At 51.1% G+C, this 57,671-nt stretch carries 49 protein-coding genes and 1 pseudogene (2 of these 50 running past the window's edge); 37 read left to right on the top strand and 13 right to left on the bottom strand.

Features of this window, described 5'->3' with window-relative positions:
* The 5 genes from J2Z18_RS17485 to J2Z18_RS17465 form a co-directional block, all read left to right on the top strand.
* On the top strand, nucleotides 1-405 hold the 3' end of the coding sequence (locus J2Z18_RS17485; protein WP_210095106.1) for a protein kinase family protein. Its footprint begins 1,689 nt before the window's first position; 405 of the gene's 2,094 nt are visible here — the last part of the coding sequence; its start codon lies off the left edge, out of view; it ends in the stop codon at nucleotides 403-405.
* Nucleotides 406-446: 41 nt separating this feature from the next.
* Complete coding sequence (locus J2Z18_RS17480; RefSeq protein ID WP_007128625.1) at nucleotides 447-1,199, top strand: vWA domain-containing protein; 753 nt, start codon at nucleotides 447-449, stop codon at nucleotides 1,197-1,199.
* Between the two features lie 116 nt (nucleotides 1,200-1,315).
* On the top strand, nucleotides 1,316-2,044 hold the full coding sequence (locus J2Z18_RS17475; protein ID WP_244152662.1) for a hypothetical protein: 729 nt from the start codon (nucleotides 1,316-1,318) through the stop codon (nucleotides 2,042-2,044).
* Between the two features lie 377 nt (nucleotides 2,045-2,421).
* Nucleotides 2,422-3,225, top strand: a complete 804-nt coding sequence (locus tag J2Z18_RS17470; RefSeq protein WP_210095105.1) for an SDR family oxidoreductase — start codon at nucleotides 2,422-2,424, stop codon at nucleotides 3,223-3,225.
* A 145-nt stretch (nucleotides 3,226-3,370) separates the two neighbouring features.
* Nucleotides 3,371-3,748, top strand: coding sequence for a DnaJ family domain-containing protein (locus J2Z18_RS17465; RefSeq protein ID WP_007128622.1), 378 nt, complete (start codon nucleotides 3,371-3,373; stop codon nucleotides 3,746-3,748).
* Between the two features lie 136 nt (nucleotides 3,749-3,884).
* On the opposite strand, the gene gluQRS is transcribed toward J2Z18_RS17465, so the two are convergent.
* Entirely contained in the window at nucleotides 3,885-4,877 is a 993-nt protein-coding gene (gluQRS, locus tag J2Z18_RS17460) for a tRNA glutamyl-Q(34) synthetase GluQRS (RefSeq protein ID WP_210095134.1), read from the bottom strand.
* A gap of 200 nt (nucleotides 4,878-5,077) precedes the next feature.
* Here gluQRS and hrpB point away from each other — a divergent pair, with 200 nt between their 5' ends.
* The 7 genes from hrpB to J2Z18_RS17425 all read left to right on the top strand — a co-directional run bounded on the left by hrpB (nucleotide 5,078) and on the right by J2Z18_RS17425 (nucleotide 14,501).
* The gene (hrpB, locus tag J2Z18_RS17455; RefSeq protein ID WP_210095104.1) at nucleotides 5,078-7,591 is read left to right on the top strand and encodes an ATP-dependent helicase HrpB; all 2,514 of its coding nucleotides are present in this window, start codon (nucleotides 5,078-5,080) and stop codon (nucleotides 7,589-7,591) included.
* Nucleotides 7,592-7,685: 94 nt separating this feature from the next.
* The gene (locus tag J2Z18_RS17450; RefSeq protein WP_210095103.1) at nucleotides 7,686-8,234 is read left to right on the top strand and encodes a general stress protein; all 549 of its coding nucleotides are present in this window, start codon (nucleotides 7,686-7,688) and stop codon (nucleotides 8,232-8,234) included.
* A gap of 273 nt (nucleotides 8,235-8,507) precedes the next feature.
* On the top strand, nucleotides 8,508-9,716 hold the full coding sequence (locus J2Z18_RS17445; protein ID WP_210095102.1) for an acyltransferase: 1,209 nt from the start codon (nucleotides 8,508-8,510) through the stop codon (nucleotides 9,714-9,716).
* A 1,112-nt stretch (nucleotides 9,717-10,828) separates the two neighbouring features.
* On the top strand, nucleotides 10,829-11,191 hold the full coding sequence (locus tag J2Z18_RS17440) for a replication termination protein (RefSeq protein ID WP_007128617.1): 363 nt from the start codon (nucleotides 10,829-10,831) through the stop codon (nucleotides 11,189-11,191).
* 46 nt (nucleotides 11,192-11,237) lie between these two features.
* Nucleotides 11,238-12,269: a Gfo/Idh/MocA family protein gene (locus J2Z18_RS17435; RefSeq protein WP_210095101.1), complete on the top strand. Its 1,032-nt coding sequence runs from the start codon at nucleotides 11,238-11,240 to the stop codon at nucleotides 12,267-12,269.
* Nucleotides 12,270-12,577: 308 nt separating this feature from the next.
* Complete coding sequence (locus tag J2Z18_RS17430) at nucleotides 12,578-13,855, top strand: MFS transporter (RefSeq protein WP_007128615.1); 1,278 nt, start codon at nucleotides 12,578-12,580, stop codon at nucleotides 13,853-13,855.
* Nucleotides 13,856-13,961: 106 nt separating this feature from the next.
* On the top strand, nucleotides 13,962-14,501 hold the full coding sequence (locus J2Z18_RS17425; protein WP_244152653.1) for a winged helix-turn-helix domain-containing protein: 540 nt from the start codon (nucleotides 13,962-13,964) through the stop codon (nucleotides 14,499-14,501).
* 81 nt (nucleotides 14,502-14,582) lie between these two features.
* Here the strand turns inward: J2Z18_RS17425 and J2Z18_RS17420 are convergent, their stop codons facing one another.
* On the bottom strand, nucleotides 14,583-15,137 hold the full coding sequence (locus J2Z18_RS17420; protein WP_007128613.1) for a TraR/DksA C4-type zinc finger protein: 555 nt from the start codon (nucleotides 15,135-15,137) through the stop codon (nucleotides 14,583-14,585).
* A gap of 224 nt (nucleotides 15,138-15,361) precedes the next feature.
* Here J2Z18_RS17420 and J2Z18_RS17415 point away from each other — a divergent pair, with 224 nt between their 5' ends.
* Complete coding sequence (locus tag J2Z18_RS17415; RefSeq protein WP_007128612.1) at nucleotides 15,362-15,739, top strand: DivIVA domain-containing protein; 378 nt, start codon at nucleotides 15,362-15,364, stop codon at nucleotides 15,737-15,739.
* 115 nt (nucleotides 15,740-15,854) lie between these two features.
* Here J2Z18_RS17415 and J2Z18_RS17410 read toward each other — a convergent pair whose 3' ends face one another.
* Nucleotides 15,855-16,442: a cupin domain-containing protein gene (locus J2Z18_RS17410; RefSeq protein WP_007128611.1), complete on the bottom strand. Its 588-nt coding sequence runs from the start codon at nucleotides 16,440-16,442 to the stop codon at nucleotides 15,855-15,857.
* 214 nt (nucleotides 16,443-16,656) lie between these two features.
* Here J2Z18_RS17410 and J2Z18_RS17405 point away from each other — a divergent pair, with 214 nt between their 5' ends.
* The 4 genes from J2Z18_RS17405 (at nucleotide 16,657) to J2Z18_RS17390 (ending at nucleotide 22,769) form a co-directional block, all read left to right on the top strand.
* Nucleotides 16,657-19,350 (top strand): CHASE3 domain-containing protein, encoded by a 2,694-nt coding sequence (locus J2Z18_RS17405; RefSeq protein ID WP_040738169.1) that lies wholly within the window; start codon nucleotides 16,657-16,659, stop codon nucleotides 19,348-19,350.
* Nucleotides 19,351-19,596: 246 nt separating this feature from the next.
* Nucleotides 19,597-20,484, top strand: a complete 888-nt coding sequence (locus J2Z18_RS17400; protein WP_007128609.1) for a BglG family transcription antiterminator — start codon at nucleotides 19,597-19,599, stop codon at nucleotides 20,482-20,484.
* Nucleotides 20,484-20,981 (top strand): PTS sugar transporter subunit IIA, encoded by a 498-nt coding sequence (locus tag J2Z18_RS17395; protein ID WP_007128608.1) that lies wholly within the window; start codon nucleotides 20,484-20,486, stop codon nucleotides 20,979-20,981. Before J2Z18_RS17400 ends, J2Z18_RS17395 begins: the two co-directional genes overlap by 1 nt.
* Before the next feature lie 330 nt (nucleotides 20,982-21,311).
* On the top strand, nucleotides 21,312-22,769 hold the full coding sequence (locus tag J2Z18_RS17390; protein WP_007128607.1) for a PTS transporter subunit EIIC: 1,458 nt from the start codon (nucleotides 21,312-21,314) through the stop codon (nucleotides 22,767-22,769).
* Nucleotides 22,770-22,991: 222 nt separating this feature from the next.
* On the opposite strand, the gene J2Z18_RS17385 is transcribed toward J2Z18_RS17390, so the two are convergent.
* The 6 genes and pseudogenes from J2Z18_RS17385 to J2Z18_RS17360 form a co-directional block, all read right to left on the bottom strand.
* Nucleotides 22,992-24,104: a Ger(x)C family spore germination protein gene (locus J2Z18_RS17385; protein ID WP_007128606.1), complete on the bottom strand. Its 1,113-nt coding sequence runs from the start codon at nucleotides 24,102-24,104 to the stop codon at nucleotides 22,992-22,994.
* A gap of 1 nt (nucleotide 24,105) precedes the next feature.
* On the bottom strand, nucleotides 24,106-25,200 hold the full coding sequence (locus tag J2Z18_RS17380) for a GerAB/ArcD/ProY family transporter (RefSeq protein WP_007128605.1): 1,095 nt from the start codon (nucleotides 25,198-25,200) through the stop codon (nucleotides 24,106-24,108).
* A pseudogene (locus tag J2Z18_RS17375) lies at nucleotides 25,193-26,526 on the bottom strand (spore germination protein). The gene J2Z18_RS17380 and the pseudogene J2Z18_RS17375 overlap by 8 nt, the downstream one beginning before the upstream one ends.
* 266 nt (nucleotides 26,527-26,792) lie before the next feature.
* Complete coding sequence (locus tag J2Z18_RS17370) at nucleotides 26,793-27,932, bottom strand: Ger(x)C family spore germination protein (RefSeq protein WP_007128603.1); 1,140 nt, start codon at nucleotides 27,930-27,932, stop codon at nucleotides 26,793-26,795.
* Nucleotides 27,929-29,335 carry a spore germination protein gene (locus tag J2Z18_RS17365; RefSeq protein ID WP_210095100.1) on the bottom strand — a complete coding sequence of 469 codons (1,407 nt, stop codon included), beginning with the start codon at nucleotides 29,333-29,335 and terminating at the stop codon, nucleotides 27,929-27,931. The genes J2Z18_RS17370 and J2Z18_RS17365 overlap by 4 nt, the downstream gene beginning before the upstream one ends.
* The gene (locus J2Z18_RS17360; protein ID WP_210095099.1) at nucleotides 29,332-30,429 is read right to left on the bottom strand and encodes a GerAB/ArcD/ProY family transporter; all 1,098 of its coding nucleotides are present in this window, start codon (nucleotides 30,427-30,429) and stop codon (nucleotides 29,332-29,334) included. Before J2Z18_RS17360 ends, J2Z18_RS17365 begins: the two co-directional genes overlap by 4 nt.
* Nucleotides 30,430-30,640: 211 nt before the next feature.
* Here J2Z18_RS17360 and J2Z18_RS17355 point away from each other — a divergent pair, with 211 nt between their 5' ends.
* A complete protein-coding gene (locus J2Z18_RS17355) occupies nucleotides 30,641-32,020 on the top strand; it encodes an amino acid permease (protein ID WP_210095098.1) in 1,380 nt (459 codons plus the stop codon).
* On the opposite strand, the gene J2Z18_RS17350 is transcribed toward J2Z18_RS17355, so the two are convergent.
* Entirely contained in the window at nucleotides 32,017-32,652 is a 636-nt protein-coding gene (locus J2Z18_RS17350) for a LysE family transporter (protein WP_210095097.1), read from the bottom strand. The genes J2Z18_RS17355 and J2Z18_RS17350 overlap by 4 nt on opposite strands.
* A gap of 263 nt (nucleotides 32,653-32,915) precedes the next feature.
* Between J2Z18_RS17350 and J2Z18_RS17345 the strand changes: the two genes are divergently transcribed.
* The 4 genes from J2Z18_RS17345 (at nucleotide 32,916) to odhB (ending at nucleotide 38,820) form a co-directional block, all read left to right on the top strand.
* Nucleotides 32,916-33,425: a metallophosphoesterase family protein gene (locus J2Z18_RS17345; protein ID WP_210095096.1), complete on the top strand. Its 510-nt coding sequence runs from the start codon at nucleotides 32,916-32,918 to the stop codon at nucleotides 33,423-33,425.
* A gap of 120 nt (nucleotides 33,426-33,545) precedes the next feature.
* Nucleotides 33,546-34,448 (top strand): DUF72 domain-containing protein, encoded by a 903-nt coding sequence (locus J2Z18_RS17340; protein WP_210095095.1) that lies wholly within the window; start codon nucleotides 33,546-33,548, stop codon nucleotides 34,446-34,448.
* Between the two features lie 221 nt (nucleotides 34,449-34,669).
* On the top strand, nucleotides 34,670-37,546 hold the full coding sequence (locus J2Z18_RS17335) for a 2-oxoglutarate dehydrogenase E1 component (protein WP_210095094.1): 2,877 nt from the start codon (nucleotides 34,670-34,672) through the stop codon (nucleotides 37,544-37,546).
* A 5-nt stretch (nucleotides 37,547-37,551) separates the two neighbouring features.
* The gene (gene odhB, locus J2Z18_RS17330) at nucleotides 37,552-38,820 is read left to right on the top strand and encodes a 2-oxoglutarate dehydrogenase complex dihydrolipoyllysine-residue succinyltransferase (RefSeq protein WP_210095093.1); all 1,269 of its coding nucleotides are present in this window, start codon (nucleotides 37,552-37,554) and stop codon (nucleotides 38,818-38,820) included.
* 202 nt (nucleotides 38,821-39,022) lie between these two features.
* Here the strand turns inward: odhB and J2Z18_RS17325 are convergent, their stop codons facing one another.
* On the bottom strand, nucleotides 39,023-39,199 hold the full coding sequence (locus tag J2Z18_RS17325) for a hypothetical protein (protein WP_210095092.1): 177 nt from the start codon (nucleotides 39,197-39,199) through the stop codon (nucleotides 39,023-39,025).
* A gap of 163 nt (nucleotides 39,200-39,362) precedes the next feature.
* On the opposite strand from J2Z18_RS17325, the gene J2Z18_RS17320 reads away from it, so the two are divergent.
* The 3 genes from J2Z18_RS17320 (at nucleotide 39,363) to J2Z18_RS17310 (ending at nucleotide 41,957) form a co-directional block, all read left to right on the top strand.
* Entirely contained in the window at nucleotides 39,363-40,445 is a 1,083-nt protein-coding gene (locus J2Z18_RS17320; protein ID WP_210095091.1) for a lactonase family protein, read from the top strand.
* Nucleotides 40,446-40,688: 243 nt separating this feature from the next.
* Entirely contained in the window at nucleotides 40,689-41,480 is a 792-nt protein-coding gene (locus tag J2Z18_RS17315; protein WP_210095090.1) for an SDR family oxidoreductase, read from the top strand.
* 228 nt (nucleotides 41,481-41,708) lie between these two features.
* The gene (locus J2Z18_RS17310) at nucleotides 41,709-41,957 is read left to right on the top strand and encodes a YuzB family protein (RefSeq protein WP_028406770.1); all 249 of its coding nucleotides are present in this window, start codon (nucleotides 41,709-41,711) and stop codon (nucleotides 41,955-41,957) included.
* Nucleotides 41,958-42,051: 94 nt separating this feature from the next.
* On the opposite strand, the gene trhO is transcribed toward J2Z18_RS17310, so the two are convergent.
* Nucleotides 42,052-42,957, bottom strand: a complete 906-nt coding sequence (gene trhO / locus J2Z18_RS17305; protein WP_210095089.1) for an oxygen-dependent tRNA uridine(34) hydroxylase TrhO — start codon at nucleotides 42,955-42,957, stop codon at nucleotides 42,052-42,054.
* A gap of 201 nt (nucleotides 42,958-43,158) precedes the next feature.
* Between trhO and J2Z18_RS17300 the strand changes: the two genes are divergently transcribed.
* The 10 genes from J2Z18_RS17300 to J2Z18_RS17255 all read left to right on the top strand — a co-directional run bounded on the left by J2Z18_RS17300 (nucleotide 43,159) and on the right by J2Z18_RS17255 (nucleotide 55,925).
* A complete protein-coding gene (locus J2Z18_RS17300) occupies nucleotides 43,159-43,797 on the top strand; it encodes an SGNH/GDSL hydrolase family protein (protein ID WP_210095088.1) in 639 nt (212 codons plus the stop codon).
* Between the two features lie 299 nt (nucleotides 43,798-44,096).
* Nucleotides 44,097-45,134: an ABC transporter substrate-binding protein gene (locus tag J2Z18_RS17295; RefSeq protein WP_210095087.1), complete on the top strand. Its 1,038-nt coding sequence runs from the start codon at nucleotides 44,097-44,099 to the stop codon at nucleotides 45,132-45,134.
* A 57-nt stretch (nucleotides 45,135-45,191) separates the two neighbouring features.
* Complete coding sequence (locus tag J2Z18_RS17290) at nucleotides 45,192-46,112, top strand: ABC transporter permease (protein WP_007128586.1); 921 nt, start codon at nucleotides 45,192-45,194, stop codon at nucleotides 46,110-46,112.
* Nucleotides 46,112-46,906, top strand: coding sequence for an ABC transporter ATP-binding protein (locus J2Z18_RS17285; protein WP_210095086.1), 795 nt, complete (start codon nucleotides 46,112-46,114; stop codon nucleotides 46,904-46,906). The genes J2Z18_RS17290 and J2Z18_RS17285 overlap by 1 nt, the downstream gene beginning before the upstream one ends.
* A gap of 272 nt (nucleotides 46,907-47,178) precedes the next feature.
* Entirely contained in the window at nucleotides 47,179-48,567 is a 1,389-nt protein-coding gene (locus tag J2Z18_RS17280; protein ID WP_210095085.1) for a helix-turn-helix domain-containing protein, read from the top strand.
* A gap of 259 nt (nucleotides 48,568-48,826) precedes the next feature.
* The gene (locus J2Z18_RS17275) at nucleotides 48,827-50,206 is read left to right on the top strand and encodes a helix-turn-helix domain-containing protein (protein ID WP_210095084.1); all 1,380 of its coding nucleotides are present in this window, start codon (nucleotides 48,827-48,829) and stop codon (nucleotides 50,204-50,206) included.
* A gap of 146 nt (nucleotides 50,207-50,352) precedes the next feature.
* Nucleotides 50,353-51,726: a helix-turn-helix transcriptional regulator gene (locus J2Z18_RS17270; RefSeq protein WP_210095083.1), complete on the top strand. Its 1,374-nt coding sequence runs from the start codon at nucleotides 50,353-50,355 to the stop codon at nucleotides 51,724-51,726.
* Between the two features lie 164 nt (nucleotides 51,727-51,890).
* On the top strand, nucleotides 51,891-53,111 hold the full coding sequence (locus J2Z18_RS17265; protein ID WP_210095082.1) for a CynX/NimT family MFS transporter: 1,221 nt from the start codon (nucleotides 51,891-51,893) through the stop codon (nucleotides 53,109-53,111).
* Between the two features lie 378 nt (nucleotides 53,112-53,489).
* A complete protein-coding gene (gene chrA / locus J2Z18_RS17260) occupies nucleotides 53,490-54,719 on the top strand; it encodes a chromate efflux transporter (RefSeq protein WP_210095081.1) in 1,230 nt (409 codons plus the stop codon).
* Nucleotides 54,720-54,986: 267 nt separating this feature from the next.
* Entirely contained in the window at nucleotides 54,987-55,925 is a 939-nt protein-coding gene (locus tag J2Z18_RS17255) for an NAD(P)/FAD-dependent oxidoreductase (RefSeq protein ID WP_210095080.1), read from the top strand.
* A 100-nt stretch (nucleotides 55,926-56,025) separates the two neighbouring features.
* Here the strand turns inward: J2Z18_RS17255 and J2Z18_RS17250 are convergent, their stop codons facing one another.
* Nucleotides 56,026-56,328, bottom strand: a complete 303-nt coding sequence (locus J2Z18_RS17250) for a hypothetical protein (protein WP_028406288.1) — start codon at nucleotides 56,326-56,328, stop codon at nucleotides 56,026-56,028.
* A 151-nt stretch (nucleotides 56,329-56,479) separates the two neighbouring features.
* On the opposite strand from J2Z18_RS17250, the gene J2Z18_RS17245 reads away from it, so the two are divergent.
* Nucleotides 56,480-56,848 (top strand): antibiotic biosynthesis monooxygenase family protein, encoded by a 369-nt coding sequence (locus J2Z18_RS17245; protein WP_007128573.1) that lies wholly within the window; start codon nucleotides 56,480-56,482, stop codon nucleotides 56,846-56,848.
* A 113-nt stretch (nucleotides 56,849-56,961) separates the two neighbouring features.
* Nucleotides 56,962-57,671, top strand: partial view of an AAA family ATPase gene (locus tag J2Z18_RS17240; protein ID WP_007128572.1) — the 5' portion only. 271 nt of this gene lie beyond the right edge of the window; the window shows 710 of its 981 coding nt (coding positions 1-710); the start codon lies at nucleotides 56,962-56,964; its stop codon lies off the right edge, out of view.

The following is a 57,671-nucleotide window of genomic DNA, read 5'->3' as shown; positions in this document are numbered from 1 at the left end:
AAAAAGAAGCAGGAGCTTCAGGAAAAGTACGATAAACAGGCGAAATACGAAGCCTATCTTGCTCAGCTGGAAGAGAAGAAGAGAAAAGCCGCGCAGGAGGAGGCCGCTGCCAAAGCGGCTGCCCAGGCTGAGGCGGAACGAAAAGCAAGAGAGCAAGCTGCTCGGGCGGAACAGCTGCAGAAGCAGCGCTCCCAAAATATTGTGGAGCTGGTGGCGTTATACAACAAAGCGTATAATGCGCAGGTCGCGGGTAATAAGGACCGCGCCAAAAACTTCGCCCGTCAGTTCATGACCCTGTACAACAAGGATGCTGCTTATAACCGGACGGTTGGCAGTATGATCAGCCGCCGCAACAATTTGAACAAGTTCTTAGAGGACGACAGCTTCTGGATACCTAAGCTGTAGGAAACATTAACTGAAGAATTAGCAGGGGTGAAGGTTTCGCGATGAACTATACCATACAAGCATCACAGCGCACGCCCGCGCTCATTATATACCTGATCGATATCAGCGCATCGATGAATATGCTCATGGAGGACAAGAGGCGGATCGACGTCGTTTATGAAGCTTTGTCTCTAGCCATCCGGCAGATGGTATTCCGTTCAACGAAGGGGAACCGGCTTACGCCGCGTTACCGGATTGCGATCCTGGCATACAGCGATGATGTATACGATTTGCTGGGCGGCATCAAAGGCATCGATGAAATTGCGGCCATCGGCTCCCTGCCGGATTTGACGCCGAAGCGGTTCTCCGATTCGGCAAAGGCTTTTTCACAAGCAGAGAAAATATTGCAGATGGAAATTCCGAATATGCAGGATTGCCCAGCACCGCTCGTGTGCCATATGACCGACGGTGTTTCAACAGGCGAGGATCCGGAGCCGATCGCACGCCGGATCATGAGCATGAGTGTTCCGGACGGCAATGTGCTTGTGGAGAATATCTTTATTTCCGATCATCTGATGAGCCAGCCGATCACGGAACCGCGCCGCTGGAAGGGGATATTGCCGGACACGCCGCTTGAGGACGAGCACGCCCGCAAGCTGAAGATGATGTCTTCGGCACTCCCCGAGAGCTATCGGGAAATGCTGGTGGAGGCGGACTATCAGCTTAGTCCGGGTGCATTAATGATGCTTCCCGGCACCTGCTCGGAGCTCGTGTCCATTGGATTCCAGATGTCGGCAGCGACACCGGTAAGGTAACGGCTATGAAGCGGTCATTTGCAAACGCAGAAGTTTGGAGCGGACGAAGGAAAAGGGCGCGGTCAACCACCTATTATTATGAGAGCAAACAGACCGGGGAGGAGCCCTTGACCCGGGTGGAAGAACAGTTCATTTGCCGGTACGCTTACGGCAGAGCTGCGGAATCGGTCATGATGTCGGAGAGAGGCCAGGATTTCATGGCTTTCGCGATCGATCGGGACGTCTGCCGGTTCGTGCTGTGCGACGGAGTCGGCTTAAGCTACCGTGGCGATGTCGCTTCCCAGCTCCTCGGACGGGGGCTGATGGGGTGGCTTCATTCGCAGGATGAGCTGTCGCAGCCAGCCTTGGAACGCAAGCTGTTTGAGCTGACGCAGGAGGCGGAGCGGGAGATGCGCAGCCTGTCCGTCGATGCCAAGGCGCCCAAGCTGCTGCGTGAGGTGCTGGAGGAGAAGCAGCGAATGGGCAGCGAGGCGATGTATGTGTGCGGACGGATCGAGCTGCCGAGCCGGTTCAGGCGAAAAGGCAGGCTATGGCTGGCATGGCAGGGGGATTCCCGCTTGCGGCTGTGGCAAGGACAGCATGAAATTTCGCCTATATTCGGCGACCGGTTTCGTACGGCCGAGCGCTGGTCATCCAAAAGCGGACCGGTGGGCGGGAAGCCCCATGTGTACCAATGCCGATTGGAGCATGACTCGGGCTATCGACTGCAAATGTACAGTGATGGTCTGAACGACCTGGACCCGATGAAGGAGCCGATACCGGATGACCAGGTCCAAGTGCTTATGAACGCATTGCATACAGGCGGGCTGGAGGATGACGCTTCGTTTCTGGAGATTATGTGGTAGGGATCAGCAGGATAACATAATAGCATGATAGCTGGAGAGCAGGAGGTGTTTCCGAAGTCGTCGATTTAAGCAGACTTTGGAACAGCTCCTTTTTTCGCCGGGAAAGCCCACCGCGCTTGGTTCTCGGCTTTACAGAACGGTGCGTTAGCTAACCACATGCCACATGCGTAACAAAAATCGCCAGCACTTGATCCAGCGACTTACAACCGTGTCAAATCTTCTTCGCTCTAAATGGTTCTTCCTGTTCATTTCATTTTGGTCGGAGCCGTGAATTTCATGGTATTGGCAAAATTATCGAAATGCGGATTATAAAACACGCTCTTTTGGGTAATCTTGTGACAGACGAACCTACGAGGTTATGAGATGAAGGAGCGTGGATGAAGATGAATGAAGTTCAGGGAAGCATGCATGGGAGAACAGCGATCATTACGGGAGCAGGATCGGGGATCGGGAAGGCAGCAGCCGTCAAGCTTGCGCTCATGGGGGCGAATGTTGCCCTGTTCGATCTGCTGGATGAGCGGACGAACAAGGCGGAGGCGGAAATCAACGCCCTTCGCGAGGGATCCGCAAGAGCGTTCGATGTGGATATTACCGATCCGGACCGGGTCGAGAAGGCTGTGCTTGAGACGGTGGAAATTTTCGGAGGAGTGGATATCGTATTTGCAAATGCAGGGATTAACGGCGTGCTCGCTCCGATTGACGAAATGAAGCTCGAGGAATGGGAGAAAACGTTGAAAGTGAATCTGAACGGTACTTTTTTGACGGTTAAATACGCCCTTCCCCATCTGAAAAAACGCGGTCAAGGCAGTATTATTATCACTAGTTCGGTTAACGGCACGCGGACGTTCTCGAATTTCGGGATGAGCGCATACAGCACGACCAAGGCAGGACAGGTGGCGTTTGCCAAAATGGCTGCGCTAGAGCTGGCGAAGTTCAAAATCAGGGTCAATGTGATCTGTCCGGGAGCGATCGCCACGAATATCGACCAAAGCACGAAGAAGAAGGACAACCTGGACGAGATTACGATTCCGGTCGAGTATCCGGAAGGAAGCCAGCCGTTGGCGGACGGTCCCGGACAACCCGAGGAGGTTGCGGATCTGGTCGCCTTCCTTGCCTCCGACCAATCCAGACATATTACCGGCGCCCAAATCTTTATCGATGGAGCGGAATCCCTCCTCTGACAACCAATATTCATGATTTCGGCTTGGAATCCTAAACCTGCTGGATTATGATAGAATATATATCTGAAATCATGTGGCTGCGAGCATGGGAGTTAAATGCTTTTAAGGCGTTTTTGAGGGAGTATGGAAAACAGAGGGGGCTATTATGGGGATCTTTTCCAGGTTGGCGGAACAGAAGATCGAGGAAGCGGTTCGCAACGGAGAGCTGGACAATTTGCCGATGGCCGGCAAAAAGCTCCCGGTTGATGATTTATCCCATATCCCGGAGGATCTTAGAATGTCCTACCGAATTATGAAGAATGCGGGGTATGTTCCGGAGGAAGTCAGCTTGAGGAAGGAATGCATCCGCCTGTATGATTTGCTCAATGCTGCACAGCATGATGGAGAGCAGGAGCAGCTGAGACGTAAGCTGAACGAGAAGCAGCTGAGGCTGCAGATGCTGCTGGAGCAGCGTGGGCTTGGATCGAGCGGTGCGTTCATGCAGTACGAATCCCGTATCAGGGAACGACTGGTAGATGAATAGAAACAGCGAAGAGATGGATGTAAAAGCCAATAAAAGCCAATAAAAGCCAATAAAAGCCAATAGACGGTTTATATAAAGCATGCGCCAGCTGCCATTCGGCCTCGAATGACGACTGGCGCTTCTTGTTGTGCCTGCTTTATTGCAGGTTGGGCATCGGAGCAAACAGCATCTTCAGAGCATCATGGGTCAGTTTGATCGGCTCCGGCTTAATTTGAGCCATATCAAAGCTTTGGACCAGCTGGGATGGTGAAACCGGCTCTGGAGAGGGAATCAACCCGGCAGCCCAGGCGAGCCATCCGACGATTCGCTGAGGCTGGATCCCTTGTCCCCGCAAAAAGGACAGGCTCAGTCCACGGTTCCGTTTGGCCAGCCGCTTGCCCTCGGCATCTACGATCAAGGGAACGTGGGCAAAGCGCGGAGGCGTGTAACCGAGAGCTTCGTACAAAAGCAGCTGCCTGGGGGTAGAATCAAGCAGATCAGCGCCCCGCAACACGTGGGTGATCCCCATCAATGCGTCATCAACAACGACGGCAAGCTGGTAAGAGATCATCTCATCCGCTCTGCGGACAACAAAATCGCCGCTCTTCTCGAGCGGATAGACTTGGGGGCCGACGATATCGTCGGTGAAGACAATCGCCTGCTCGGGAACCTTCATACGCAGGGAAGGCTTCTTGTGCTGCTCTTTGCGCAGCGCTTCTTCCTTCGTTAAATGCCTGCAGGTGCCTGGATAGCGGCGGCCTTCGGAGGCCAAGCCATGCGGCGCGCTTGCAGCAGCCATAATGTCAGCGCGGCTGCAGTAGCACGGATAGAGCAGCCCCGCCTCCTTCAGCTTCGCGAGCGCGCTTTCGTACAGCGTCTTTCGTTCGGTCTGGATGTACGGCCCAAAGCTGCCCCCGACATCGGGCCCTTCGTCCCAGTCGAGACCGAGCCATATCAAATCCCGCATCAGTTCATCAACGAGCTCTTCGCGCGAGCGCTGTTCATCGATATCCTCGATCCGAAGAATATAGCGTCCGTTCAAACTTCTCATCTGCAGCCATCCTAGTAACGCGGTGAGTGCGTTGCCGATATGCATCTTTCCCGACGGCGTCGGGGCAAAGCGTCCGCGGCATATAGTTTCTTGCTGCATCATTTTCACCTTCTTGACTGCATCTTCTTTAAAATATCCGAGGGAGATGTTTTAATATAATGTATTGTAGCGCAAATGGGCGTTGTGTTTCCAGAGGAGGCTTGCTAACCGATAGACTCGCGTCCTATTGCGAAACAAGAACAGGGAGAGCAAATTATAGAAAGAGCAAATTTTATGCGAATGATGGAGACGAGTTAAAAATGAACCAACTTCCCATACATCAAGTATTACCGCAATTAACCGCTGTTCTCGGTGAGCGGAATGCTGCCGTTCTGATCGCGGAACCGGGGGCGGGCAAGACTACACAAGTTCCGCTGGCCTTCCTGAAGGCGCCGTGGCTGCAGGGCCGGCGGATCATCATGCTTGAGCCGCGAAGACTTGCCGCCCGGTCCGCAGCCCGATACATGGCTTCAGCGCTCGGGGAGCGGGTAGGCGAGACCGTCGGATACCGGGTGCGGATGGATAGCCGGGTAAGCGACCGGACCGTGATCGAGGTCGTTACGGAAGGGATCCTGACCCGAATGCTGCAGGAGGATCCCGAGTTGTCCGGTACCGGCATGATTATATTCGATGAATATCATGAACGAAGCCTGCAGGCGGATACCGGCCTTGCGTTTGCGCTGGAATCGCAGTCCGTTCTGCGCGATGACCTGCGCCTGCTCGTCATGTCGGCTACGCTCGAGGCAGAGCCTGTAGCCAAGCTGCTGGGGGGAGCCCCTGTTATTGTGAGCGAAGGCCGCTCTTATCCGGTTGCAACCAAATATTTGCACGCTTCACGCCTGGAGGAATTACATAAAGGAGCAGCTCGGGCCATTCAGCTGGCGCTTTCGGAGCAGGAGGGCGATATCTTAGTCTTTCTTCCGGGTGCTAGGGAAATTAGGCGTACAGCAAACGAGCTGCAGCAGGCCAATCTAGGAGGCGACATCGTCATTCGCCAGTTACACGGTACGCTTTCGCCAGAGATGCAGGATGAAGCGATAAGGCCGGATCCGGCTGGGAGCCGCAAAGTGGTGCTGTCCACCAGCATTGCTGAGAGCAGTATAACGATCCAGGGGATCAAGGTGGTCGTCGATTCCGGATATGCCCGTACCGAGGTCTTCTCACCGCGCACCGGTCTTCCGCAGCTGATCACGAGACGGCTTTCCAAAGCTTCCGCCGACCAGCGAAGAGGACGGGCCGGGCGAATATCCGCCGGCGTTTGTTACCGGATGTGGAGCGAGGAGGAGCACCGACATCTTCCTGAGCATACCGAGCCGGCGATTCGAGAATCGGATTTGGCGCCGCTCGCGCTGGAGCTGGCAGCCTGGGGGACTCGGGACCCGCTGCAGCTTGCATGGCTTGACCCTCCGCCCAAGGCGGCGTTCGCACAGGGCCAAGAACTGCTTCGCCAGCTTGGCGCGTTGGACGAGTCGGGACAAATCACGGATCATGGGCGTAGCATGGCTCGCCTAGGTATTCACCCGCGGCTGGCCCACATGCTCCTTCGGGGAAAGGAGCTCGGCGAAGCTGCTTTGGCTGTGCGTCTTGCGGTGCTGCTTCAGGAGCGGGACATATTCCGTCCGCAAGCATCAGCCGCGGATCAGGACATTAGGTCCCGCCTCGAGCGGCTGGATCAATATGAACGCAGGGGCTCTGGTAATGCCGGTCCCGAAGGGGTTGATGATGCTGCTCTGAAACGGATGCTTCAGGAAATTACGAAGCTCCATTCGGAGCTGGGCATTCCCGACGCTGGCGTCCTGCGGACCGATCGATGCGGATTGCTGCTCTCATTTGCCTACCCGGACCGAATTGCCAAGAGCAGGGGAACGGGCAGCTATGTGCTTCGGACCGGCCGGGGGATCAGACTGGCCTCGGTCCAGCAGCTAAGCCGGGCGTCCTATATCGTCGCCGCCGTCATTGATGATCAGGGACCGGACGGCTTAATTCAACTTGCGGCTCCGCTGGAGGAAGAGTGGCTTGAGGAGCACTTCCGCGACGAAATGGAGCTGATCCGGGAAGTAAGCTGGGATCCGGCGTCCGGCAGCGTGCGGGCTAGGCAGCGTCTGATGCTGGGCGCAGTTCTGATTCGAGAACAGCCGTATGAAGGTGTAACCGAGGAAGACCGGTCGGCCGCCGTTCTAAATGCGATCCGCCGGGAAGGGCTGGGACTTCTTACGTGGACCAAAGCGGCTGTCCAGCTGCGCGAGCGGATGGCCTTCATGAAGAGGCATGACCCTGCCGGAGCGTGGCCGGATGTAACGGACGAAGCCTTGCTTGCCAATGCGGATACCTGGCTGCTGCCGTACCTGGGTGGTGTTCGAAACCGCCATGATTTAAGCCGCCTTGGCCTAGCGGGACTTCTGTCCCATTTGCTGAGCTGGGACATGAAGCAGGAGCTGGAGCGCGAGGCACCGACACATATTCAGGTTCCCAGCGGATCCAGAATACCGGTGGATTACAGCGATCCGGACAAGCCCTATTTGGCAGTCCGGCTGCAGGAGCTGTTCGGGATGAAGGAGACGCCGCGCATTGCCGGAGGCAGGGTTGCGCTGACGCTGCATCTCTTGTCGCCGGCTCATCGCCCCGTTCAAGTGACCTCGGATTTGGCGAGCTTTTGGTCCAGCGGGTATTTCGAGGTGAAAAAGGACTTAAAGGGAAGATATCCTAAGCACTACTGGCCGGATGATCCGCTTGAAGCTACCGCGACGAATCGGACCCGCCCCAAGCCATCATAATGCATCATAAGGCATCAGCCGGAAATGTCAGACGTTTGGCTACCGGGTTCATCGGGTAATGATAAGAAAATAACCTGATGAAGGAGGCAATGGCATGGAGAGAAAAGTAGCGGGCGTGTTTCGGTCAGAGCAGGAAGCGGCGCAGGCCATTGAACGGCTTCAGCGAAACGGGATTCCGAGCGATGCGATTTCGATCATTACGAAGGACCAACGGGACGCGGACCAATTAGCTGAGCAGACGGGCACGATGGCACCTGAAGGTGTGGCTGCAGGTGCGACAACCGGAGGAATTCTTGGCGGCACCGCCGGCTTGCTCGCTGGCCTTGGCGCCTTGGCGATCCCGGGCATCGGACCGATCCTCGCTGCAGGCCCCATTGCCGCAGTGTTAACCGGCGCGGCAGTAGGAGCCGGAACCGGGGGCCTGGTCGGCGGCTTTATCGGCCTTGGCATACCCGAGGAGGAGGCAAGGGAGTACGAGTCCTATGTTGAGGAGGGGCGTATTCTGGTGCTTGTTGATGCCGATCAAGAGAATACAGGCATTTACGATATCTTCCGTGATTCGGATGCGATGAATGCGGATCGATATGGACAGGCCGGTCCCGAGGTGGATGCTTCCTTACCCCCGCGCGGAACGAATCTATGAAGTGAACTGAAAGGATCTCTTGAAGTGAGTTAAAGGAACTGTCCCCTATGTGGATTATTCTGCTGGTGGACAGTTTTTTATGTTAATTAAGGGTTGAAGCTCATCTTAATTGGCTGTTGTTTGCGGATATTCGGGATATGCAAGGGAGGCTGCGAGCAGCGGGCATGCGATGGGCAGTCATCTGGAACTTATTGGATTGGCTTCGGACGTACCCGCTCCCTTAGAATAAATGAGGTCAGCAAAGAATTCGGATTCGGATTGGGGGGAGCAGCTATGGCTAGAGAACGAATACCCGAGGTTGAACGATTGCGGGGCATCGCCTTTTTGGCTGTCGTGCTTCAACACTCGATTGCCCATTATTCGATTGCACCCGGAATGACGGCTAATGACGGCATCTTGATGGCGATTCTGCTCATGGCCACCAAATTTGCAGTCCCTGTGTTTGTGTTTATTACGGGTTTAGTGCTATTTTACAACGATCGTGGACATCTTCATTATGGTCGCTTCATTAAAAAACGCTTTGGCGATATCTATATTCCATTTGCTGTGTGGACTGTCGTTACAATTTTGATGAATTCGGGATTTAACCCGTTTGTTTTGGAGGATTGGAAGCAACTGGGCTATGTTCTGATCACCGGGAAATCCAGCTCGCATTTTTGGTACATCATCATGCTGTTTCAGATGTATCTGCTGTATCCATTATTTCGTCCAGCCTTCCTTCGCGTGAAAGCACAGGAGAGCCGCCCCATCGGTCTCTTGCTTCTGCTCCTGTCGGGAGGGCTGTATTTATGGCTCATCAGCGGGATTAGCGAGATCGGCCAGTGGATGGGAAGCCTTCAGATTCCCGTTTGGAGCGAGCTGTTTACGACTTATGCGGACCGGAATGCGCTATACTACTTTTTTTACTTTACGCTTGGAGCCGCCGCCGGGTTGTATCAGCAGGAGTGGAAGGGATGGATTCGCCGATACCGGAAGCTGAACTGGCTCGTTTTTGCCTTTTTGTTCGGATGGATGCTCATCCAAGCGGTGTCTGAAATCCGGGGGGCACAAGGCGGTATTACCTTCTATTCGCTGTCTTTGCTTCGGTCGTCAATGGCGTTGTTTTTGATCAGCTCGATCATCGTCATGTATGATGCGGCTTGCTGGATCTGTAAATATGGCGGGGAGATGCTCAACAAGTCGCTGACCTCCATCGGCTTATACTCATACGGGGCGTACCTGATGCACCTGCTGACACTGCGTCTCAGCTACAGCGTGGATGAAAGCCTGCTGCTGCACGCGCCACCTTCTGTTCGAATCGCCGCTTCATGGATCATAAGTGCGGCGGCCGCATATGGGGCTACCTATGTGCTGTCGAAGCTGCCTTTTGGAAAATGGCTGGTCGGATTGTCGGGAAGAAAGGGACGCTCGCAGCCGCACCCCCCGGATATGCCGCGCCAGCTCAAGCCGAATGCTCAGACTGGGCAAGCCCCCGGCGTTTAGTTACGCATCCCGTGGTATATAGTTCCTCACACGTATAAAACGAGAAATAACTGCCTGGGGGGCAGCGCACCTGCGGGGCGCCACCTGCGCTGCCCCAACCCAACGTCGCTCACAAGTTCCTTTTAGGGACTTGTTTGCCGTTCCGTGGCGCCCACGGCGCCCACAAGTCCTTCTAAGGGACTTGTTTGCCGTTCCGCGGCGCCCAGGGCGCTCACAAGTCCCTTTTAGGGACTTGTTTGCCGTTTCGTGGCGCAAACGGCCCCTACAAGTGCCTTTTGGGGACTTGTTTGCCGTTTCGTGGCGCAAACGGCCCCTACAAGTGCCTTTTGGGGACTTGTTTGCCGTTTCGTGGCGCAAACGGCCCCTACAAGTCCCTTTTTTGGGACTTGTTTTGCCGTTCCGGCGCGCCCAGGGCGCTCACAAGTCCCTTTTAGGGACTTGTTTGCCGTTTCGTGGCGCCCACGGCTCCTACAAGTCCCTTTTGGGGACTTGTTTGCCGTTCCGGGGTGCCCACGGCGCCAACGCCCCTACGGTTCCCACAAGTCTCAAACCTGGCCTTGCTTACCTCGGCCAACGGCCCCCAGCGCACCAACCAACCAAGTACCGAACTACCTGCTTGCTCGACCAACCATTAATTAAGCAACCAAGCAAGATAATAAGCAACCGAGCAAGCAAATTGAAGACAAACCATGACCTATCCAGCTACCAAGTTAACATGCAAACAAGCAAGCAGACGATGTCTGTGACGCGAGAACCAACCTGGTCCGAACTACCGATCTAAATGCGAACAATAATAATTTCAACATATGAAAAATTCGCAATAGTGAGATGCACAAATTACATCCTCGCATCAGCCCTCCCCAATACCTACTCAACACGTTTCAATCCACCTTATTTTGGTTAAAAGAAGGGGATGCCTCCTATTGTGCAGACTGGGAAACTGTGGGTTATAATGGAAAATAAGAAAAACGTCTATCGAGGTACTCTCAATGTAGACAGACCGCGTTTAGCGGTGGTTTTTCTTGAGATATCAGGCAGCAGATCCTTCGAAGCTTATACTTTCTGATATCTTAACAAACGGGAAGAGAACCGGACAGTAAGGAGGCATTCGAATGGCTTTTATGATCGCGCAGCGTGCTTTTATCAAGGTTTATCTTATTACGATGGTTGAGCAGCAGCGGGGATACGGATATCAGATGCTGGAGGAGCTGCGCCAGCAATTTAAGGATCATGGCTATTCGCCGCCGCAGAGCGAAATCTACCGTGCACTGCATGAGCTTGTACAAGAAGGCGTGCTGTATCGCACGAAGCAGCTGAAGGGCAATGATCCGCGTGTCGATTTTCAAGAAATCGTGCTCTACCATTTCACCGACGAAGGAGTCGAGAAGGCCAAGCTGTATAAAAAGCAGGTCAAACAAGATCTGGATCGATGCCTGGGAATTCTTCATAAAGCGGTCAGCGATAATTTTGGATAGTCAATAGTCACGAACATCAACGATGATCCGAAGGAGGAATGGCCATATGAGCAGGAAATTGCGATTCGGAATTATGAGCACCGCTCGGATTGCACGAAATGCCATGATACCTGGCATCCTGAAATCGGAACGCTGTGAGGTGAAAGCGGTCGCAAGCCGCAATAAAGAGAAGGCGGCCGAGCTCGCCAAGCGCTATCATATTGATCGACATTACGGTTCCTACGACGAGCTTCTGCATGACCCCGATATTGACGCGGTTTACATTCCGCTGCCCAATCACCTTCATAAGATATGGAGCATTAAAGCTGCTGAGGCAGGAAAGCATGTGCTCTGCGAGAAGCCGGCTGCATTGACTGAAGCGGATGTCAGGGAAATGGCGGAGGTGGCCAAAGCCCATGATGTTCTGTTTGCTGAAGCGTTCATGTACCGCTATCACCCGAAGCATGCACGTGTACGCGAAATAATTGAGAGCGGTGAAATCGGTGAGCTTAGAGGCATCCACGGCTCATTTACTTTCAATAATGCGAGTGATAAAGGAAATGTCCGCTACAGCCAAGAAATGGGCGGAGGCTCGATTTACGATGTGGGGTGCTATCCGATTTCGGCTGCCCGAATGATCTATGGCCAGGAGCCTCGGGCCGTGACGGCCCACGCATTTTTCTCCGAAGAGCATGACGGCGTGGATATGATGGTGCATGGCATGATGGAGTTTGGAAGCGGGCTTGGGCTGACCTTCGAATGCGGGATGTGGACGTATTCCAGATGTTCGCTTGAGATCTCGGGAACCGAAGGAAGAATTGAGCTTCCTTGCGCATTCGGATGGGAACGCATGGAGCATATGTCCCAAATCTGCATTCATACCCCGAAGGGGAGCCGGGAAGAGAAGGTCGGCATATACAACCATTTTGCGCTGCAGGCGGATGCCATGGCTGCCGCGGTTATGGACGGTAGGCCATTGCCTTATGGACCTGACGATTCAATAAGGAACATCCGGGCGATTGAGGCCTGCCTTCGTTCCGCGCGAACGTCGTCGCGTATCGAAATCCCGCCGGTAGAGGACAAGCCATTCCATATATAATCAATAGATTTACATTCTTAAACCGCTGCATTGGCGGTTTATTTTTTTTGCCTATTGCATTCTTCTCCACAATCGATAAAATAAACTTAACGTTAAAAATATTTTAACGAATCCAAAATTTTTAACGTTGCCATTAAAGCGATTATTTTGCTTTTAAAAGGATTTTCTTGTGCTTTTAAAAAGATTTCTTGTGTTTTAAAAGGATTTTCTGGTGCCTTTAAAAGGAATTTCTTGTCCATGTTAAAGATTTTTACGGTGCCTGATTTAAAAGGGAAGTTATCAAATCGAAATCGAAGAGGAGAAAAAGTATGCAAAATGCCGCCGTGTTAGAAAAGAGAGGATTCAGCCAGCTTCTGAGCCATAGGCCGTATCTGTTGTATTTGACCGCCCAAGCGGTTACGCGATTTGGTGATTCGTTGGATTCCATCGCATACAGCTGGATGGTCTATATGCTGACAGGATCGGAGCTCTTAATGGGGTCGTTGTTTGCTTTTAATTTTGTGCCCGGGCTGCTGTTCAGTCTGTTTACCGGAACATTCGTCGATCGATGGGTGAAGAAGCGTGTACTCATCGTGATTTATCTGGGACGTGGTATCATGGTGTCCATTACAGCGGTTCTATTTGCCTTCGGACTCCTTGAAGTGTGGCATTTGTTCTTCATTACGTTTATCAACTCCACGCTGGAATGCTTTTCAAGACCCGCGGAAATGTCGATCGTGCCGAGACTGCTTCCTCATGATAAGCTGATGACCGGCAACTCCTTCTCCACATCGATCAGCCGCAGCGCCGAGTTAATCGGATTATCCGCAGCGGGGGCCCTCATCGCCCTGATCGGAATTTCGGGAACCATCTTGATCGATGCTTGTACTTTTATCTTCGCGGCGTTGATCATCGCATTCATGCCGAATCCGGAAGCCGCTGAGGCAGCAGCAGAGATAAGCGGAAGTCCTGCGGTTACTGAACCGGCGAAGAGGTCAGTGATCGGTGATATCCGGGAAGCGCTTGCCTTCGTCAAACAGCACGCTTTGCTTCTCATCACAACGGTGCTTGCAATGATCAACAATTTCTGTCTTGCACCCTTGAACGTGCTGCAGCCCGTGTACGTCAAAGAAACGCTGGGGGTAGGCGCAGGGGGAATGAGCGTATTGGGGAGTTCTCTTCTGATCGGGATGGTCTGCTGCGGCATCTGGATGGGACGCTACGGCAAGTCTTTCAAAAAGAGCACATTGATCATAGCAGGCTCCATTCTGCTTGGCCTTAGCTACTTCGCATTAGGCATCCCGGGCAATCTGCCGGCATTTCGGCTCGAAGCGGCTGCTGGATGTATGTTCCTGGCGGGCGTTGCCGTAACCATCTTAAATACTCCCATCTCGACTTACATCATGGAAGTGACGCCGAAAGCCCTCCTTGGGAGAGTCGGTGCGCTGATGTCGGTACTGTGTACGGCAGCCATTCCTGTCGGCAGCTTTATCACAGGGGTCATAGCGGAGCACCAACCGCCCCCAATCTTGTTTATGATTATGGGGATCGTCATGATGCTGCCCGTCATGTTTCTGCTCCGCAAGAAGAGCTTCCGTGCGATCTAGGTGACGATCTAAATGAATGACACGCTTTGTAATTTCGAGCTTCTAGGCCTATAATGAGAGGAACGAAATTTGCAAAGCTGAGGTGTTCGGTGTGGAGAGTAAGGATTTGACGACACTGGAAGAAATAAAAATATATTCGGATCCATATCGACTCCAAATTTTGAACGTACTTAACAAAATGGGCCGTCCGGCCACCGTTAAGGAAGTAGCGGACCGGATGGGGGATGTGCCCGCCAAAGTTCATTATCATATGAAAAAGCTGGAGAAAATCGAGCTGGTCAAGATTGTCTCGACCAAAGAGATTAATGGTATCATTGCAAAATACTACGAGCCATTTGCTGGTGCGATCCGGATCAAGCGCGGCAACGATACGGAAGAGCCGGTCATCAAGGAGCTGATCCGCTCCGAGACCAATAAGCTGCTGTCGGAGCTGTTCAATCAGAACAGGGAGCGGTTCTTTAAATACCTCAACAACGATGAAGAGTCAACTTCGATGCTGACGAATACGACGCTGTATATGACCGAAGATGAGGCCAGAAATCTGTTCAAGGAGCTGGATAAGCTGCTGGAGCCTTATAAAAATAAACGCAGCGAAGCGGATCAAGAATACGAGTTTTTTGCCACGAATATCCGTTCCATTGAGTAATATACCACAGCACAAAAGCTGGCACCTGTAGACCGTGCAGGTGTCAGCTTTGTCTTCTAATGCGGGAAAGATCGGCATAACCTAGTTCTTGTAATCGTCTTGTCCGGGTTTTACGGACATGGCCGGCGAAGTGGACGTGCCGTAATCGTTCACGGCGTCCCAAGCATCGGCGTCATCAAACCTGCCGCTCATACGCTGCCGGTTGATGCCTGCGCCTGATGGCGGAGCTGTCATGACATCCTCTTCAACCGGGCGGTCATCCGATAATGCCCGATTCGGTGCATGGTCGATGCAGTAGGCCGTGTAAGGCACTGCTTCCAGCCGTTGAAGCGGGATCTCTTGGCCGCATACGGTGCAATGCCCATACTCGCCGCGTTCCATACGAGCCAAGGCTGCATTGATTTGTTCCAGCTCCATGTGCTGCGATTCCTCGATGGCCAGATCGCGTCCGCGTTCGAACACTTCGGTTCCGGTGTCGGCCGGGTGATTGTCGGCGGCACTGAGCTCGCCGGTAGAATCCCGAAGGGATTCCCCGGATACGGAATCCGGATCGGAGAGCTGTTGCTCCAGACGCGCTTTGTCCTGAAGCATGCGCTGCTTCAATTGCTCATATTGTTGTTTCGTCTTGGCATTCATGATAGTCGCTCCTCTCGATCTGATGAAATGCTTCTTGTATGACAATACCCGAAATCGGGCCTGAACAATCATTTGGGATGATTCACGGCATGTCCATTCGTTTTTGGAACTTTCTCCAAAAAAGCCCCGGACAGTTTTAATCACGACGGCGAATATGATATAAAAAAAGATAGGGAGATACCGATTGCTTAAGTAGCCGTACCAATATTTGGAGGTAAATCACAATGGATGAACACATGAAACGCCGATTGGATAAACAGAAAAAGTTATTCCGGCAGCTTGGCATTCAACTGGACGCTTTGTCTATCCATGAGAAAGAATTCTCAACCAAGCTGCGTGGATACGACCAGCAGGAGGTGGATACCTTCCTGGACGAAGTGATCAAGGATTACGAACGTTTTTATGCTACGATCTCGGATCTTATGGATAAATGGCAGGAGCAGCAAATTATTATTAGGGATTTGAAGGCGGGAGTAAAGCCCGAGCCCGAGCGGCCCTTGCTGGATCCTGTGGAACTGGAAGAGACGGTGGCCAGACTGGAGGCGGACTTACGCATCCTGAAGAAGCAAATCCGGCCGGAGCAACGCTTTTATATTGACTAAGGGCCACCCCCGGCGGTCAGCATCAGCTTGATCCTGCTGTGACGCCATGGTCTAGATTTTCCTTACATAATACGAATACTTTTCATGAAAAGAACCACAAACAGCCGATGAACGGCTATTTGTGGTTCTTCTTGTTGGATCTCGGGATGAAGAGTGCGGGGGGCGCCGGCGCTGATGAGGCTTGCGACTCCCGGACTTCAGGCGGGCTCATAAGCGGGACCGGTGATGGCAGCGGGTGTTCCTTGACGGGATGCTTCTCGGCGGACAACCCGTCGTGTGAAGACAAGCTCCATATCCTTGCCGCTTCCACCTGATGCGGGTTGCTCGTCCGGTAAACAAGCAGAAGAATGGTACCTGAAGCAAAGCCCGTAATCCAGTGAAGCCATCCGATCGGAGCGTGAGCCACTTGTCCGGACGTCAACAAATATGAACGCTCCTGCATTCTGTCCGGATCGTGGAGATGGTAGCTGATTTCTCCTTGAATCACGTAGCATAGCTCATCGGTATCCGGATGCCAGTGGGGAGGAAGGCCGCCGCCGCGATCCAGATGAATTTCGGACATGGCCATTCCCCGCAGCAGCGGAAGCTGCGCCGAAGATACGTCCGCACGCCCCCTTCCCGAAGGGCTTTCGGCAATACGTCTCGGATGGTAAACATGCCTGGTTGGAATCATGTCGCTTTCAGGCGAATGATGGTTGGTCACACGAATAAGCCTCCTTATGCGCAACAGCCGAAAGAGCGGCTGGAACACGGCCAGCATGGTTTACAGTGGCTGCGAACGATCTAAATCTGACTGCCTACGACTAAAGTAACATTGCCGTTTTCCAAGCAGGTTTTGCCTTGTAAACCATTTTCATAACAATTACTATGATGATAGGGACAGACTTATTCTGATGAAGATGGGGGAGATTGGCTGTTTGTCGAACAACCTGAAAATCAACATACGCATCAAGATCGTTTTAGGATACTTGCTGATCTTACTGTGTCTGGGAGCCTTTTTATGGATCGTCTCGGATCGCATCTCCTCCTTGCAGCAAGAAGCGGATTTTATCGAGCAGCATGACATCGAGGTCCACAATCTAACGCATGAGATCGAGAAGAATATGCTGGAGATGGAAACCGGCCAGCGGGGGTATGTCATTACAGGGGACGAGGATTATCTCGAACCGTTCAATAATGCGTTAACCGCATGGCAGATCAACTACAATAAGCTGTACCAGCTAATTAGCGACAATGCCGAGCAGGCGAATCATCTCGAGAATATCAAGGAAAACATCAAGGAATGGATACAAGTAGCAGGCCAACCGGCCGTTCAATTGAAGCAGCTTGGGCACGATGAGGAAGCCCTCCACTTCTTCATCAATGATCCCGGACAGCAAGCGATGGATTCGATCCATGACATGTTCTTATCCTTCCGTAAAACGGAGCGTGAGCTGACCGCCGCCCGCATCGATGACATGAGACATAGCAATACCAATCTGCTGTATACGATGTATGCATTATGGGCAGGGGCTGCTTTCATTACGATCGGGGCCGCCTGGTTCGTCTCCAAGAGCATTGTAAGGCCAATTTTGCAGGTGACGCATATGATTTCGGATATCGTCAAGGGAGGCAGTCTCGCGCAGCGAGTTCAAGTTCATTCCCATGATGAGGTTCGCAAGCTGGCGGATACGACCAATGAGCTGCTGGCGTTGGTCAGCAGGCAAAATTGGGCGAAGGACCATGTCAACGTCATGTCCACACTGCTGCAATCTGCGGATAAGGTGGAGACGGCCTCCCGTTTTTATATTCATAAGCTGGCTTCTATTCTAAATCTGCCGTATGGTGCGGTATTTATCGTTCGCAAAGGTCCGGAGCTGGTCAAGGCAGCCGCATTCGCTGATCCTGACGGTGAACCGTGGGATAAGGTGCGAGACCGCTTCCTCCCTGGCGAAGGCTTGGTAGGGCAGTGCATGCTGGAGAAGCGGATGATCATCCTCGATGATATTCCTCCAAACTATGTGCGGATCGAATCCGGGCTTGGCGATGCGGAGCCCTCCACGCTGCTCCTGGCTCCCGTTCTCTTCGAGGATAAGGTGCTCGGCGTGATTGAGCTGGCCATGTTCCGGCCGCTTGATGCGCTGGAGATGCAGCTGCTGGAGCAGTTAACCCATCAGCTGGGCATCTCGCTGAACTCGATTCGCAGCAAAATGGAAATCCAGCAGCTGTACCATGAATCGCAGACATTGAATGAGGAGCTGCAGAGCCAGACCGAAGAGCTGCAGACCCAAACGGAAGAACTGCAAACCCATACGGTTGAAATGCAGCTGCTAAACGAGAAGCTCGCAACCCAGAAGGAAGCGGCGCTCATTGCCGCGCAAGAGCTGGAGAATTACGCCAAGGAGCTCGAGCAGAGCTCGAAATATAAATCGCAATTTTTGGCGAATATGTCGCATGAGCTTCGAACACCGCTGAACAGCATGCTCATCCTCTCGCAGATTTTATCCGAGAACAAAAACGGAAACTTAACGGAAGAAGAGCAGCACTATGCTTCAGTCATTCATAACTCAGGCAGTGAATTATTGAACTTGATCAATGATATCCTCGATCTATCTAAGGTTGAGGCAGGCAAGATGCAGATTGATATGGATTTGGTCAATCTCACGGAGCTTCCAGAGCAAATGAGGGGATATTTCGCCAAAAGCGCGGAGTCGAAAAATTTGGACTTCGTGATCGAAATGGACGACGACTTACCGGATATCATCTACAGCGACGGGCTGAGACTGCATCAAATTCTTCGTAATCTGTTGTCCAATGCAATCAAGTTTACCGAGAGCGGCCGTGTACGACTGCACGTGTCGAAGATGAACTCCATCGTGACTTCCGATTTCATGATCACCGGAGAAGCGATTGCCTTCTCGGTGGAGGATACGGGAATCGGTATTGCCTCGAATCAGCTTCATTCGATCTTTGAGGCGTTTCACCAAGGGGAAGAGATGACGGCGCGCAAATTCGGAGGGACGGGTCTCGGACTCTCGATTTCCCTTCACCTGGCCAAGCTGCTGGGCGGTTATATCACCGTCGAGAGCGAGGAGGGCAAGGGGAGCACATTTATTTTATACCTTCCGCTCGTAACGGATTCCGAGACGGTCGAAAGCCTCTTTATTATGCCTGAGGCTGCTGCAGCCCGGAGTGAGGAGATTCTGCAGGACTATCAGACGACCGGAGTTAAGGAGCCGGAATGTCTAAAGGAACTAGAGCACAAAACCGTGCTGATCGTGGATGACGATATCCGCAATGTGTACGGATTGACCAATGCGCTTGAGAATCTTCACATGACCGTATACACGGCTCAGAACGGATATGAATGTCTGGAGCTTCTGGAAAAGCATCCGGAGATCGATTTCGTTCTGCTCGATATCGTCATGCCGGAGATGGACGGAGTGGAGGCATTGAAACGAATTCGAAGCAATCCCGATTGGGCGGACCTGCCGATCATTATTATGACCGCAAGGGCGATGGACCGGGATCAGTATCTGGGATACGGGGCGAACGGTTATATTATGAAGCCGGTACGTATGGAGAAGGTCGTTGCCGCAATCAAAGAATTAACCGGGGACCAAGGAGCCTGAAGGCGCCGGGCTCTAATCGTGTCCGGGGCCTTCAGAAAACATGTGCGTTCTTGTCGCATGTTGACGAATGCATTGCGCTTGATTTATGATGGAGTCATAACTAGACGGTAGACGGCGTGTTACCTTAACAGGGCATGAGCCAAGAAGAGACATCCTTCGGGGACGTCTTTTCTTGGCTTATTTAATATGCTGCCCATGCATCCTTTCGAGGCTCTTTTGTTAAACTTTAAGGAAAGGGGGAAGTCTATGAGCGGGCTCGAATCGTTTACGGTTATTCGCGTCATCGGTAACAATGTCGTCATGGCAACCGGCGGCAAGAAAGAATCCGAATATGTGATCCTTGGCAAAGGAATCGGTTTCGGGATCAAAGCTGGAGCGGAAATTTCTGCAAGCGATTCCCGGATCGAGAAGCTTTTTAAGCTGGAAGACCGCGAGCAATGGAGCCAGGCCCATCATTTGCTCGAGGAATTTGATCCGTTGGTGATGGACATTACCGATCAGATTCTGAATATGATTGTGCAGGAATTCCCGGGTACTTTAAACGACAAGGTCTACTTGGCTTTGCCAAGCCATATCCAATTTACCGTCTATCGGATCCGAAAAGGGATGGATATCATCAACCCTTTCCTCGAAGAGACCCGAATCAGCTTCCCTAAGGAATACGAAATTGCTGTCAAAGCGGCAGAGCTTATCGGACAGGCCTTTCATATCACCGTACCGGAGGATGAGATTGGTTTCTTGACCTATCACGTTTATTCGGCGGTCAGCCATGTGCCTGTAGGCCATCTCGTGAAGGCTTCCAATGTGGTGGGTGCACTTGTGAAGCAAATCGAGACAAAGCGACGGATCCGATTCGACCGGGGAAGCATGGATTACGTGCGGCTGCTTATGCACCTTCGCTTTTCGGTCGACCGTATATTGAATCAGGATGTAAATGTCGATAACCCGTTTGCGGAGCAGATCCGCGCAAAATTTGCGGATGAATATGAATTGGCCAAAGAGCTTGCTGCCATGATGGAGCGGGAGCTTGGCAAGGAAGTGCCGGAAGCGGAGGTCTGCTTTTTGGCCATGCATCTTTATCGCCTGTTTACGGGCCGATTGCAGCAGAAGAATCAACTCAAGGAGGAATCATAATGTTTGGTTGGAAGAAGAAGAAGACCGCTACTGCTATTCAGGTGAAAGCTCCATTATCCGGAAAGGCCGTTCCGTTGTCGGAGGTGCCGGATGAGGCGTTTGCAGCTGGACATATGGGTAAGGGCATTGCAATCGAGCCATCGGAGGGGCGTTTGATCGCTCCATTTGACGGAACGGTGGCGCATGTCATTAAAACGAAGCATGCGGTAATGCTGGAAGATCCAGCAACCGGCTTGCAGTATCTCTTTCATATCGGCATTAACACCGTCGGTTTGAAGGGAGAGGGCTATACCAGCCATGTGAATGTCGGGGATTCGGTGAAAGCCGGCCAAACGCTGATTGAATTCGATATCGAGGCCATCAAGGCGGCGGGTTATCCAACCGTGACTCCGATCATTGTTACGAATGCTGATGAATTGTCGGCTTCCGTGGAAGGACATACAGGAAATGTGACTGCAGGCACGGATCCCGTACTCAGCATCACCCTTAATTCCTAAAAAGAATATTTTTGTTATTGACAATATGGGAAGCCTGAATTAAGATTACAACATCAAATGAATACGTTTTAAGGCGTGTTACCATGGACATGGGCATGAGCCAAGAAGATGTGGACGATATTGTATATTCGTCAATCTTCTTGGCTTTTTTTGTCGGAATTGAATTTCATGCTGCCTTAAAATGATGAATACATGAGGCTTGCGAGGAGGAGGATTTACCCGAAGTTTTTTCTTTCCAGGATGGAAGGGGAAAAATAATTGTTCATTCGACGCATTATGTAAACGTTTTCAGAACAATGCTAAATTATTGAAGTTGAAAGGATGATTGACATGCTGGCTAAATTGCAAAAGCTGGGTAAGTCTCTTATGCTGCCGGTGGCCACATTGCCTGCAGCAGGGATTTTGCAGGGGCTTGGATTGATCGACTATCAAAAGGATATACCTTTGGGAGCTCTCGGAGCTTTTCTGAATCAATATGTAACTCCGTTCATGACTTCCGGGGCCCTTGCGATTTTGGATAATCTGCCGATTATCTTTGCGATCGGGGTTGCGATCGGATTCGCCGGGGACGCTGTTGCGGCTCTTTCCGCCCTTATCGGGTACATGGTGCTAACGAGAGTGCTGGAAAAAGTTCCGCTGCAAATGCCGTTTATACCGGATGACGTGAAGCTGAATATGGGCGTGCTTGGCGGATTCTTTGTCGGTCTGTGGTCTGCCTACCTGTATGGCAAATTCCACAAGATTAAAATGCCGGACTGGCTAGGCTTCTTTGCAGGTAAACGCTTTGTTCCGATTATCACGGCAGCCTCCACGATGGTGCTTGCGGTGCTGATCGGCATGATTTGGAGCCCAATCCAGGATGCCATTTCCGCCTTCGGCAACTGGGTTGTCGGTCTTGAAGGCATTGGATCGTTCATTTTCGGTACAGCCAACCGCTTGCTGATCCCTCTGGGTCTGCACCACGTATTAAACTCCATCGCCTGGTTCCAGATTGGGGATTACACCAATGCCGCGGGCGAAGTCGTTCACGGCGACCTGTGGCGTTTCTTTGCGGGAGATCCGACGGCCGGGATGTTCATGTCCGGTTTCTTCCCGATCATGATGTTTGCGATGCCTGCTGCGGCACTGGCCTTTATTCATACAGCCAAGCCGTCCAAACGCAAGCTCGTCGGCTCGATCTTTATCGGTTCGGCAGTAGCATCGTTCCTGACGGGGATCACCGAACCGCTTGAATTTGCGTTCATGTTCGTTGCTCCGGTATTATATGTGGTGCATGCGATTTTGACAGGTCTTTCCGGATTGATCATGTACGTCCTTGATGTCCATCTGGGCTTCTCATTCTCGGCGGGCTTGATCGACTACCTGGTGAATCTGAAGCTGTCTACCAACGCATGGCTGCTCCTGCCGGTAGGCTTGGCTTTCGGCGTGGTATACTATCTGCTGTTCAGAATCCTGATCGTCAAGCTGAACTTGAAAACGCCTGGACGCGAGGATGATGGCGAGGAGACCGAAAGCGCTGAAGGCGCAGGAGGTGCGGTTGCCGGTAATGACAGCCAGGCTGCCAAGGTGCTGGCTAACATCGGCGGCGAGGACAATATCGTTAGCGTCGATGCTTGCATCACCCGGCTTCGTCTTGTGGTTAAAGACGACAAGGCCGTGAACGACTCCGCTTTGAAAACGCTCGGCGCAGCCGGAGTCATGCGACTCGGCCAAGGTGCGGTTCAGGTTGTGTTCGGACCGAAATCGGAACAACTGAAGGATGAGATCAAAAACATGACAGGGAAGTAACTTGATGAATGAAGCACCAAAGAAGCGGGGGGAGTTAACCCGCTTCTTTTTATATATTCAAAGCTCCACGGTATTCACTTCTCTGCGCTCCCACCAAGAGAGAAGACTTTCATTAACATCAATCTTACGTAAACATCAATCTTATGTAGGGATGCCCGATTCATTTCCCGCTTGTCCTCCAAAAGCTCATCTCGGATGTGCTAACCCCATCGATGTTAAAACTCACAAATGCTTAAGATTGCCCCGATTTTCGACCACGGTCGTTATGCGCAGCTTGAAATCCAGGTTGGGATAGTATCCTGATCTCCAATCCTGAAGCTGTTCCCGAGTCAAGTGCTTTCTGAAGTATTGTCCCAAGGCCAATATATCGGCTTGTTCTTTTTGCGTTTTCCGAAACATCTTATTCAGCCTGAGGGTGAGGAGCTCTTCGAGTTTTTCTTTGATCTGCGTTTCTGTCGGATGTCCCCTGGAGTCCAGAATGGTAACCTTCAGCCTGAGATGGCTTCGAAGGTAAGGCTTGCCATCCTGAAGCCAGCTATGATGGGATAGCCGGTTGCTGGTGATTTGAACGGTGGCGCTATCCATGACCTCGATTTTGCCGAATGCGCTTTTTCCATAAAAGGCGTTGGCCACAAGCGTTTCATCGGTTCCGATTTGGCCTGTCATCCGTCCATTTTTGATGATGGCAGCGCCCAGGCATTCGATGCTTGTGGATTGGCCGGAACGAATGATCGGGACGATCACATCATGCGTATAGGAATGAATGCTTCGAAACATTTGCCATACGCGCGTGTCGGCCAATTGGGGGTTCCAGCCGGCATTTTTCTCGAAATAATCATAGATGATACTGCCGTTTTGCTCCGATTTCGCTTCCATGTCTGAGAAGAATTGATCCAGGGGTTGATCGCTGATGGCTAACAGCGTTTTGGAGGAGATATCCCTGGAGCGGTTAAAGGCGGATATAATATCCTCCATCCCTCTGCGGGCAACGTTTTTATCTGCAATAACGATCTTCAAATGCAGAAGATCCACCTGGGTCTCCATATTCATGCTTATATCATCGATGATGTCATTGATCGTGTCGCCGGTTTCCGAAACGATGTTGACCGAGCTCGTTTCATTCGTTGCCGGAATGTCCAGGAACACCTTATATTGATTCTCTTCAGTTAACGAAATGCCCATGATGACCGGAAGCGACCGATGGTTGATGTCCTTGGTATCCCAGCAGCCGGCAAGCAGGGGGACCGCTCCTACCAGTAATAGAATGAGCTTGATCGCCGTGCGGGGCTTAGCCGGGTTGTCCATATGCGAGTTGTTTATATCCGACTTATTCATATTAAGTAACCTCCGTTGTGCGGCTTGCTTTATGCTTGTGCCGCCATCCGATGATGAACGTGATCAGTGGAACGATCAGAAAAATATACATCCTGAGAGGTATGATCCACCCTTGCAGCTTCTTCAGGAAATCCCAGTTGGGAATAGCCATGGAAATGGCAAACAATCCGGCAGTCAGTACAATCAACAGGTAGAGATTCGGGATAACCGGAATTGCACGCTTCGTAAGCGTCAAGAGAATCCATAGCGTGACTCCCAAGTACAGCATGGCAAACGCCATCAGGCTCAACAGGAAAAAAATCGTGATCCGATCGAACAAGAGCCATGTAATATTCACGGTGTCGATGGTCATGAGCATGGGGAACTCGTACAATTCGGCGGTTGCTTGCCCAAAGGTCAGGAGCGGCAAATATACCGATAACAGGAACATGGGAAGCAGGAGGAGGCAGCCCAGCATCATTTTTTTTAGACTGATATGTATGGACGGAGGTAACAGCCCCAGAAAAAAGAAGCCGCCTGCATACACGAATAAACTGACCAGAAAATCGGGCTTGATTAAGAAATGGAAGGTCTGCTCGCGATCTATGATCGGCAGCAAATAATACCAGTCCACATTTTGAAAGCTGAGGCAGAGAACAAACAAAATGGGGAACGAAAACAGGATAACCAAGAGGACCCCGGTGCGTGCCATGCTGGCCATTCCTTGCCAGGCCATAAGAAAAGCAATGCCGATCAATAGCAGCTGGATCGCCCATAACGGCGTGCTCGATAAAAAGACCAAGGTCAGCATCTCCGAATACGCTCTCAGCGTTATGATGATCGCTATGCCAAAATAAAAGAAGACGGGAATCAACAACAGCCAAGTGAAAAAGGTTCCGGTGCTGCGGAACATATCCACGACGTTCTTCTGGGCAGTCCAGGTGAGCCCCTTCAGATAAACGTAAAGTGCAGCGGTATGGAGCGCATAGCTTATCCCTATTCCGATCCAGTGTCCCATGTCCATGGCTGTAAACAGATCGGACGGATAGAGAAAAAAGATAAGCCCCATATGACAAACGACGTATAAAATGGTTGCCTGATAACCGCTCTTATCCATTTCGCTCATCCTTCTTATTGAATGCAGGGAACGATAAGTAAGGAATGCCCATGCTTGTTTGTTGACCTAAGTAAGCACATACGACAACGATCCCGGCGAGAAGACCCAGCATGCCGTAGATGGCGGATAGGATAATCAGCACATATTTGAACACGCGTAAAGTCACCGAGTTCTGAAATCCGACAACCGTAGAGAAGCAATGGTTGTGCCTGCCAGAACGATAATCAGCAGATTGCTGACAAGTTTGGCGGATACGGCGGCCTGGCCCAAGATAATACCGCCAACCATCGTAATGGTGGGGCCGACGCTTTTGGGAAGACGCACACTCGCTTCCAGAATGAGCTCGAGAACAATGAGAAGCAAGAGTGTCTCGACAAAGGCAGGATAAGGGACATCCTGTCTGCTGTTTGCAATCGATAAGGCCAGCTGAAGTCTTAGAACCTCGGGATTGACGGATACCAGGGCAACATATAATCCGGGAATGATCGTAGCGATCAAGGCGCCAACGATTCTTAAGAACCGGATCAGGTACATGAAGGGGAGGGCGTAATTATAATCATCCTTCAAACAGAACATATCCATAATGAGACTAGGCAAAATAATCGCGAAAGGATAACGGTCTATCATGAGTACGATTTTGCCCTGTTGAAGGGAATGGGCCGCATTTTGCGGCATTTCCGTCATGTTGAAGTTGGGGACGAACGACCATGGGTTCACGCCCAGAATGTTCCCGAGCTGCTGAATATGATCAACCTCCTGGTCCCGTCCCGCCTTGATTTTCGCTTGAACGGAATGCAGTAACCGGGGGGCGACCCGATTCTCATGATAAATTAACAATAATGACTTAGGGCAATTCTTCCCGACTTTATAGGTCTCCACTTGCATGGAGCCTCCGGAGCAATGCTTTCGCAAAATGCCGATGTTCGTATTGATATCCTCCTGAAAAGCGCTGCTTGCTCCGTAAAGCGTATTTTCGGTCTCGGGTGAAGTAACGGAACGGGTGACATTTTTGGATATCGGAAGGACGGCGCTGCAAGTCCCGGACTTGGGTTCGAATAGGATCAGATTGCCCTTTATGATTTCAGGTACAATCGCTTCCAGCTTAGGCTCAATAAGCTTGCCCAATATTTTCAGAAGAGCAGCGGGCTGGAGTGAAGCATGGACCAGGTTTGAGGTTTGGGTTTGAAGGGACGCGATGCTCTGGGGCAGATCAACCAAAGAATCCAGACCGATGATCTGAACTTCATATTGCAGCAATCGAATTTCAACATGGAAATAATCGGCGTTTTCTTTAAAATAGGCAGCCAGGCTTTCTTTAAGTTCCATACCGAGATCACTCCCCCCGTCAAAACGATTAATAGATATCATTTCCATTGCAGCCACCAGTTTATGCATAATCCGCGTGTTGATGCACTCTACAGTCTTGGGGTAAGAAGCTGAGGCTGATCCCGAAAGCGAGGGAAAGCGCGAGAAATTCAAGCGAAGAGCCGATATGAAATGCGAGAAACCCTGTGCTTGTAAAAAGTGCAGGGTTTCTATAGCGGTTAAAAGCTACAAGATTTAAATTTTTGCTTCTATAATATATATCCGTTTTACCGGTTTATATTTTTGCGCTGACCCCAATAGCGAAGGCTTACTTGAACGTCAATCTCACGCAGCGATGCCTGATGCATTTCCCGCTTCTCTTTCCTCAGCTCGTCCCATAGCTTGGGATCGGCTCGGCGAAGCTGAAGGCCTAATTGATAGGGGTCGGCATGAATGGCTGCGGTTTTCAGGAAGGTATTCCGAATCTCCTCGCGGAGCGAAGCCTCAGTTAGCTTCTTCATTTCGCCAATGCGAGTCTTCTGATAAATATTTTGGACCATTCCATCAACGTTCAATTTGATCCGGTAATAGACCTCCTCTCCTTCGCGTATGATCTCAATGGCGGATTTCGGATTCTCCAGGTAGATGCTGCCAGCCGCTTTGATTCCGGAAAATACGACCAGGGAAGCGCGTGTCTCGGGCGTGGAGAGCCAGCGGATACCGGCGAGATCGGAACGTTGCATCCATCCCTTCAGGGTCTGATGCTGTATCAAAAATGCGCCGTTAACTTCAAGCAGCGGATGCTGCTTTAAATTTTCCGTCCAGTTTGCCGTGGTAATCTGGAGGGAAGGAAGAACGACGGTAGCCGCATCTTCACGATAGAGACGGATAAAGTTCACGAATTGGATCGGGCGGATGAACGAGAATTGCCGATAGCTCTCCTGCGGCTCATGGAGCAGCGAATGCAGCGGAGACAATTGGAAAAAAGGCGACACGGTAAACAGATCCTCCATCGAGTCCTTGGTTCCGTAGATCCATTTGGTATAGCGGATCTCTTGCGACCGGTTCGTCATATCGAATACTTGGGACAACCGTTCGGGCACCAGTACAGACTCGCCAAGCACCAACGCCGTCACATGCCCCCAAGAAATCCGCTGCTGGTTTGCCGTGTAAAGATCGATCAGCGCATCCGAGAGCGTGCTTCCGGTTCCCCTGCCGACCCAAATCGGTGCCGTTTCGGTCTGTTTTGTTCCTTCCTGTCTGGCAATCGTCGCAAAATCAAGCATCTGAACATAGATGATATACTGATCTTCCTTGTAATCGATTCCGAGCGCGGTAATATAATTGATGTCCTGGACCTCTTTGTTGTCCCAGCAGCCGGCAAGCAGCACGGACATGATGATGAAGAGGCAGAGAAGCTTCTTCATATCGCCCCGCCTTTCTTCCGTTTATCAGGGAGTCTCATCAGGTTTCGCACGACCTTGGACAAAGAGAACGGGGAGAAGGGAGCCAGAAAAGGCTGTCCGAACGGGCGATGGTGAGCCATATATTGGACGATAAAGAATACCGATACGAAGAAGCCGAATAGGCCGAGAATGGCAGATAAACCAAGGATGAAGTACCGCATAATCGTCTGTGTGACGACGAAATCCTCGTTGGTATGGGTTGAGCCGGCCACAAAGGACAGCGCACCGATCACCGTCATGGTCGGGGAGAAGAATCCGCCCCGTATCGCTGCGTCCCCGATAATGATGCCGGAAACGACCGTAATCGTTGAAGCGATCGGAGAAGGCATCCGTATGCCGGCTTCCCGAAGCAGCGTCAGCAGAAACAGAATGATCAGCATTTCGAATCCGGTTGGAATCGGAAGGCCGAGCCGGGTATTGGCGATCGTAGCTAGGAGCGGGAACGGGATCTGGTCTTGATGAAAGGACACAACCGTGATATAGAATCCCGGCAGCATGATGGAAATCAGAAAACCCAGCAGCCGTAGCAGTCTCCATGGAAAGACGTAGTAGTATGGCATTTGGGGATCCTCGGTCGCGAATAGAAGCTGCATGAGGCTGGCCGGCGCGACCAGAACGACCGGACTTCCCTGTATGATGATGATCAACCTGCCGCGCGTCAAGGAATCATAGGCCCGATCCGGCCGGCCGGTATAATCGAACATCGGCAGCACGCTGTACCGGTACGGAGATATATGCTCAGCCAGCTCTGCGATGCCGGTAGGCGATTCCCCATTGAACGATTGAAGCTTCTTGGTAACTTCATCCACCGTCTCAGGGATGACTTTATCTTTGAGATACATGATTCCAATAGAGGTTTTACTCCGGTCACCCAGCTCAAACACGGTAAAGACGAGATCTGTCGTTTTCATGCGCTTGCGTATGAGGGCTACATTGGTGTCCAATTCCTCGACGAATCCGTCCTTTGGGCCTTTGATCGAGGTTTCGGAGGAGCTTTCCTCCGGGGATCTTGAAATATTATTCGCCGCGCTAAATGAATACAGCTTATCGCTGCTCGGGAAATACAGCGCTACATCCCCTGAAAAAATATGATCTACAAGTGCATCCTCATCCGTTACTTGTTCCAGGCTAAGCTGCATTTTCAGCTCGGAGGGATCGAAGGCTTTGTTCTGATCGCTGCAAGCTTTCCATTTATCGTTGATGACGGGCAGAATGATTTTGGAGATCAACGCCGTGTCGCTCATATAGACGTTATAGATCAATATGGCCCAAGGCTGCTTGGCATCGTCGATACCAGGGAACGTTGAAATAAGGATATCGTCGCAATCGGCAAATCGTTCTTGTAGACTTTCCAAGGTTATCATGAAGAATTCTCTCCTTTCGCTGAGCTGTGATGCGGTTGTCTTCGAATCAGGAGGAACATGAGTACGCTCAGTACGGTGAGGTAGATGCTGGAGATCGGCAAGAAATAGTCGGCCATGACATAGTACATCTTCAGATTACTGATGGGCGATGCGCAGAGAATGATCATTAGCAAGGAGACTGCCAGTATACCGACGCTTCGCTTCGAAGGCGGCAGCAGCGTCTCGCACAGCAAATAAATCGATAGCGAGATGGAAATATAGGCTCCGCTCAGCCACTGGAAGATGGACAGAAAGTCGACATGCTCAACGAATTTGCCGAGCTTTACGAGGCGCCACTGCTCATAGGCCGGATAACGCTGCAGTTTCATCTCTTCAGGTCCGAATTCCGCAATGCCGCCTATCGTGGGACCGAATGTCAAGAACACTAGTACGGCGTGAATCGCAAGCACCGTCAGGAAACGAGGCTTTTTCTGAAGATACGGCCGAAGAAACAGGATCAATATAAACTGCGACAGCCCCCCGAACATGACCGGCAGACCCTTGAGGACCGGGGTGAAGCCATGCTCAAGTACCGGCATCAGATAGTGGTAGTTCTTCACTTTAAAATTTGCAACGGATACAAATATGCCAAGAAGTACGACGATGGGCAGCAGAATTCCCGCAGAGATGCCGACTGTCCGTAATCCTTGTCGCGCGGTTACCAGACATAGCAAGACCAGAATCAGGGACGTGGCGATGACGGGAGTCTGCAGCAAATAGGTGGATTTCGTCCAGTCGATCACTTCCTTGAGCGTGTAAAAGGCAAACGAGATGAAGTACAAAGCCGACATGCCCATGATAACCATTCGTGCACCCTTGCCGCTGCTCTCATCGATCGCCTGCCGGATGGTGCGGTCTCCAAGCTTACGGATAATGCCGTAAATCAGAAGCACCCATGGAAGAAACAAAACGGCGGAAACAAGAATCGTGATCCAGGCGTCCCGCCCCGATGTTTCAATGAGCACCGGAATGATCATGACGTGGTTCGTCAAGCCGGCTGTTAGCATCATCATCATAAATGCCTGATTCGTTGGAATTCCGCTTCCCCCTGACATGCTCATCCTCCTTACCGGCTTTTATACGGCTTAGAGTTCTCGGGAAATACCCAAAATATGCGATCTCATCCAATCATGGAGGGGGAAAAACGTCAATAGGCTGACCCTCTTGGAAGCCATAAATAGGGCGAGCGCCCGGTACATAAAGCCATTCGCAACCCTGCATAATAAGGTAAGCTTTTGTAGGACTACAAGATTGGGGGATGCTTGTGTGAGCAGAGGAAGGAAGTCAAGAAACAGAAAAGGCACGTTGAAATGGTGGCAGCTATCCCTCTTAGGCGTAGCATCGACTATCGGGACAGGTTATTTCCTTGGATCGGCGCTTGGTATCCGGGTTGGCGGGCCGGCGTTTCTCATCTCGATCGTGATAGCCGCCTGCGCCACGTATCTCGTATTCGATATGCTGGCACGAATGACGGCGGATGACCCGCAGCCGGGCTCCTTCAGAACATACGCAAAGCAGGCTTACGGCAGATGGGCGGGATTCTCGACCGGATGGATGTACTGGTGCGCGGAGGTGCTGATTATGGGGAGTCAGATGACGGCGCTATCCATCTTCTCGCGCTTCTGGTTTCCGGACATCCCGATGTGGATATTCGCTTGCGGCTATGCAGTACTCGGGTTGTTTGTCATATGGATCGGCAACAAGGGCTTTGACAGGCTGGAGAATGTGCTGGCCGTTCTGAAAATTGCGGCGATTGTCATGTTCCTGGCAATTGCCGCTGCGGCATGCTTCGGATGGCTTCGCGGAGGGGCAAGGCCGCAGCTTCCGGCGAGCTGGGGAGATTTTTTCGCAGCAGGGGGAAGGGGGCTGTGGGCATCCCTGATCTTTGCTTTTTACGCATTTGGGGGAATCGAAGTGATGGGGGTGATGGCCGTACGGTTAAAGAACCCGAAGGAGGCGCCGAAGTCAGGAAAGATCATGATTTTGCTGCTGTCCATCGTTTATATTATATCGATAGGGCTAGCCGTCATGATGGTGGCATGGAACCGTTTCTCTCCGGCCAAAAGCCCGTTTGTTGTAGCATTAGGGTCGTATAATCTTCCTTTCGTCCCGCATGTCTTTAATGCGGTCCTGATTATTGCAGGATTTTCGACGATGGTGGCATCGCTCTATGCCGTAACCACCATGTTGGTCACGTTATCGGAGGACCAAGACGCTCCGAAGGTATTTGCCAAAAAGAAAACCAGGCGAAAAACACCTGTGTTCGCGCTGGCGCTAACCGCAGCCGGGCTTGCCGTGTCGATCATACTGTCGCTCCTGATACCGGGCAAAATATATGAATATCTTACGACTGCCGCCGGCTTAATGCTGCTGTACAACTGGTTCTTCATTCTGGTTACGGCCGGGAAAATCATCCGGCTTACCGTATGGGGGCATATCAAACGCTTCGCCGGCATGCTGATGATCGCCGCAGGGGTAAGCGGCACCGCATTTCATCCGACGAGCCGCCCGGGGCTGTGGATCAGCTTCGGCTTTATTGTCATGATCGGCATCGTCGTATTGTTCATGCAGAGGGTTTGGAAGAAATCCGCCCAAGAATCCAAGAAGGCGGGCAAGCCCAAGCTGCGTCCGAAGCCTGCCCGTTAGAACAGCACGGGATACAGCAGCGACACCGCACGAATCCCGAAATACAAACCGAATACAACCAATGAGAGGCCAGAGAGCACGGAAATTACCGATATTGCTCTTTGGCTTAAATATTTTCGGAACATGCTGCTCACCATGGCCATGAAGAAATCCCACAAGACGACTCCTGAAATGACGGCAATACTGTAGACGAACAGCTGGCCTGTACCATTATCGGCCGCCGTCTTTGCCAGAATGGAGCCGTAGATCCCGAGCCAGAACAGAATGGTCATCGGATTGGAGACGGACATCAGGAAGCCGGAGACCAGCGTTTTCATAACCGATTCTCCGCCGCTCGTTGAACTGATTGTTACCTTCCTTGCATTGATGATGCTTTCTACGCCTGTATAGATGAGCACGAATGCACCGAACAGCCACAGGAATGTCTGCATGAAGGGGGTGCTCAGGAAATGAACGACGCCCAAATAGACGAGAATCATGTACAGGATATCCGCCAGCACGGCACCGATTCCAAACATCCAGGCATGCCAGAACCCTTTTTTGATCCCTTGGTCGAGCTGGGCTGCATTAATAGGACCAAGCGGCGCAGAGAGCGAGAGTCCCAATAGGATATAGCTGAATATCATGCTCATGACAACGATTTCCTCCCCTATTACGGTACCTGAATTTTCATATGGCTTGTACAGAAGATGGCTCGTACCATTCTATTCACGGGAATGCCCATCTAAGAACATTCATTTGAAAAAAACGAATCAAACGGCTGACCTGAAAACGTGGGGGCCGTTTTAACTTTTGCCGATTATTTTGATTCAGCAGCGGTTTTTGCTAGGATAGTAGGTAGCGATGCCTTCGATACCGTAAAGGGATCGAACCGGCAGTGAAGAGGAGGGAAATCATGAGCAGGCCTTACAAAATCGTCGTGGTATCGGATACCCATATACCCATGCGAAGCAAGCAGCTGCCCTCTCGGTTGTTGGAGGACTTGAAGGAAGCGCAGCTTATTTTGCATGCGGGCGATTGGTCGAGCTGGAATGTCTATGAACAGCTCAGCCGCTATGCTCCGGTCGAAGGCGTAGCCGGCAATACAGATCCGGAGGAAGTTATTTCGAAGCTGGGATACCAGAAGATCGTTGAGGTTCTTGGTCATCGGATCGGAATTGTGCATGGACACGGAAAAGGCGGGACGACGCCAGGACGCGCGCTGAAGGCATTTGAGGGAAGCAACGTGGATATGATCGTATTCGGTCACTCCCATATTCCGTATATGGAGTCGGTTCGGGGCACGTTGCTCTTCAATCCCGGCTCTCCGACGGATAAGCGAAGACAGCCTCAATATTCGCACGGCATCATTCGGGTTGCCGAAGGCCGCTTGGATGCGGGACATGTGTTCTATGACCGTACATAAAGAAGATTCAGTCATATACTGATGGTGAGTGATTCGGTTGCAGGCTTTTAATTCCGGACGTATCGGGTTAATAAATATGAGTCCTTGGTGGATGCAGATGATGCAAGTGAGAGGATGGCTATGGTAAAGGAAGAACAAATCGAGCGAAGAATCCAGATCGGCCTGTCCGGCTGGGGAGACCACGAGAAGCTGTACGATGATGGAGCGAAGGCTTCCGATCGGCTGGGCATGTACGCACGGCATTTTCCGATCGTGGAGATGGACAACTCGTTCTACGCGATTCCCTCCCCGGACCAGATGGACAAATGGGCCCAGACGGTGCCCGGCCATTTCGGGTTCATTGTCAAAGCCTATCAAGGCATGACCGGCCATGCCAGGGGCGGCACCTTATCGAAATATTCCAGCACGAGAAGCATGTTCGACGAGTTTCGGGCTTCGGTCCGGGTCCTTCAAGCAGCCGGCAAGCTGAGAGCGGTGCTGTTTCAATACCCGCCGTGGTTTGGCTGCGAGCGGAAGCATGTGGACATTTTGAAACGGACGCGGGAGTGGATGGAGGATCTGCCGGTCGCCTTGGAGTTTCGCCACCAGACCTGGTTCGCACCTGAATTCCGGGAGAAGACGCTGGATTTCATGCGAAGCGAGGGGTGGATTCACAGCATTGCCGATGAGCCCCAGGCGGGAATCGGATCGGTACCGGCCGTTCTTGCCGCAACCCGCGAGGATGCCGTCATGATTCGGATGCATGGCCGCAACGAGAAAGGGTGGCATACGGGCGGGCAGCCGAATTGGCGGGAAGTCCGTTATTTGTACAGGTACAATGAAGATGAGCTTGCGCAGTGGAGGGAATCCGTGCTGAAGCTGCTTGAGGAGACGAGCCAATGCTGGATTATCTTCAATAACAACTCGGGAGGCGATGCATCCGATAATGCGAAGCAGCTCCTTCGCATGTTTGGAATGGACAGCGGACCGGAGCCGATCAGACAGATGGATTGGCTGGCAGAGGATATTTTTACAGATAAATGACTTTAAATGTAAACGAAACAGGGAACTGGAAGCGGCTGTCCGAAATCGTCATAAAATTGACGCAAATCCATCTGTTTATTAGATCATTATTATATATAAAGGGTATTTTCGGTTCTGAGGTCAAGTGTATTATAATGAAATCGTAACAAAGTGTTTTGCGAATGTAAAAAGTGAAATTCCGTCCATGAACTATCAAAATAATCTGACGGAGGGAGTCAGCGATGAAGACCCTTGACAGTAAGGCAGTGGGACCATGGCAAAAATATCACGGTCCGAACCTGGGGTACATTCAAGATCAGTACGAGAAGTTTTTGCAAGACCCGCAGTCTGTGGAACCAGGATACCGTGAACTGTTCGCCAGCTGGGGACCGCCCCCTGCTTTGGAAAACAATGAAAAGAAAGCGGATTCGCAGGGACAAGGCGTAGGACTTGACCCGCAATTACTTAAGAAGAGCGTAGCCGCAGGTAAGCTGGTATGGAATATTAGAACCTATGGCCATTTGGCCGCCGATATCGATCCGATCGGCATCGGTGGAGAAACGGATACACGACTGCTTCAGCCTGAAAGCTATCAGTTAAGCCAAGCGGATTTGGCGGCCTTGCCTGCCGAGATCGTCTGGGAGGAGGCTCCTGGCGATGTCAAGAATGGTTGGGATGCCATCCAGCGGCTGCTGAAACTATATACTGGAACCATTGCATATGAATTTAGCCACATTCATGATGAAGAAGAACGGAAATGGCTCAATCAACAAGCAGAGTCCGGACGATTCCCGCTTAACTTGAGCGTAGAAGAACGGAAGGAGCTGCTGAAGAAGCTGCTGGAGGCCGAGCAATTCGAGGAATTCCTGCACCGTACCTTCGTTGGAGCAAAGCGCTTCTCGGTCGAAGGGAACGAAGCGCTGGTGCCGCTGCTTGACGAAATCGTCCAGCAATTAGCGGAAGTGGATGTCAACTCGATCCTTGTCGGCATGGCGCACCGCGGACGTCTGAACGTGCTTGCGCATATTCTCGGGAAGGACTACACCAAGATCTTCTCCGAGTTTATGCATTCGCCGAATAAGCATCTGGTGCCTTCCGAAGGCTCCATGGGCATGAATTACGGCTGGACGGGCGACGTGAAATATCACCTGGGCGCAGACCGTTACATGAAGAAGAACGAGGCACGCGAGGTTCGTATTACGTTGGCCAACAACCCGAGCCACCTGGAATACGTTAATCCGGTCGTTGAAGGGTACACGCGCGCGGCTCAAGAAACCCGCAGCGAAGCCGGCTATCCGAAGCAGGACGTCAACAAGGCGGTCAGCATTCAGATCCACGGCGACTCTGCGTTCCCAGGCGAGGGAATCGTGCCGGAGACGCTTAACTTCAACAAGCTGCCGGGCTTCCGTACCGGTGGAACGATTCATATTATCGTCAATAACCGGATCGGCTTTACGACCGAAGGGAAGGATTCGAGATCCACGCATTACGCCAGCGATCTGGCGAAAGGCTATGAAATCCCGATCATTCACGTTAATGCCGATGATCCGGAAGCATGTATCGCTGCTGCCCGTCTCGCGAGCGAATACCGCAACAAGTTCAAGAAGAGCATTCTGATCGATCTGGTCGGCTACCGCAAGTACGGCCATAACGAGACCGACGATCCTGAAACGACTCAGCCGCTGATCTACCAGAAGGTGAAGAATCACCCTACGGTCAGCACATTATATATGAAGAAACTGGTTGAAAGTCAGGTGCTGTCCCAATCGCAGGCTGACGAACTGAAGAACGCAGTGGTCGAGGTGCTTAAGGCTGCTTATGAAACCGTAAAATCGAAGGATTCGGTCGATTCGGTTCTGCTCGGCATCAACCCGGCCGATGAGAATTCCAAGAAGACAACGGCTACCAATGTATCCGCTGAACAGCTCCGTGCGATCAACCGCGAGCTTCTGCAATGGCCTGAAGGCTTCACGGTATATCCGAAGCTTCAGCGCATTTTGGAGCGCCGCAGCAGCGCGCTTGACGAAGGCGGGAAGGTAGACTGGGGTCATGCAGAGACGCTGGCCTTCGCGACGATTCTGTCGGACGGCAAGCCGATCCGGATTACCGGACAGGATGCCGAGCGCGCAACGTTTGCGCACCGGAACCTGGTTCTGCATGATGCCGCGAACGGAGATACGTTCTGCCCGCTGCACCGTTTGCCGCAGGCAAAAGCATCGTTTGCGATCCACAACAGCCCGCTTACAGAAGCAGCGGTTGTTGGCTTCGAATACGGGTATAACGTGTATTCGCCGGAGACGATGGTGATCTGGGAAGCGCAATACGGGGACTTCACGAACTGCGCCCAGGTTATCATTGACCAGTTTATCTCGGCCGGTCGTTCGAAGTGGAGACAGAAATCCAGCCTTGTCATGCTGTTGCCGCATGGATATGAAGGAAATGGTCCAGAGCATTCCAGCGCAAGACTTGAGCGTTTCTTGCAGCTGAGCGGGGAAGATAACTGGACGGTTGCTAACCTGACATCGGCAGCGCAATACTTCCACCTGCTGCGCAGGCAAGCGTCACTGACGGAAACGGACGATGCCCGTCCGCTCGTGCTGATGGCTCCGAAGAGCTTGATCCGCAATCCGCGCGTTGCATCGCCGGTTAGCGCATTTAGCGAAGGCGGCTTCCAGAAGGTGCTGGAGCAGCCAGGTCTCGGACAATCGCCGAAGAAGGTCGAACGCCTCGTGCTGTGCTCGGGGAAAGTGGCGATCGATCTGGACGAAGCACTTGACAAGCAGAAGGGCGAAGATCACTCTTGGATTCATATCGCGCGGGTGGAACAGCTGTATCCGTTCCCGAAAGAAGAAATTTCGCGCATTATGCAAAAGTTCCCGAATCTCAAGGAAATTCTGTGGGTTCAGGAAGAGCCGCAGAACATGGGCTCCTGGAGCTTTATGGAACCAAGAATCCGCGAAATCGCGCCAAGCGGCGTAGAGGTTCGTTACAACGGACGCCCTGAACGGTCCAGCCCGGCCACCGGATATCAGGATGTACATGCATACGAACAACAGACGATCATTACGTTTGCCCTTAATCGTAAAACTATAAATCAACAGATCTCATTGGGGAGGTAGCGGCTGTGAGCGAAATTACTGTACCAGCTATGGGCGAATCCATCACCGAAGGAACCATCTTTAAATGGCACGTGAAAGAAGGGGACCGCGTCAACATCGGTGACGTTCTGCTCGAGTTAGAAACGGATAAGGTTAATCTGGAAATTAGCGCGGAGTCTGAAGGCGTTGTGGAAAAAATCCTTCGCCAAGAAGGAGAAAATGTTACGATCGGTGAAGTCATCGGCCAAATCTCTCCACAGGAAGGCGTTAAGCCAAGCGCGCCTGCGCCGCAAGCGGAAGCTCCGGCTGCCGCTCCGGCAGCGGCACAGCCTGCGCAAGAGGCACCTAAGGCACCAGCGCCTGCACCGGAAGCCGGTGGAGAAGGCTCGAATTTGACTGCATCGCCGTCCGCACGCAAGCTGGCTCGTGAGCGCGGGATTGACCTGGAACAGGTACAGGGCCGCGACCCGATCGGTCGCATTTATCACGATGATGTGAAGAACCATACGGAAGGCAGCAAGCCTGCTGCTCCTGCAAGCAAGCCGTCCGCGCCAGCGGCTCCAGCTGTGCAAGCGCCGGCTGCGGAATACGGCAAGCCTGTTGAACGTACCCGGATGTCTCGCCGCCGTCAGACGATCGCCAATCGTCTGGTCGAAGCGCAGCACACGGCAGCGATGCTGACCACCTTCAACGAAGTCGATATGACGGCCATCCTGGATGTTCGTAAGCGCCGCAAGGATGCCTTCAAGGAAAAGCATGACGTCGGTCTGGGCTTTATGTCCTTCTTCACGAAGGCAGTTGTCGGCGCATTGAAGAAGTTCCCGCTGCTCAATGCTGAAATTGACGGTGACGATATCGTTGTGAAGAAGTTCTATGATATCGGGATTGCCGTTTCCGCGAAGGAAGGACTTGTCGTTCCGGTCGTTCGCGACGCTGACCGTCTCGGCTTCGCCGAGATCGAGAAGGAAATCGTGAACCTTGCGAACAAGGCCCGCAGCAACACCTTGTCGCTGTCCGAGCTGCAAGGCGGAACCTTTACGATTACGAACGGAGGCGTCTTCGGATCGCTGCTGTCCACGCCAATCCTGAATACACCGCAGGTCGGCATCCTGGGCATGCATAAGATCCAGATCCGTCCGGTTGCCATCGATGAAGAGCGTATGGAGAATCGTCCGATGATGTACATCGCATTGTCGTATGACCATCGAATTGTCGACGGCGCAGAAGCGGTTCGCTTCTTGGTAACCGTAAAAGAGCTGTTGGAAGATCCGGAATCTCTGCTGTTGGAAGGTTAATGCCAAGACAGCGACATCATTGAGAAATAAAGGGCCGCATGGGAAAGTCCATGCGGCCCTATTTTACGCTTATCCGGTGGTTTGTTCTTCAGCAGATGACCATTGCACTCCTATAGATGGCTGCGCCTTTCAACACGTTAGGCATTGTCCTTAAATACAGATGATGCTTATCGTAATGCGGATCGATGTGCAGATATGTCCTCTAAGATGAGGAACCATCCTTCTGATCTTGACCGTTGGAGTCCATGGTGTCGCGAGGATTCCAGTTCTCAGCCTGAGGCTCGATATCCTGATGCTTCTTCACCTTGTCTCGCTGCTCCTTGGAATCGTTCTCCGTGTGCTGGTGATTGCGCACTTCGTCGCCGGTTGATGATTTCATGGGAATACCTCCTTTAAACGAATATAGTATTACATACCCTGTATGGCAAAAGACAAACAGGGAAAAGGCGCTGGCGGAGGGATTTGATTTTCCGCATCCTTGACGTTAACATGTTACAGAGACGAATCGCATGACTAACCGATATCGAGAGGAGATGTCTTCTATGCAACAACAACCACAGCATACATTACTTTTTACAGGCGCTTATGCCGAAGCCGATCAGACCGGTATATGCGTATATGCCGTTGACGAAACTTCCGGAGAGCTTCGGCTGCTTGATGAAGTCTCCGGGATTAAGAACCCGACATTTCTAAATGTTGATCCGGCAGCCAAGCGGCTGTATGCGATCGGAGAAATATCGGACCAAGGAAAGAAAGCAGCCGAGATCGTTACATTCGAGATTCAACCCGATACCGGCAAGCTGAAAGAATTGAGCCGCGTTCGGAGTGTCAGCAGCTCCACTTGCCATATTCAACGGGATGAAGGGAGTTCGTATCTGATCGTATCCAGCTATCACGGGGGGCTGGTCGGCGTTCATCGGATTAACGAGGATGGCACGGCCGGGGAGCTGCTGGATGAGAAAAAGCACGCCGAGCTCGTCCAAGTCCGGGAGGATCAGCAGCCGAGAGCGCATTCGGCATTCTACAGTCCGGACGGTCGATACATATTCGTGCAGGATTTAGGATTGGACAAGATTATGTCTTACACTTTAGACAGTGAGCACGGCGAGCTTCGTTTCCATGGCGAAACCCAGCTTGAGGACGGTGTCGGGCCGCGCCATTTGGCCTTCCATCCGGGCGGTGGCTACGCATATGTCATTAATGAATTGAACTCCAGCGTGACGACACTCCGTTATTCGAGTGAAGATGGCCGTCTGACGCCGCTTGAGACGATCTCGACGCTGCCATCCGATTTCGAAGGTGAAAGCTTCTGCGCCGAAATTGCAGTGTCTAGCGATGGCCGGACGGTGTATGGATCGAACCGCGGGCATGACAGTATCGTGGTGTTCTCCGTTCACCAGGACAGCGGGCTCCTGAGTCCGGTTCAGTATATTTCTACCGAGGGCGGCCATCCGCGGCATTTCAGCCTGCTGCCGGGCGGTAAGCATCTGGTGGCGGCCAACCGGGACGGCAATAACCTCGTGCTCTTTACGGTAGATCCGGAGGACGGGAAGCTTTCCTTCACCGGTTATACCGTTTCCCAATCCAAGCCGGTCTGCGTGAAACCGGCGGTCTTTAACCGATAACAGCAGAAATTGATCGAATTGCACCTCAAATACTTGGGGGATAATACCTGGGATTTTGTTAGATAAGCGCTCTTGCAGGGCAAGGACCTTAAAGGTTCGTTGTCTTTGCAGGGGCGCTTTTTTCGTACAGGCAAAACGCTACGCTGACCTTAACCGGCTCCTCGGTTGTCGTTTGACGGGATTCAGAGCTCGCCCCGATTGGTTATGTAATAACATGAACACGTAATTAAGGAGGGTGTGGCAATGTCTACGAATCAAAAATTAAAAGGGAAAACGGCAATCGTTACAGGTGCAGGCTCTGGAATCGGCCGTGCTGCAGCCCTTCTGATGGCGGAGCAGGGAGCGAACGTGCTGCTGATCGATATTGATCATGAACGGGTGGAGAAGGTTCGTAAGCAGATTGAGACTGCCGGGGGAGAGGCGATAACCGGCAATTGCGATATTTCAAAAGCGGAGACGCTTAAGGACTGCTTCCAGCAAGCGGCGGAGAAATGGGGCGGCATCGATATCGTTTTTGCCAATGCGGGCATTAACGGTACGAAAGCTCCGATTGAGACCATGGAGCTGGACGAGTGGGATACAACGATCAATACGAACCTGAGGGGAACGTTTGCGACGGTGAAATACTCGATTCCTTATTTGAAGGAGAAGGGCGGAAGCATCATCATTACGAGCTCGATTAACGGCAACCGGGTCTTCACAGGCTTCGGATTTTCCGCTTATAGCACGACCAAGGCCGGGCAGGTAGCCTTCATGAAGATGGCAGCGCTGGAGCTGGCCCGTTATAAAATTCGCGTGAACGCGATTTGTCCGGGAGCCATTGCAACCAATATCGATTCCAGCACCATTGCCAAGCCGGAGCTTGAGGAAGTGACCATTCCGATCGAATACCCGGAAGGGGATCAGCCTTTGGCGAACGGCCCCGGCCAGCCGGAGCAGGTCGCACGTCTGGTCGCATTTCTGGCATCCGACGACGCCTCGCATATTACCGGAACCGAAATTTATATTGATGGAGCCGAGTCTCTGATCCACTGATTGACTGACCAACTTTTCTTAAGCAGGGCATTGGTGATTGAGCTTCTGTGTCCTTTGGATGGAGAGTGAGCATAAAGTTTGTGGGATGAATGTCTGACATTTCGACACGGCATCAACAATTGTTGAGGATTGAGCTTCCTCGATGGAACCACGGACGAATTTGACAATATGGCCCCAATTGTCGCATAATAAATAGATATATTGTCAAATAGAATAGTGGTGATATCGATGGGAATCGTCATCGTGGAAGTGTGCGACAGCAACTTGATGAGCGCTTTGGAGCTCGAGCACCTGGAGGAGCTGTATCCCGAGATCGCCGTGCTGCGTGCAGATTGCATGAATCTGTGCGGGCTATGCAAGCTGCGCCCTTACGCGCTGGTCAATGGCAAGCGTGTATTTGCAGCCACGACGGAGGAGTGCATCGAGAAGATTAAGGCAGCCATCGAAGCTGAGTTGGCCATCTACAATGAGATTTAAAGCATCCTAAGCGATGCTTCGTTATATGATATATTCAAAAAGGGCATGTCGCTCATTCCAAGCGACATGCCCTTTTCTTATAAATGCGGGAACTTTAGGAAGCGTGATGGCTTGCAGCAACAATCTCTTCGCATTCTGCGGAGCAGCAGCTATTATGGAGCTCTTCGCACTCCTCGCAGCAAATATGCTGCAAATGGCATGCATCGTTGTCGCAGTTGATGTAACGGTCCTCAGGCTTGCCGCAGTGATGGCATTTCCCGACGACGATATCTTCATCGGTGCGGTTGATCGGAACTGAAATGCGCTCATCAAAGACGTAGCATTTTCCGTCGAACAGCCGGCCTTGAACTTCAGGATCCTTCCCATACGTTACGATTCCGCCGTCCAGCTGGGCAACGTCTTGGAATCCTTCCTTCAGCATGAAGCCTGTCAGCTTCTCACAGCGGATGCCGCCAGTGCAGTACGTCAGGATGGTTTTATCCTTATGCTCGGACAGATTCTCCCGAATCCACTCCGGAAACTCCCGGAAGGACTGCACATCCGGACGAATGGCGTTGCGGAAGTGACCGATATCATACTCGTAATCATTGCGGCCGTCGATGACGATGACATCCTCCCGTTGAAGGTACTCGAAGAATTCCTTCGGCGACAGGCGCTTGCCGCTGATGACGTTCGGATCCAGCTCATCCTCGACACGGAAGGTCACGAGTTCCTTACGATGACGAACGAACATTTTTTTGAACGCGTGCCCTTCGGAAGGGTCGACCTTAAACACCATATCGGCGAACAGCGGGTTGGCGTGCATATCACGCATATATTGCTCGGTCTGTTCAATCGTACCGGACACGGTACCGTTGATGCCTTCGGCTGCTACCAGGATACGGCCCTTGAGGCCCAGCTCTTTGCAGTACTGCAGATGCTCATCCTTGAAGGCTTCCGGGTCCGGGATCGGCACGAATTTATAATAAAGCAAAATTTGATATTGCTGTGAATCGGACATATTTTCATCACCTGTTCTGTTGATAGTTTAAGCCAAAAGCATACTTATTGAATTGTAGTTGAATTCAGACCACTTAGTCAACTTAAATGTATAGAAAGTTTGCCATGAATTGTGAATTTTAGGGTTTCAAGAATGCTGCAAAGCGGTTATGATGAAGGGGCAGGAATGCGAACACTTTCATTAATTGGAGGCGTGAACAGCATGGTACATATCGAACAAAATGCGCTCGTGTTGTTTCAAGGCGACAGTATTACCGATTGTGGTCGGAATTATGAGGAGCCTAGCAGTTTGGGGCAAGGATATGCACTGATGGCTGCGGCCCGGTTGAGCATGGAGCAGCCTCAGAAGCGATTGCGGTTTGTAAATCGCGGCATCAGCGGAAACCGGGTTGTTGATCTTCGGGGACGATGGGAGGAAGATTGTATACGGCTCGATCCGACTTGGGTTTCGATTCTTGTCGGCATCAACGAGACGGGCAGGAGATACAGGCAGGGAGAGCCTACTTCGCTCGAAGCTTATTATGAAGGCTATAGGGAGCTGCTGTTTCAGACCCGCGAGCATACCGGCGCCAGATTGATTCTTATGGAACCGTTTCTGCTGCCCGTCACGGAGGATAAGAAGGAGTGGCGCGAGGATCTGGATCCGAAGATTGCGGCGGTGCGTGAGCTGTCGCGTGAGTTTGAGACGCTGTATGTGCCGTTAGACGGTATTTTCGCTGCAGCAAGCTCCACAATCGAGATGACCTATTGGGCCGAAGACGGCGTGCATCCAACTCCTGCAGGTCATGCGCTGATTGCTCAGTCCTGGCTCGCTGCGATTCAGGGACGTTCGATGTTATAAGGCTGTTTACCCACTTCGAATATAAAGGCATTGTTTATGATACAACGTCCCCGGAGAATAGCGCTCCGGGGACGTTTCATTCTTTCGACAGCAGATGCCCCGAGAGTAAAGAAAATCCTGATTGACGAATGTGTTTGGATACCTTTACAATGGTTCATAATAGACCGTTGTTCAATTGGTGCGTCCTATTTTTTTACTTTAATGCTTTTGCCAATAAAAGCGGCGATGCGTTGTCGCTTTGTGTCGAAGCTTAGATGACGAAAACGAACGGGTCATTCATGAGAGAGGGGATTCATTAGATGAAGAGAAAAATGTGGGTATCACTTGCATTGTCGGCGCTGCTCGTGACGGCAGTCGGCTGCGGGGACAAGCAGGAAGGCGGAAGTACGGCGACAGGAAGCGGCGGCGATGCCGAGAAGAAATCTTACAGCATCGCGATCTCGCAATATGTGGAGCATCCGTCCTTAGACGCAACTCGGGAAGGAATTCTGGCAGCGCTTAAGGATGCCGGAATTTCGGAAGAGGATAAGACGCTGAAGCTTGACTATAACAATGCTCAGAACGATTCAACGAACAACCATACCATCGCTCAGAAGCTGAAGGATTCGAAAGCGGATTTGGTTGTGGCGATTGCTACGCCATCCGCGCAAGCCGTGGCAAACGAAGTGAAGGAGAAGCCGGTCCTGTTTGCAGCGGTTACCGACCCGCTGGATGCGAAGCTGGTCAGCGACCTGCAGAAGCCGGGAGGCAACATTACCGGAGCTTCGGACACGAATCCTGAGGCGACAAAGCAGCTGATGAATTTTGTTAGCACGCATTTCCCTAATGTGAAGAAGATTGGTTTGATCATCGATGAAGGGGAAGCGAATGCCGTTGTAATGGCGAAAACAGCGGAAGAGGTGCTTGCCGAACATGGAATCGAATTGGTGAAGGCTTCCGTCACCAATACATCGGAAGTGAAGCAGGCTGCCGAATCTCTCGTCGGTAAGGTGGATGCATTCTATATTACGCTCGATAACCGGGTTGTAAGCGGTGTGGACACGATTATCCAAACCGCCCAACAGAATAAAATTCCGTTCTTCTCCAGTGACCGCGACACGGTGGAGAAGGGGGCTTTTGCTACCGTTGGCTTCAAGTATTATGACCATGGATATCAGGTTGGTCAGATGGCGGTAGAGATTTTGAAGAACGGCAAGAAGCCGGCTGACATGGAAATCACGAAGCCCGACAAGCTGGATCTGATTCTGAATGTGAAGGCTGCGGCGGACTACGGCATCGAGGTTACGGACGCCATGAAGCAGGAAGTCAAAGACCCTGACAACAACATCATTGAGTAATTGTAAGGCGCGGAGTCTTGAGCCCGCGCCTTCCTTAATCATAAAGGAGGTCAAGACATGTTGGAATTCCTGATGAGACTGGATGGTCCGATTGAATTAGGTCTGTTGTATGCGCTGATGGCACTTGGCGTTTATATTACGTTCCGCATTTTGGATTTTCCGGATCTTACGGTGGATGGAAGCTTTACCATGGGGGGCGCGATCGCAGCCGTACTGATTACAAACGGCACCAACCCTTGGCTCGCAACGTTGGTTGCGATTGCCGGCGGGATGGCCGCGGGGGTATGTACAGGGCTCCTTCATACGAAGGGCAAGATTAACGGATTGCTGTCCGGGATTATTATGATGATTGCTCTTTATTCCATTAATATGCGGATTATGGGTAAGCCGAACATCTCCCTCAGCCAGGAGGATATCGTGTTCGGCTCCATCGATCCGATTTATGTCATGCTTGTTATTGTGATTATCGTGAAGCTATTGCTGGATGCGTTCTTCCGCACGGATCTCGGTCTTGCCCTGCGGGCAACGGGGGACAACAAACGCATGATCCGCAGCTTCGGCGCGAACACCGATACAACCACGATTCTTGGGCTCAGCATTTCCAACGGCCTGGTTGCCTTTTCGGGGGCCGTCGTTGCCCAGCAGTCCAGCTTTGCGGATATCAGCTCGGGGATCGGGATGATTGTAATCGGTCTGGCATCAGTAATTATTGGTGAAGCGATCCTCGGGAAGGGCTCCGTATTCCGTACGACACTTGCGGTGGTATGCGGTTCGATTATTTACCGGATCGTCGTTGCGGCTGCCTACGAAATCCCTTGGCTTGAAGCTTCTGACCTGAAGCTGATTACCGCGGTTATCGTAATTGTCGCGCTTGTGCTGCCGACCGTGCAGCGGTCGATGAGGCAGCGCACGCAGGCGAAGAAGCGTTCGACCGAGCTGCTGACCGCTCAAGGCAAGTCGGAAGGAGGTGCCTTCTAATGCTGCAGATGAATCATGTATCCAAGCTTTTTAACCCCGGAACGGTGGATGAGAAGGTCGCTCTCATGGATGTGAACCTTCATCTAAAGCCCGGCGATTTCGTTACGGTCATTGGAAGCAACGGTGCAGGCAAATCCACATTAATGAACATCATTTCCGGTGTGCTGAGGCCGGACGCGGGGGAGGTCCGAATTGACGGCAACGACATCGGCCACCTGCCCGAGTTCCGCCGCAGCCGCTGGATCGGCCGGGTGTTCCAGGATCCGATGGCAGGCACGGCACCGCATATGACGATTGAAGAGAACCTGGCGATGGCATTAAAGCGCGGGAAATCCCGCGGACTTGGCATCGGGGTATCTGCATCGAAGCGTACGGCGTTCCGTCAGTATTTGGAGCGGCTGGGCATCGGCCTGGAAAATCGACTTCGCGCGAAGGTAGGCATGCTCTCGGGCGGTGAACGCCAAGCGCTCAGCCTTCTGATGGCGACGTTCACGGAGCCGCAAATTCTGCTGCTTGACGAGCATACGGCGGCGCTGGATCCGGCCCGCGCGGAGCTGATCACGCGCATTACCGACGAAATCGTTCGGGATATGAACCTGACGACACTCATGGTGACGCATAATATGGAGCAAGCGATCCGCCTCGGTAATCGCCTCATTATGATGGATAAGGGCCGAATTATTCTCGATGTGGACGAGCAGCGCAAGCAATCGCTGACCGTTGAGCAGCTGCTCGGCGAATTCGAGCAGATCAGCGGCCACAAGCTGGCGGATGACCGGCTTGTGCTGGGTTAATTGTAAGCAAGTTTTACAGAGTTCGGGCTTGTCCCCGGATATTTCAATATAGAATACAGGCGTTTTTCGGTCATGCCGGGAAACGCCTGTTCTCTTTTTTGATAGGGGAACCTCCAGGAAATACTTGAATCTTTAAATATTTTCTCTTATTTTCGAAACCAAATGTCAAATAATGACGTAAATAAGTATTGACCGGTGTAATATTAATCAATATGATAGCTATATACAGCAATATCCTAATATTTGGTTGCAACCCCGGAGGTGGTGTTAGCTTGGAGAAATTAACCACGATTCGCGAACAGTTAGAAGAGCATTTGCGCAAGCATGGGATGACAATAAACCGGTTTGCAGATTTATCGGGGGTGAACAGCGGCACGCTCAGCAACATCCTGAACGGGAACCGACCAATTTCGATGCAGCAGCTGGACCGGATCACGTCCGGGATGGGACTTCCCGATGGTTATTTCTACGATCTGTACATAGATGAATGTATTTTTCATGCCACGCCCGATTGGCGGCGGCTGGGCCCCTTCCTTCTTCGCTGTGCCGAGCTGGACAAGCTGGATTGTCTGGACCGTGCGATCCGGATGACGATGGATAACGTCGCGTATGCCCCGATGCTGTTCGACATGGCGGAGACATTGTTTCAAGAAGGGAAGAATGAGGCAGCCGCCATTTTATATCAATGCGTTGCCGAGAGCGAGAAGTTCCAGCATTCCGAACGGCTGGCTCTTTGCCAGTACCGGCTTTTTATGCTCAGCTTGTCGGAGGACCAGGAGGCGAATCTGCAAGCGGCCGTGTCTTTTGAGCCGTATATTGATCGGTTGGATGAAGGTTATCAGCTGGATGCTTATGTGAAGTTAATAAATGTGAACTTATTTCTTCAAAGGTGGAAAAAGATGGGTGAACTCGCAGAAAAGATGGGCGAAAAAGCCGAAATTCAATATAAACAGAAGGACGGCTTATATAGAAATCAGTTAAACTCCAATCAACCATTGATCTTCTATATCCTCTATTCATACCTTATTCGTGCTAAAGTCTGTAGTGAATGTGGGGATTATGAGAGGGCTCTATCATTTGTTTCTTTATATTCAGAGACAGAATGGATTAAGGAACCACAGGAAGATGAAAATAAAATCATCTCTCAGTTTAGACAATGGTCTATTGCAAACCGTTACTTGTATAGATTAATGTCAGGTCATGTCGAAGTTTTAAATGAGTATGTGGACTACATTGCGAATATGAAAGATGAAATCTTCCCTGCCATATGTGAAATAATGATAGCTGCAAATCACTTTAAGTTGGAAGTGGATCACATTTTAGAACGATTTAATGAATACTTAGTCTATAAAGAGCAAAAAAATATGATTGGTAAAATTAGTGAGCAAGTAACTGTTGATCGGTATACACGTTTGCTAACAGAATTAGGGATCTATTATTTAAATAAGAAAGACTTCAAAAGGGGATTAGATTTTATATTGGATAGTATGGAAAATTGTATTAAGATTAATAGTACAAAGGGGATCGTAAGATGTATGGGGTTATTTGAGATGTTTCGACAGAATGCATCACTTAATGCAACAGAACATTACAAAATATTGGTAAGTGAGGTGTACAAAATAAATGAAAAGAAAATTGGCAGTTCTATTGGTTATTTGTAGTATGATCTTGTTAGTATCATCGTCAATGATTAATGATTTTCTTAACGATAGTGGTATCGAACTAATTAATATTTTAAGACATGGAGAAGGCACTGAAACCTAAAATTATATGCTCAATTAAATAATTTAGGCTACTTCGTATATCAAGACAATTGATATGCGGAGTAGCCTTTTTAGCAAGAGCACTAAAAACCAAATATATTTTGAAATATAGATATAGTCTTACTTCTATTTGGTTAAGCTCTGGGGGTGTTGTTGCTTGAAAACGACAGCCACGATTCGCGGAGAAATCGATAAATTTCTACATCATCATCGTTTAACTATTAATCAATTTGCAAGGCTTTCAGGAGTGAATAGCGGAACACTAAGCAGTATTCTTAATGGTCATCGCCCAATGTCTATGCAGCAGTTGGATCGGATTACGCATTGTATGGGTTTGGAAGACGGGCATTTCTACGACATGTATATCGACGAGTTTATATTTCACTTAACACCAGATTGGCGCCGGTTGGGCCCGTTTCTGCAACGCTGCGCTCAGTTAGATAAGCTTGATTCCCTGGATAAAGCCGCCCGAATGACAATGGATAATGTCTCTTATGCACCCATGCTATTTGAGTTGGCAGAATCTTTTTATCATTCAGGAAGAAACGAAGCATCAATGCTGCTATTTGAATGTGTGGCCGAGAGTGAGAAGTCCCAACATTCTGAACGCTTGGCTCTTTGCCAATACCGAATATTCACACTCAAATTAAGTGATGACCAGGAGAAAAATTTACAGGCAGCCGTGCAATTTGAACCCTATATAGAGAAATTGGACGAACGCTATCAACTTGATGCATACAAGAATCTATTAAATACCTATTCGGCATTGCATCGATGGGGAGAAGTTGAGCGTTTAAGCAGGAGAATGAGACAAGCAGCTAAAATGCTTTATTCTGAGAACAGGAATGCACACCAGGTGCAAGATTATCCCAATAAGCCAGTCATTTTTTATATTTTATATTCTTATCTTATGGAATCCCATACTTACAAAGAGCGAGGAAAATTTGATAAAGCATTGGAATTGATATCGTATTATGAAAAACCAGATTGGGTGGATAATCCCAGTCAAGAAGAACTTATTATAACGGATCAGTTTTCAGAATGGGCAAAAGCCAATAGGTATTTGTATCGATTACTAAGTGGAGAGCCTGACAGTCTGGACGTGTACGTAGAGTTTATAAGTTCAAATGAAGATGAGATATTTCATGCTCTGACTCATATCATGGTGGCCGTCAATCGGTATCATCTTCAAGTGGATCATATTTTGGACCGTTTCAAGAATTATATCGCTTACCAGCCTCGAAAAAGCAGGATCGGCACCATTGATGAGCAAGTAAATATTAATAACTATACCCGCCTCTTAGCTGAACTTGGCATTTATTATTTGAATGCTAAACGATACGAACAGGGCTTAGTTTACATCGTCAACAGTCTGGAGTATTCAATTCGGATTCACAGCGATAAGGGCATGCTGAGATGTATGGGGCTGTTCGAGCAATTCCGCCCCTTTGCTTCGTCCGAAATCCAGCAACGCTATCAGAATCTGATTAGCGATATTCAAAAATTATCGGTTTATGCATGGATGCCGGTGATATAGTCTACCAGTTTGAAAAGCTATAGAAGGGCAATATTAAAATAAAATGTATTTTAATCAATCCATTTATAAACCTTACTATTGGCCTGGGGTATATTAAATAATAGAATGTAATGTATATTTTGGGTGGAGCTTGGGGGTGTTGTTGCGTGAAAACGACAGCCACGATTCGCGGAGAGATTGAACGTTTCATTGATGAGCACGGAATGACGATCAACCAATTTGCCAAAGCTGCAGGTATAAACAGCGGAACGTTAAGCAGCATTATAAATGGTCGTCGTCCATTATCAATGAAGCAGTTAGACCAGATTACCTCAATCATGGGATTGGAAGACGGACATTTCTATGAAATGTACATTTATGAATGTATCTTCCATTCCACGCCGGATTGGCGTCGCTTAGGTCCGTTTTTATACCGCTGTGCGGAGCTTGATAGATTGGATAGCCTTGATACGGCCGTCCGAATGACCTTGGATAATACCGCCTATTTGCCGATGCTATATGAGCTGGCAGAAAGGTTTGTTCAAGAAGCGAAATATAAAGCAGCAATATTGCTCTATGAATGCGTAGCCGAAAGCGAGAAGTATCAGCATTCCGAACGCTTAGCCTTATGTCAATATAGACTATTTAAACATCGCATTGAGAACAATCAGGAATCAAATGGGCGAGCTGTTGTACTCTTCGAACCTTATTTAGAACGCCTGAATGAGGCGTATCAGTTGGATGATTATGTCCGTGTCATCAATGTAAGCTTCTCCCTCGACAGATGGGATAATGTCAGAAGTCTCGCGGAGAGAATGGGGAAAAAGGCTCGAGTTCAATATGATAACGGCAATTATTTGGATACGAATACACCTAATCAACCAGTCATTTTTTATGTGCTTTATTCTTATCTAGTTCTAGAAAATTGTTGTGCGGCAATAGATGATTATGACGGCGCTCTACATCATGTATCGCAATATGATTACCCTGACTGGGTCATTAATCCTTCCGAACAAGAACAAAAAATCTTAAACCAATTCCATGAGTGGGCGACAGCTAATCGATACTTGTACAGGCTATTAAGTGGGGATCGGGAAGTGCTCCCCGAATACGTTGAGTACATCTCAACAAGAGAGGACGAGATTTTCATTGCACTATGCAATATTGTACTGGCTGCGAATCGTCATAAAATGCAGATTGATCATGTGCTTGAGCAATTTAAGGATTATATTGTGTATAAAGAACAGCGAAATAAAATTACAAAGATAAATGAACAGATGACACTAAATAACTACACCCGCCTATTAGCCGAACTAGGCATCTATTACCTGAATGCCAAGCAGTACGATCGCGGGTTAGCCTACATCGTGGACAGTTTCGAGTATTCGATTCGGATTCGGAGCGATAAGGGCATGCTAAGGTGCATGGGGCTATTCGAGCAGTTCCGTTCATTTGCATCGCCTGAGATCCAGCAGCGCTATCAGGAGCTTATACGTGAGGTTCAGAAATTATCGGTTTATGCCTGGATGCCGGTCGTGTAACCCGTGTAAAAATGACTTGGAACCTTGCTCTTCATTCGTTGTGACAGACGGGCTGCCCATCCGATGGATGCAGAAGTTTGTTATGATCGGTAGCCGAAAGGAAGGGTTTGTGATAAAATCGGATAAGTTTATTTTTACATATCGTTGGAGTGAGGAGTCTTATCATGTCTACTACATCATTGGTCGAAAAGAACTCCGTGTCCTCAGGACGCCGCTGGTTGATTTTTGCAGGCATTATTCTGATTGCAATTAACCTCCGTGCAGCGATCACGTCCGTAGGGCCGTTAATCGGCATCATCCGGGATGATACCGGGATTTCGAATACATTGGCCGGCATGCTGACCACGCTGCCGCTGCTGGCATTTGCGCTGCTGTCTCCGATGGCGCCGGCTATGGCTAGAAAATGGGGATTGGAGACAACCCTGCTCCTGAGCATGGTGCTGCTCATGTTCGGCATCGGAATCCGCTCTTTATCCTCACCGGTTACATTGCTGCTCGGCACTGCCTTTCTCGGTATGGCCATAGCGGTGGGAAATGTGCTGCTGCCTAGCCTGGTCAAACGCGATTTCCCGCGTCAGATCGGATTGATGACCGGTACCTATTCGGCATCCATGAACCTGCTGGCCGCCGTAGCATCCGGTGTCAGCATTCCGCTTGCTACCCAGGCCGGACTCGGATGGCAAGGCGCCTTGCTGGTATGGGGAATCCTGGCGGTGATCGCTACAGCGGTGTGGGTCATCGAATGGCGAAGCAGTGACCGGAAGGCAGAGATTCGTTCCGAACAGGGGAAAGCACCGAATGTGCTGCGTTCTTCGCTGACTTGGTATGTCACCTTTTTCATGGGATTGCAGTCGTTTACGTTTTATGTCAACGTCTCCTGGATGCCGGAAATTTTGCGAAGCCAAGGCATGGATTACAGCGGTGCCGGGTGGATGCTCTCGATTCTTCAGTTCGTCAGCATACCGTTCTCATTCATTATTCCGGTACTGGCCGGCCGCAACCCGAATCAGCGCTTGCTGGTGACGATTTCGGCGATTTGCATGCTGGCGGGGTATCTCGGCTTATTGTTCGGATTAACGTCGTTGAATGTGCTGTGGGTGATTCTGGTCGGTATTTCGGGCGGTGCGAACTTCAGTCTGTCGCTCATGTTCTTCACCCTCCGCACCCGAACCGCTCAGGAGGCGGCTGCCCTGTCGGGCGTGGCTCAGTCCCTTGGTTATTTGCTCGCAGCGGTCGGGCCGATGCTCATCGGCTTCCTGCATGATATGACCACCGGCTGGAAGGTGCCGCTTATGATTTTGTCCGCCGTTGTTGTTCTTCTGTTCTTGTTTGGAATGGGCGCCGCCAAGCCGGGATACCTGAAGGTGCGGGGAGAGCAAGAATAGAGCGGAATCGATTGGGTTTGGTGCGAAAAAGATAGATTTTTCTGTGCACATGTAAAACGAGACTTCAGGAGTAAAAAGCTTCACGACAAAGCATGTTCATCTGCTCCATAAGCCCTTGCAATAAATAGGTCAGCCAGACATTTCTGGCTGACCTATTTATTTCGTATGATCGTTGGAGCATCCAATCCCACGGATATAACCCCCCATGAAAAATACATTTTACACAGCGTTTACATAAATCTGTAGATGGTAACGCCGCATCTGATATATCCTAAAGGTTGACCAACAAAAAAGAGGCATTGAAAGAGCTTGGAACGTCCTGGGATGGGACAGCCAAGGATCTGTTATATGACCGTTGACCAAGGGGAGAGAAGTGCGATGAACATGGAGAAGCAGCAGACGGAGAACCGGCTTGCCTATGACACGCAGCAGGGCCGATGGCGCGCAATTCGCGAAACCTGGTGGACCGCGCTGCAGCTTGGATTAACCTCATTCGGAGGTCCGATTGCCCATCTTGGCTATTTTCATACAACCTATGTAAGACGGAAGCAATGGCTGGACGAGAAATCCTATGCAGACCTGGTCGCGCTGGCGCAATTTCTGCCCGGCCCTGCCAGCAGCCAGGTAGGTATCGGCGTGGGCGTCATGCGTGCCGGGCTATGGGGGGGAATCATTGCCTGGCTTGGATTCACGCTCCCATCGGTTGTCATGCTGATGCTCTTTGCTTATTTAATGGAGGCTTTCGATCCCGGCGCGGCAGGCTGGATCCAAGGTCTCAAAATCGTGGCGGTTGCGATTGTCGCACAGGCCGTGCTCGGAATGGCCGGAAAGCTGGCCTCCGGTCCGATCCGCGCTGCGGTTGCTTTTGCCGCCATGTCCGTTGTGCTGCTCTGGACCTCTCCCGTCGCCCAGGTATCAGTGATTGCCGCTGCGGGAGTCCTAGGCTGGTGGATCTTCAGGAAGAAGCAAGGGGAGGAAGAGGCGGCACCGAAACAGGCGGGAATTCCGATCAGCCGGACGACAGGGCTGGTATGCCTTGGTCTGTTTCTAATCCTGCTGCTCGGCTTGCCGGTCCTGGCCAGCTTGTCCGGCAGCACCGGGATTGCTGTTGTTGACAGCTTCTACCGCTCCGGATCGCTGGTATTTGGCGGCGGGCATGTCGTGCTGCCGCTTCTTGAGAGCGAGACGGTAGCGAACGGATGGATGACCAAAGAGGAATTTCTGACCGGGTATGGGGCAACGCAGGCGGTTCCGGGACCCCTGTTTACATTTGCGGGTTACCTGGGGATGCTGATTCAAGGCGTGCCTGGAGGCATACTGGCTACGCTCGCTATCTTTTTGCCGGGATTTCTGCTCATCGTCGGCGTCATGCCTTTCTGGAACGCGATCCGAACCCATGCGAAGCTCCAGGGGATGCTGACGGGGATGAATGCGGCGGTTGTAGGCATCTTATTGGCTGCACTATACCACCCGATCTGGACATCCTCGATTGACGGATCGATTGAATTTGTCATCGGTGCAGGTTTGTTCGCCATGCTGATGTTTTGGAAGTGCCCGCCTTGGGTGGTCGTGCTTGCCGGCGCGGCAGCCGGGCAGCTGCTGCTGTAACCCCAATCGGTTCGCTCCGGTAAATATCCTCACGGCTTCATTCAGCGGAATATCATCGCAAGCTCTGGACGTAAGTCCGGAGCCTATTTGCTGTTACATTGTAGGCTCTGGACCTAAGTCGGGAGCCTATTTGCCGTTGCAGGAGTATTTCTTGCCGGATTGGTTAAATATGTAGGGTGTATCAGTAAGAATTACAACTTCCCCCGCAGCTTGATGGAAGAAACGAAGCAAATCTGAATCCGGTATAGAAAAGAGTGGATGGATACGATGAACAGCACGGACGTGAAGGATTGCATCATTGTTGGAGGCGGCATTGCAGGATTACAGGCTGCGATCCAGCTTGGGCGGTATTCCGTCTATTCGGTTGCGGTCATTGACCGCGGAACAGGACGGTCGGTCATCTGCAGGAGCTATCATAATATTCTTGGCTGGCCAAAAGGCGTATCCGGTCGGAAGCTTAGGGAGCTTGGCCGAGCGCAGGCCGAATCGTACGGCGTGAATTTTATTGAAGATGATATTCGGCAGGCGAACAGGCTTGGCGATTATTTCGAGTTAACCGGAAAAGACGGGACTGTATACAGGGCGAAGACGCTCCTGCTAGCAACCGGCCTGTCGGACCGCTTCCCCGACGTTCCCGGACTGCTGGAGACGCTGGGCAGTACCGTCTATGTATGTCCGGACTGTGACGGATATGAAATTCAGGACCGGAAGACCGTCGTACTGGGAACGGGCGAACCGGGAGCTAACATGGCGCTTTTGCTGTCCGAGAGAACCGGCGATATGACGTACGTCAATCATGAAGGTAAGCCAGCTTCCGCAGAACTTATGGAGCGGCTATCGAAACGAGGGATCTCTTATATCGAGGAGCGTGTAACGGAGGTGAAGTGCAAAGCGGATGGAGTAATCTCGTCCATTGAGCTGGCGAACGGGCAATCCATCCCGGCCGAACGCGGCTTTATCGCCTTTGGCGGAAACCGGATCCATTCCGATCTGGCAAGGCAGCTAGGGGCCGAGCTGGAGCACAATCAGCATGTCAAGACGGATCCGAGGTCCAAGATGACCAATGTCAACCATCTGTGGGCCGCAGGGGATATCGGGGTTCATTCCGAATTGTCCACCGTAGCAATGGGAGAGGGCGCTACGGCGGCGATTTGGATCAATAAGGAGCTTCGAAAAATAGCCGACCCGAGTGGAAATGAACATTAAACGAATTCGGTGAATTACCTTGCTTGTTCAAGTAATTTGCCCATAAACCCGCCTCTTGAAATGGGAATCTCCGACGAACTCCCGCCAAGAGGCGGGTTTATTAGGTCAAGCCGAAACGGGTGATATGGTCCTCCAGCTCATATTTTCGCAGCAGCTCCGTCTGCTTCGGACCGATTAAGTCGAAATGCGGGTAAGGCTGGCGATCATGAATATATTGCGGGTTCAGACCGTTGGTCAAGCACCAGTCTTCAAGACGGCGGAGGTCCGAACATCCCACCTTCGTCACGGTATGAAACTCAGGGAAGCGCTGATCATACCAGAAATGCGTCAAAAATGCGATTTCTCCCCGAGACACCTTTTGCTTCCATTGCTGCAATTCTTGTTTGGTAATGCCGAATGCCATGATGGTCTCATCCTTGTAAGAGTATTCATGCTTCCCATTATACCAGCATATACTTCACTGCACCTAATGCATTCTATGGCTGTATTGAACATGATCCGGCAAAACGCGATGCAAGCCGCGAAAATGACGGATGTGAAGAGGGGGAAGCGCCATGATTCTGGAAACCGCTGTTCTGCATATCAAGCCGGGGTTGGCTAGTGAATTCGAGAGTACCTTCCGGACGGCTTCAGCCGTTCTGTTGACCAAAAAGGGATATGTCGATCATGAGCTTCACAAATGCGTGGAGAATCGGGACGAATATATACTCCTGATCCGTTGGACGGGGATCAAGGACCATCTGATCGGCTTCCGGGGCCATCCGGATTACAAGACGTGGGTTCAGGCTTTAGAGCCTTATTATGCGGATCCGCCGCAGATTAAGCACTATATCGATATCCGCGTGGACGGCAGGGAGCAGGCGGAGCAGGAATTGGCCGAGCTCGCGGAAACCGGCGATGATCAGACGGTATATGGTTCATAAGGTTCACGAAGTCCAGCTAATACGAGTTTAGGAACTTCGGCTAATTTTAGGGCTCGAACAGGAATCCAGGTAGCTGATGACGAACTTTGATGGATATGCTTATAACATAAGGAGTGATTACCATCATTACCGATTTTGATTCCGTTCGACGCTTAAGAGACGAGATCCGTGCCAACGTAACCAAGGTTATTGTAGGCAAGGAGCAGCTCATTGACAGGCTGTTCATCGCGATGGTGACCGCAGGCCATGTGCTTCTCGAGGATGTTCCGGGCACGGGGAAAACACTGCTGGCCAAATCCTTATCAAGATCTGTCGACTGCACGTTCAAGCGAGTACAATTTACGCCGGACCTGCTCCCTTCGGATTTGAGCGGCATCTACTTCTATAATCAAAAAATATCTGAATTTGAATTTCGACCAGGCCCGCTGTTTACCAATATCCTGCTTGCGGATGAGATCAACCGGGCTACGCCCCGCACGCAGGCCAGTCTGCTGGAATGCATGGAGGAGCGCCAGATCAGCATTGACGGCGTGACGCATGCGCTGCAGGAGCCGTTTCTGGTTATCGCGACCCAAAATCCGCTGGAGCAGCAGGGAACCTTCCCGCTGCCGGAAGCGCAGCTGGACCGTTTCCTGTTTAAGCTGAGCATGGGATATCCCTCCGCCGAGGAGAGCGTCGATATTCTAAAACGGTTCAAGGAACAGCAGCCGCTGGAATCGCTGACGGCGGTTGCCGCTTCAAGCAGCCTGATTCAAGCACGGCAAGTCGTCAACAAGGTGCATGTGAGCGACGAGCTGTTATCTTATATCGTAAAGCTGGCCGA

This window comes from Paenibacillus lactis (assembly GCF_017873605.1).
Taxonomy (GTDB): Bacteria; Bacillota; Bacilli; order Paenibacillales; family Paenibacillaceae; genus Paenibacillus_AQ; species Paenibacillus_AQ lactis.
The sequence above is the reverse complement of the archived record's forward strand: the minus strand, read 5'-3'. Positions and strand labels throughout refer to the sequence as shown.

What these genes read in the sequence shown, in the direction of transcription:
- J2Z18_RS17315 (WP_210095090.1), top strand. Translation starts at nt 40,689, where the DNA reads ATGTCTACGAATCAAAAATTAAAAGGGAAAACGGCAATCGTTACAGGT.
- J2Z18_RS17360 (WP_210095099.1), bottom strand. Translation starts at nt 30,429, where the DNA reads ATGTCAGGGGGAAGCGGAATTCCAACGAATCAGGCATTTATGATGATG.
- J2Z18_RS17430 (WP_007128615.1), top strand. Translation starts at nt 12,578, where the DNA reads ATGCAAAATGCCGCCGTGTTAGAAAAGAGAGGATTCAGCCAGCTTCTG.
- J2Z18_RS17465 (WP_007128622.1), top strand. Translation starts at nt 3,371, where the DNA reads ATGGGGATCTTTTCCAGGTTGGCGGAACAGAAGATCGAGGAAGCGGTT.
- J2Z18_RS17285 (WP_210095086.1), top strand. Translation starts at nt 46,112, where the DNA reads ATGCTGCAGATGAATCATGTATCCAAGCTTTTTAACCCCGGAACGGTG.
- J2Z18_RS17400 (WP_007128609.1), top strand. Translation starts at nt 19,597, where the DNA reads ATGAGCGGGCTCGAATCGTTTACGGTTATTCGCGTCATCGGTAACAAT.
- J2Z18_RS17245 (WP_007128573.1), top strand. Translation starts at nt 56,480, where the DNA reads ATGATTCTGGAAACCGCTGTTCTGCATATCAAGCCGGGGTTGGCTAGT.
- J2Z18_RS17395 (WP_007128608.1), top strand. Translation starts at nt 20,484, where the DNA reads ATGTTTGGTTGGAAGAAGAAGAAGACCGCTACTGCTATTCAGGTGAAA.
- J2Z18_RS17345 (WP_210095096.1), top strand. Translation starts at nt 32,916, where the DNA reads ATGAGCAGGCCTTACAAAATCGTCGTGGTATCGGATACCCATATACCC.
- J2Z18_RS17255 (WP_210095080.1), top strand. Translation starts at nt 54,987, where the DNA reads ATGAACAGCACGGACGTGAAGGATTGCATCATTGTTGGAGGCGGCATT.
- J2Z18_RS17390 (WP_007128607.1), top strand. Translation starts at nt 21,312, where the DNA reads ATGCTGGCTAAATTGCAAAAGCTGGGTAAGTCTCTTATGCTGCCGGTG.
- J2Z18_RS17370 (WP_007128603.1), bottom strand. Translation starts at nt 27,932, where the DNA reads ATGAAGAAGCTTCTCTGCCTCTTCATCATCATGTCCGTGCTGCTTGCC.
- J2Z18_RS17265 (WP_210095082.1), top strand. Translation starts at nt 51,891, where the DNA reads ATGTCTACTACATCATTGGTCGAAAAGAACTCCGTGTCCTCAGGACGC.
- J2Z18_RS17380 (WP_007128605.1), bottom strand. Translation starts at nt 25,200, where the DNA reads ATGGATAAGAGCGGTTATCAGGCAACCATTTTATACGTCGTTTGTCAT.
- J2Z18_RS17335 (WP_210095094.1), top strand. Translation starts at nt 34,670, where the DNA reads ATGAAGACCCTTGACAGTAAGGCAGTGGGACCATGGCAAAAATATCAC.
- J2Z18_RS17310 (WP_028406770.1), top strand. Translation starts at nt 41,709, where the DNA reads ATGGGAATCGTCATCGTGGAAGTGTGCGACAGCAACTTGATGAGCGCT.
- J2Z18_RS17300 (WP_210095088.1), top strand. Translation starts at nt 43,159, where the DNA reads ATGGTACATATCGAACAAAATGCGCTCGTGTTGTTTCAAGGCGACAGT.
- J2Z18_RS17445 (WP_210095102.1), top strand. Translation starts at nt 8,508, where the DNA reads ATGGCTAGAGAACGAATACCCGAGGTTGAACGATTGCGGGGCATCGCC.
- J2Z18_RS17385 (WP_007128606.1), bottom strand. Translation starts at nt 24,104, where the DNA reads ATGAATAAGTCGGATATAAACAACTCGCATATGGACAACCCGGCTAAG.
- J2Z18_RS17350 (WP_210095097.1), bottom strand. Translation starts at nt 32,652, where the DNA reads ATGAGCATGATATTCAGCTATATCCTATTGGGACTCTCGCTCTCTGCG.
- gluQRS (WP_210095134.1), bottom strand. Translation starts at nt 4,877, where the DNA reads ATGCAGCAAGAAACTATATGCCGCGGACGCTTTGCCCCGACGCCGTCG.
- J2Z18_RS17295 (WP_210095087.1), top strand. Translation starts at nt 44,097, where the DNA reads ATGAAGAGAAAAATGTGGGTATCACTTGCATTGTCGGCGCTGCTCGTG.
- J2Z18_RS17420 (WP_007128613.1), bottom strand. Translation starts at nt 15,137, where the DNA reads ATGAATGCCAAGACGAAACAACAATATGAGCAATTGAAGCAGCGCATG.
- J2Z18_RS17325 (WP_210095092.1), bottom strand. Translation starts at nt 39,199, where the DNA reads ATGAAATCATCAACCGGCGACGAAGTGCGCAATCACCAGCACACGGAG.
- J2Z18_RS17250 (WP_028406288.1), bottom strand. Translation starts at nt 56,328, where the DNA reads ATGGCATTCGGCATTACCAAACAAGAATTGCAGCAATGGAAGCAAAAG.
- J2Z18_RS17440 (WP_007128617.1), top strand. Translation starts at nt 10,829, where the DNA reads ATGGCTTTTATGATCGCGCAGCGTGCTTTTATCAAGGTTTATCTTATT.
- J2Z18_RS17480 (WP_007128625.1), top strand. Translation starts at nt 447, where the DNA reads ATGAACTATACCATACAAGCATCACAGCGCACGCCCGCGCTCATTATA.
- J2Z18_RS17340 (WP_210095095.1), top strand. Translation starts at nt 33,546, where the DNA reads ATGGTAAAGGAAGAACAAATCGAGCGAAGAATCCAGATCGGCCTGTCC.
- J2Z18_RS17435 (WP_210095101.1), top strand. Translation starts at nt 11,238, where the DNA reads ATGAGCAGGAAATTGCGATTCGGAATTATGAGCACCGCTCGGATTGCA.
- J2Z18_RS17290 (WP_007128586.1), top strand. Translation starts at nt 45,192, where the DNA reads ATGTTGGAATTCCTGATGAGACTGGATGGTCCGATTGAATTAGGTCTG.
- J2Z18_RS17365 (WP_210095100.1), bottom strand. Translation starts at nt 29,335, where the DNA reads ATGATAACCTTGGAAAGTCTACAAGAACGATTTGCCGATTGCGACGAT.
- J2Z18_RS17320 (WP_210095091.1), top strand. Translation starts at nt 39,363, where the DNA reads ATGCAACAACAACCACAGCATACATTACTTTTTACAGGCGCTTATGCC.
- J2Z18_RS17450 (WP_210095103.1), top strand. Translation starts at nt 7,686, where the DNA reads ATGGAGAGAAAAGTAGCGGGCGTGTTTCGGTCAGAGCAGGAAGCGGCG.
- hrpB (WP_210095104.1), top strand. Translation starts at nt 5,078, where the DNA reads ATGAACCAACTTCCCATACATCAAGTATTACCGCAATTAACCGCTGTT.
- J2Z18_RS17415 (WP_007128612.1), top strand. Translation starts at nt 15,362, where the DNA reads ATGGATGAACACATGAAACGCCGATTGGATAAACAGAAAAAGTTATTC.
- chrA (WP_210095081.1), top strand. Translation starts at nt 53,490, where the DNA reads ATGAACATGGAGAAGCAGCAGACGGAGAACCGGCTTGCCTATGACACG.
- trhO (WP_210095089.1), bottom strand. Translation starts at nt 42,957, where the DNA reads ATGTCCGATTCACAGCAATATCAAATTTTGCTTTATTATAAATTCGTG.
- J2Z18_RS17470 (WP_210095105.1), top strand. Translation starts at nt 2,422, where the DNA reads ATGAAGATGAATGAAGTTCAGGGAAGCATGCATGGGAGAACAGCGATC.